This is a genomic window from Streptomyces sp. NPDC017095 (assembly GCF_044332325.1).
GTDB lineage: Bacteria > Actinomycetota > Actinomycetes > Streptomycetales > Streptomycetaceae > Streptomyces.
The window spans coordinates 56,113-112,375 of record NZ_JBIROU010000013.1; the positions used below are offsets into that span (position 1 = coordinate 56,113).

The window sequence follows — 56,263 nt, forward strand, 5'->3', positions numbered from 1 at the left end:
CCCGCCCGCGCTTCCCGGCCCGCCGCCGTCCCGGCGGCCCGCCGGGCGAGTCCCGCTTCCGCGGCTTCCCTGGCCAGGCCCGCCTCCGCGCCGAGGCCCTTGGTGCCGAACAGCTCGGGCGTCATCCGCCCGCCGAACTCGGACGGGTCCCTGCGGAAGTCCTCCCACATGGTCTTCGCGGTCCGCTCGGGATGGGCGGCGGTGGAGACCAGGCCCGACAGCGTCAGGCTGACGTTCTGCAGGTAGGCGGCCGGGTGGGTGATGTTGTAGGGGTCCGAGGGGTTGAGACCGCGGACGAAGGTGACCAGGCCGGCGGTGCCCTTCAGGGCGCCGCCGACGACGTGGGTGAGTTCGGTGGCCGTCGCCTGGGCGTTGTCGCGGAGGTCGTCGCGGACGCGGTCCAGGGGCGGGGGCTCGGCCGGGGCGTGGGCCAGGGCTTCCCTCACCTTGCCCCGCGCCGCGGCGGCGGCGGTGTTGCGCTGCCTGCGGGCCTCGGCGAGTGTGTGGTGCGCGGCCTGGACCGCCGCCTTGCCCGGATCGTGGAAGGTTCCCGGCTCCGGACCGGGGTCCTCGCCCGCCTCCGCCTTCGCGTTGTAGGACTCGACTTTCCGGTTGTGGGCCTCCAGCGCGTCCTTGGACGCCTTCACGCCCTTCCGGTACAGCTCGACGGCTTCCTTGGCCTGCCCCTGCGCCCACGTCACCGTGTCGGCGTACGCCTCCAGGGCCTCCGCCGCCGTCTCGCACGCCGCGGCCGCCGCGGCCCACTTGGCCGGGTGCACCCCGAACTTCTCCCGGAAGGCGTCACCGCCCTCGCCCCGCCACCCCGAGGAGTCGACCTTCTTCAGACCCCGGCCGACCCTGTCGAACGCCCCGTGGAAGTCCCGCAGGTGCCGGGCGCTCGCCCGGATCCTCGCCGGGCTGCCGTGGACGAGTTCGTCCGCCTGCTCCGTCCGGCCGAGCCGCTGCTCGCCCGGGGTCGCCCCCAGGTCGGAGGCGACCCCGTCGCCCCAGTCCTCGACCACGTCGGCCCACCGGTGCGCCCCGAGGCGGTCCAGGCCGTCACCGATCTTGCCGGTGGTGTAGTCGACCCCCTCGCCGAGGAGCTTCTTGCCGCGGCCGAGAGCGTGCTCGCCCCCGCTGAGCACCGCGTTGGTGATGTCCCCCAGACCCATCAGCCCGCACCGCCCGGCTGCCGCTCGTCCGGCCGTTCGTCCGGCCCCTCGGCCGCCTCGCGCAGCCCGGCCACGCCCACCCCCGGCATCGGCCCGATCGTGTCCGACGTCATCACATCGTGCCCGGCGGTCTCCCAGCCCTCCTTGCCCGTGGCCCACGCCTGCTCGAAGGACTCGCCGCTGTAGTCCACGTCACCGCCGAACGCCCCGGAGCCGGCGATCCGTCCCCAGCTCTCCTTCTGCACCTCCTCCTCGGAGGCGTACGGATTGCCGATCACCGCGTTCGTCACGATCTTGAAGGTGCCCCCGATGTACTGGTCGGTCTCGTAGTAGGTGCCGGCCGCCAGACCCGTCTTCGAGGCGAACCCGTTGCCCTCGTCGACCAGCGCGCGCACGCCCCACTCCCAGCGCTCGCAGAACGACGTGAATTCTTCCGTCAGACCCTCGTGGCCCAGCTCCAGCCCCGACAGCGCGATCTCGGAGAAGCCGCGCCCGGCACCGGCCGCGCCGACCATGCCCAGCTCGTTCAGCTCGCCGAGCGCGTCGGTCAGCCCCTTCGCGATGAGTTCCAGACCCTCGGTCCGCAGATCCTCGCCGCTCCCGCTCACCGCTCGTCCCCCGTCCTGCCGTCGGTCACCGCTCGTCCCCCGTCCTGCCGTCGGTCACCGCTCGTCCCCCGTCCTGCCGTCGGTCACCGCTCGTCCCCCGTCCTGCCCCGGCTCACCGCTCGCGCCCGTCCCGCCGTCCGCGGCCACCGCCACCGCGTCCGGCACGATCCCGCGCACCGGCGGGAAGACCACGCCACGCCCGTCGTCCGCGCAGTCCAGCGCCACTCCGCTCGGCACCCCCGTCGCGGGCACCGCCGCGTCCAGCAGGCGGGCGCCCAGCCACCTTTGGTACGGCCACTCCCGGCCGCCCTCGCCGCGCGCGAGCGCGAAACGGGCCAGGGCCCCCTCGTCCGAGAAGGCGTAGAACCAGCGCACGCCGCCGAAGTCGGCGGTCAGCGGGGCGCCGTCCCCGTCCACCGGCACCAGCACCGGCGTACGCCGGAACTCGCCCAGTACGGCGGCGAACCCGCGGCGCCCGCGGATGTCACCGGCGGACGCCCCCGGCCCGCCAGGGTCAGCCGGGTCCGCGTAGTCGTACAGGCGTGACCTGCGGGCGCGCTCCCGCGCGCCGGCGTCTCCCCCGTGTTCGGCCATGCGCCGGATCATCACATCCGGCTGTCGGCGGGGCAACGCGGTACCCGGCCGACCGATCGAGTCCGGCCGCGCGCACGACGGCGCCCGGAGCACGAGGCTCCGGGCGCCGGGAATTGCCGTACGGACGGGTGTTACGGCAGGGCGTGCACGTGCGCGCCGACCGCGTTCGACCACGCGTTGCCCGAGGCCGCGTCCCAGTTGGTGGACCAGGTCATCGCGCCGCGCAGGTCGGGGTAGGTCTTGGACGGCTTGAAGGTGCCGCAGTTCACGGCCTTCGTCAGGCAGTCCAGGGCGTTGTTCACGACCGTGGGGGAGACGTAGCCGCCGCCCGCCGCCCTGGTGGACGCCGGCAGGCCGAGGCCGACCTGGGACGGGGCCAGCCCGCCCTCCAGCTGGATGCAGGCCAGCGCGGTGAGGAAGTCGACCGTGCCCTGGCTGTAGACCTTGCCGTCGCAGCCCAGCATGGAACCGCTGTTGTAGTACTGCATGTTGACGACCGTGAGGATGTCCTTGACGTTCAGGGCCGTCTGGAAGTAGGCGCCCGACGTGGACTGCATGTCGATCGTCTGCGGGGCCATCGTGATGATCAGCGACGGGCCGGCCTTGGCGGACAGGGCGCGCAGCGCCTGCGTCATGTAGGTCGCGTTCAGGCCGTTCTCCAGGTCGATGTCGACGCCGTCGAAGCCGTACGTCTGCATCAGCGAGTAGACGGAGTTCGCGAAGTTCGCGGCCGACGTGGCGTCGCCGACCGACACCGAGCCCTTCTCGCCGCCGACGGAGATGATGACCTTCTTGCCCGCCGCCTGCTTGGCCTTGATGTCGGCCTTGAACTGGTCGGCGGTGTAGCCGCCCAGGCCGGCGGAGTCCAGGGTGAAGGAGACGGCGCCCGGGGTGGACGTGGCGTCCGCGAAGGCCACCGCGATGATGTCGTAGGACGCGGGCACGTCGGACAGCTTCTGGACCGTGGCGCCGTTGTTGAAGTTCTGCCAGTAGCCGGTCACCGCGTGCTTGGGCAGGGAGCCGTTGCCCCCGCCGCCACCGCCCGTGCCGGAGGTCGTCGTGCCGGTCACCGTCGCCGACTTCGCCGACTCGCCCGCCGCGTTGGTCGCCGTCACCTGGAAGGAGTACGCCGTGGACGCCGTGAGGCCGCTCACCGTGGCCGAGGTGCCGGTGACCGCGGTGACCTTGGTGCCGTCGCGGTAGACGTTGTAGCCCGTCGCGCCGGACACCGCCGACCAGGACAGGGAGACGGACGAGGACGTCGTGCCGGCGACGGAGAGGCCGGCGGGGGCGGCCGGGACCGTCGGGGCCGGATTGCCGCCGCCCGAACCGCCGCCGTCGGGGCCGTAGAGGGAGACGTCGTCGGCGTAGTAGGCCGCCTGGCCGTACCAGCCGTGGGTGTAGACCGAGACCGAGGTGGTGGCGGAGCCGGTGGTGAACGTCGTCGTGAGCTGCTTCCACGACGGTGCGTCGGGCGACCAGGTGGAGACGTCGGTGGTGCCGGTGCCCGTCACGCCGAGGTAGGTGTAGCCGCCCTGCACCCATGCGCTCAGCGTGTAGGTGGAGTTGGGCTTGACCGCCACCTTCTGGGTGCACGTGGCGTTGTCCTGGCCGGCCGGGGTGGCCTTCAGCGCGCTGGTGCCGCCGTGCACCGGGGAGGAGACCGTCGCGCCGCTGCCGGCCGAACAGGTCCAGTCGGTCAGGCCGGACTCGAAGCCCGCGTTGCGCACGTTGTTGACGTCCGCGGCGGACGCGGGGCCGGCCGTGGCGAGGCCGGCGACCGAGAGGGCCAGGGCGGTGGCGGCGGACCATGTCGCCAGTCGTCGTCCGCGGGGTCTGGGTATGCCTGCTGCGCGGTCCACTGGAGCCTCCGGAGGGGAGTGGGCGGGGAGGGGAGCTGGGGACGGTGGCCACCGCTCGCCTCCAAGTTGGTCCAGACCAATCGGTGTGTCAAGAGGTCCAGACCAAAGCCGTTCCCGACGGACCGCTCAACCTGTCCAGGTTTGACGGGACTTGCCACGGGAGAGTTCCACACCGGCTTCACCAACGCTGTTCTCCGGCCATACGGCCGTGGATACAGTGCTCGGGTAGTCACGCAATGAAGTCGCCCTGGCGCACGGGAGTGACACCGGCGGGCCGGGCGGGTGTGAGGAGCGGGGAGCTGCGCGTGCCAACTGCCATTGCCGTGACCAGCGCCGACATGGCGCTGCCGGCGCAGGACGAACGGACCATGCCCGCCGTCGTGCTGACCGGCCTCGACGGCGGGACCCTCGACGAGGCGCTCACCGGGCTCCACACCCTCACCGAGCAGTACGGCCATGTCGTCGTCGTCTGTTCACCGGCCACCCCGGAACCGGTCGTCCGGCGGCTGTACACCCTGCGCGCGCTGCTGGAGAGCGACCGCGTCGCCGTGTTCCGGCCCGCCCTGCCGCCGCTCGGCGTCGCCGTCCTCGCCCGGCAGTTACGCCAGCTCGCCTCCTGCGACCTCGGCCCGGGCGTGCTCGCCTGCGCCGGCCGGCTGCTCACCCACTACCTGCACGCCGGCGCCGTCCTCGGCTCCGTCGCCCGGCTCGACCGGGTCCCGGTCGGACTGAAGGCGCACGCCAGGTCCTGGGTGCCCGGCAGCCAGTTCGCGGTCCTCGCCCACCCCGAACCCCAGCTCGTCAGGGTCGCGCCCGACACCACGCTCAAGGGCCCCGAGTTCAGCACCTGGATGCTGGTCGCCAAGGGGCAGACGCCGGGCGAGTGGGTCACCGGGCTCGGCACCCGGTGGGGCGTGCACGGGCTGCGCGAGGTCCCGCTGCCCGCCGAGTCCCCGGTGTGGTGGGGCACCCACCGCCTGGTCGAGTTCTGCGGCTACCTCGCCGACCTCTCGGTCCTCTACCAACTGGTCACCTCCGTACGGCAGACCACCTGCCACTGGTGCGGCATCGACGTCATCGGCGACCGCTGCGTCTTCTGCTCGGCCGCCCCGCCCGCCCCCGAACCGCCCGCGCCGCACGCGCCGGAGCAGCGCGCACCCGCCTGACCGGCCCGCACGGACCCGGCCCCGAAGCCCGCCCGCCCGATCCCCACGAGGTAGCACGGTCCATGAACTCCCGTCAGCGCCGCGGCGTGCTGCTCCTGATCCTGTCGGCCCTGTGCGCCCTGGGCGCGTTCGCCGGCGTGCTCTCCGTCGTCCACGACGCGAACTCCAAGGTCGGGCCCGAGGTCACCGCCTACCGGGTCAGGTCCGAGGTGAAGCCGTACACGACGCTCGGCGCGGACCAGTTCGAGAAGATAGAGATGCCCGAGCGGTGGCTGTCCGGCAACGCGGTCACCGATCTGCGGCAGATCCGCGGCAAGATCGCCGTGACCACCCTGCGCGCGGGCTCCCTGCTCCAGACCGACATGATCGTCGACCGGCCCGCCCTCCGGCCCGGCGAGCAGGAGGTCGCCATCATGATCGACGCGGCCACCGGCGTCGCCGGCAAGATCACGCCCGGCTCGCGCGTCAACGTCTACGCCACCTTCGAGGGCCGCAAGGAGGGCGACCCCGACCAGTCGAAGATCATCGTGACCAACGCCCGGGTCCTCGACGTCGGCCGGATCACCGCCCTCGAACCCGACGACGACAGCCGCCGACAGCCCGCCGAAGCCGTCCCCATCACCTTCGCGCTGTCCACGCTCGACGCCCAGCGCGTCACCTACGCCGAGTCCTTCGCCCAGCGCGTCCGGCTCGCGCTCGTGGCCCCCGGCAGCGCCACCGGCGTCCCCGACGAGGACCGCACCTACGAACTCGCGACGGACAAGTGAGAGGCGGCCCGCATGCCCACCAGGATCCTCCCGGCCGGCACGGACCCGGACGCCGTCCGCTCCCTCACCACCCTGCTCAGCCAGCTCCCCGACGCCGAGCCGCAGCCCCCGGTCACCGACTCCACCCAGCTGGTCGACACCCTCGCCCGGCTCGCCGCCGAATCGGTCGACGAACTCCCGGAGGTGGTCGTCGTCCACGAACGCATCGGCCCCGTCCCGGCCCTGGAGCTGATCCGCGAGGTCGCCCTGCGCTTCCCGGCCGTCGGCGTCGTCCTCGTCACCACCGACGCGAGCCCCGGCCTGTTCGCCGCCGCCATGGACTCCGGGGCGCGGGGTCTGGTCGGGCTCCCGCTGTCGTACGAGGAACTCGCCGGCCGCGTCCAGGCCGTCGCCCAGTGGTCCACGGGCGTACGACGGCACCTCGGGCACGGCGCGGAGGCGCCCGCCGGGGCCGGCGGCACCGTCGTCACGGTCAGCGGTGCCAAGGGAGGCGTGGGCGCCACCCTGACCGCCGTCCAGCTCGCCCTGGCCGCCCAGGCCTCCGGACGCGCCACCGCCCTGGTCGACCTCGACCTCCAGACCGGCGACATCGCCTCCTACCTGGACGTCCAGTTCCGCCGGTCCGTCGCCGACCTCGCCGCCATCACCGACATCTCGCCCCGGGTCCTCGCCGACGCCGTCTTCCGCCACGACACCGGCCTCGCCCTGCTCCTCGCGCCCGCCGAGGGGGAACGCGGCGAGGAGGTCACCGACCGGGCCGCCCGCCAGCTCGTCAGCGCCCTGCGCACCCGGTACGAGACCGTCGTCGTCGACTGCGGCGCCCAGCTGAGCGGCGCGGGCGCCGCCGCCGTGGAGATGGCCGACACGGCCCTGCTCGTCACCACCCCGGACGTGATCGCCGTACGCGCCGCCAAACGGACCGTACGGATGTGGGACCGGCTCCAGATCCGCAAGGCCGAGGAGACGACGGTGGTCGTCAACCGGCACACCCGCACCGCCGAGATCCAGCCCGCGCTGGTGGGACGCATCACCGGCACGGCGCTCGCCCGGACCGCCGTACCCGCCAACTTCAGGGAACTGCACGCCGTCGTCGACGCCGGACGGGTCCACGAACTCGACGCCAGGAGCACGGTCCGCCAGGCGCTGTGGGCCCTCGCGGCCGAACTGGGCCTGGCGAAACCGGCGGACGAGGGCGCCTCCCACCGGGGCGCCGGGCGCGGCCCGGCCGGCTTCCGGCGGCGGAAGGAGTGAGCGCCGCGATGAGCGGACCGGACGGGGACCGGGGCCAGGTCAGCGTCGAACTGCTCGGCATGACACCGCTGATCGTCCTGACGCTGGTGCTGATGTGGCAGGCCGTGCTCGTCGGATACACCTTCACGCTCGCCGGGAACGCCGCCGACGAGGCGGTGCGGGCCGGCACGGCGGCCCGGCCGGGACAGCGGGCCGCGGCCTGCCGGGAGGCCGCGCTGGCGCACCTGCCGGACGCCTGGCGGTCCGGCGCCGAGGTGCCGCCGTGCGGCGGATCCGGCTATGTGACGGCGGACGTCCGGCTGCGGGTCCCCGTCCTCTTCCCCGGCTTCGTCGATTTCCCGGTCACCGTGCCCGGCCACGCCGGCGCCGTCGAGGAGGCGAAACGCTGAGATGCCGTACCGCCGGACCCGCGACCGCGGCCAGGTCGCCATCGAATACCTGGGCTTCGTCCCCGTGCTGCTGATCGTCGGCCTGGCCGGCATCCAGCTCGGGGCCGTCGCCTACGCCGCCGAGCAGGCCGGCACGGCGGCCCGGGCCGGGGCGCGGGCGGCGTCCCTGCGGCAGTCCCCCGCCCAGGCCTGCGCCGGCGCCGTCGGCGGCGGACTCACCGTGACCTGCGCGTCCGCGGAGAACGGCGACTCGGTGACCGTCACCGCCACCGTCCCCATCCCCGCCATCGTCTGGGACCTCGGCGACGCCACCAAGTCCGCCACCATGCCCCTCGACCACTGACCGAGGAGAAGCGAACCCATGAGCCTGCGGGCACGCATCAGCACTCCGGAGGAGAACGGCGCCCGGGGCGAGGAGGGGCACCTGGTCGCCTCCTACCGGGCCAAGCTGCTCCAGGAGATCGACCTCGCGGAGATGAGCGCGCTGGCCGCCGCCGAGCGCCGGGCACGCCTGGAGCGGGTTCTCGGGCACATCATCAGCCGCGAGGGCCCGGTGCTGTCCACCGCCGAGCGCTCCCGGCTGATCCGCCGCGTGGTGGACGAGGCCCTCGGTCTCGGCATCCTGGAACCGCTGCTGGAGGACGCCTCCATCACCGAGATCATGGTCAACGGCCCCGACGCGATCTTCGTGGAACGCGGCGGCCGGGTCGAACAGCTCCCCCTGCGGTTCGTCTCCGCGGACCAGCTCATGCAGACCATCGAACGGATCGTGTCGACGGTCAACCGCCGCGTGGACGAGTCCAACCCGATGGTGGACGCCCGCCTGCCCTCCGGCGAGCGGGTCAACGTCATCATCCCGCCGCTGTCCCTGACCGGCCCGGTCCTCACCATCCGCCGCTTCCCGCGCTCCTTCACCCTCCAGGAGCTGGTCGGCTTCGGCTCGCTGGACGAGCACATGGTGTACCTGCTGGCCGGCCTGGTGCAGGCCAAGTTCAACATCATCGTCTCGGGCGCCACCGGCACCGGCAAGACGACCCTGCTGAACGCCCTGTCCGGGCTCATCCCGCCGCACGAGCGCATCATCACCATCGAGGACTCCGCCGAACTCCAGCTCCAGCAGACCCATGTGGTCCGCCTGGAGTCCCGCCCGCCGAACGTGGAGGGCAAGGGCCAGGTCACCATCCGCGACCTGGTCCGCAACTCGCTGCGCATGCGCCCCGACCGGATCGTCGTCGGCGAGGTGCGCGGCGGCGAGTCCCTGGACATGCTCCAGGCGATGTCCACCGGCCACGACGGCTCCCTCGCCACCGTGCACGCCAACAGCGCCGAGGACGCCCTCACCCGGCTCCAGACCCTCGCCTCGATGTCCGACGTCGAGGTGCCCTTCGTCGCCCTGCACGACCAGATCAACAGCGCCGTCGACGTCCTCGTCCAGCTCACCCGGTTCGCCGACGGCGCCCGCCGCATCACCGAGATCGCCCTGCTCGACAGCCACGGCGGCGAGCCCTACCGGCTGGCCACCGCCGCCCGCTTCGAGGCCCGGCCGATGACCCCGGACGGCCGCGTCCACGGCGCCTTCCGCTACTTCCCGCTGCCCCGCCGCAGTGCCGACCGCCTCTACATGGCGAGCCAGCCCGTCCCACAGGCGTTCGGCGTCGCCCGCACCGCCGACCAGCTCGCCACCCGAGAAGCCAGGTAGGACCCAGGCCCATGGAACTCCGCACCCTCGTCCAGCTCACCACCGGCGCCACCCTGCTGGCCTGCGTCCTGGCGGTGGCCGGCGTGCACGCCTACGCCTCGGGCCGGGCCCGGCGCGCCGCCCTCGTGGACCGGCTCGCGCTCGCCGGACCGCCGCCGGCCGCCGGCCGCAGACGCCGCTTCCCCGGCCTGGACCGGCGGCTGCGCCGCACCCGCCTCGGCCGCCGGCTGGAGCTGCGCCTCGCGGCGACCGGCCTGGACGTCACACCGGGCGAGTTCTTCGCCGCCCTGCTCGCCACGGTCGCCGCGCTCTGGCTGATCGGCCAGGCCACCCTGGCCCCGTTCTTCGGCCCGCTCGCCGGACTCCTCGGCGTCTGGGCGGCGGTGCAGTTCCTCAACTGGCAGCGGCACAAACGCATCGAGCGCTTCATCGGCCAGCTCCCCGAACTCGCCCGCATCCTGGCCAACGCCACCCAGGCCGGCCTCGCCCTGCGCACCGCGATCGGCATGGCGGCGGAGGAGCTGGAGGCCCCGGCCGGCGAGGAACTGTCCAAGGTCGCCGACCAGCTGGCCGTCGGCCACTCCCTGGACGACGCGCTCGGCGAGCTGGCCGACCGCCTGCCCTCCCGCGAACTCGTCGTCCTGGTCACCACCCTGGTCTTGTCCAACCGGGCGGGCGGCCAGGTGGTCTCCGCGCTGCGCAACCTCACCGAGACGCTGGAGGAACGCAAGGAGACCCGGCGCGAGATCCGCACCCAGCTCTCCCAGGTGACCATGACCTCGTACGCCGTGCCCGTTCTCGGGGTCGGCGCGTTGTTCCTGATGAACGGGGTGAAGGACGGCGCGCTCGACCGTATGACCGGTTCACCGGCCGGCCAGGCCAGCGTGGTCGTCGCGTTCGCCCTGTACGCCGTCGGGTTCGTCCTCATCCGCCGGCTCAGCCGGATCGACGTCTGAGGGAGGTGACCCGGTGGCATTCCTGCTCGCCCTGCTGACGGGCGCCGGCGTCTGGGGCGTCTTCGCCGGCCTCCGCCTGTACCGCGCGGACGCGAAACTCCCCGGCGACCTCGCCGTCGCCCTGGAGGTCGGCGCCACCCGCACCGGCGCGGTCGGCTCGGTCGTGGACCGCCTGGGCATGCGCTACGCGCCGCTGGTCCTGCGCCTGATGGGCCCCCGGCTCGTGGCCCGCTGCCGCCGCCGGATCGACCTCGCCGGCAACCCCGGCGGCCTGACCCTCGACCGCTACGCGGCCCGCCGCGCCGTCTACGGCGCCCTCGGCGGCGTCGGCTTCCTGGTCTTCCTGCTGCGCGGCCAGTGGTTCGTCGCCCTGCTCCTGCTCCTGTTCGGCGCGTTCTGGACGGAGGTCGGCCTCTGGTCGGCGATCCGGGTCCGCAAGGACGTCATCGAGCGCACCCTGCCCGACTTCCTGGACGTGCTGGCCGTGGTGGTCAGCGCGGGCCTCGGCTTCCGGCAGGCCCTGGACCGCGTCGCGTCCCGCTACGAGGGCCCGTGGGCCGACGAACTGCGCATCACCCTGCGCCAGATGGACCTCGGCATGAGCCGCCGCCAGGCCTTCGCCGAACTGCGCCGGCGCAACGACTCCGAGCAGGTCGCCATGTTCGTGACGGCCTTGCAGCAGGGCGAGGAACTGGGCGCGCCCATCGTGGACACGCTGGTCTCCCTGGCCAAGGACATGCGCCGCACCGACGCCCAGAACGCCCGCCGCAAGGCCGCGCGGGCGGTGCCCAAGGCCACGCTGATGATCACCACGTTCATGGTCCCGGCGACGATGCTCCTGCTGGGCGCGGGCCTGCTCCTCGGCTCGGGCGTGGACTTCGGCTCCCTGACGGGGAAGTGAGGACGAGGTGACGACGACGGGGCTGACGGGCCGAGGGGAGGGAAAAGCTCGCCGGAGACGCCGCCCGACACCGAGCGGCCACCCGGCACAGCGGCTCCGCGAAACGCCCGGCCGGCCGACCACGGGCCCCGCGGCCGCCAGTGGCCTCGCGGCGACGGGACGGGCGGTTGCACGCCGGGTCGCCTTACGGCTGACGGCGGTGTGCGGGGCGGTGGTACGGCTGGTGGGCGGGCACCGGTGGGCGGCGCGTCTGCCGGCCTGGCACCTGTCGGCTGTGCGCCGAGCGGCCGTTCGGCTGGTGGCGGCGCACCGGTGGGCGGCGCGTTCGCCGGCCTGGTTCCGGCCGACCGTGCGCCTGTCGGCCGTGCGCCTGTCGGCCGTGCGTCGGGTGGCCGTTCGGCTGGTGGGCGCGCTCAGGTGGGCGGCGCGTCTGCCGGCCGCGCGTCTGCCGGCCTGGCTCCGGCGGAGCGCGAGTCTGCCGGCCGCACGTCGGCTGGTGGCCGCGCCCGGGCAGGCCGTTGGTCCGTCGGCCGTGCGTCGGGTGGCCGTTCGGCTGGTGGGCGCGCTCCGGGGGGCCGTGCGCCTGGCCGCGCTGCGGCCGTCGGCCGTGGTGCGGGCGGTGGGACGGGTCGTCCTGCCGGCCGGGCCTTCCGAGAAGCTCCAGGTCCGCGCCTTGCAGGCGATGTGCCGCCAGGTCCTCGGCTTCCGGCTGGCGATGATCGTGGTCTCGGCCCCCGCCGCCCTCCTCAACGCGGCTCCCGGTCTGGGCGTCCGCCTGGTCGGCGCGGCCGTGGTCGTCACCGTCATGGTGTCCTACGTCCTCTTCCGCGACTGGGAACGCTTCGGCCCCCTCCTCCTGCGCCATCCCAGCCTGCTGGCCGCCGACACCCTCTTCGGCTCGTTCCTCCTCGTCTCGGCCGGCCCCGACACCACCCTCGCCTACGTCAGCGTCTGCACCCCGCTCCTGGCCGGCCTGGTCTACAGCTGGCGCGGCGCGGCCTGCTTCGCCTCCCTCCAGGCCCTGATCCTGCTCCTGGTGCATACCACCCTGAAGGCCGGCCGGCAGGCGTCCGTCGCCGAGGCCCTGCTCCTGCCCGGCCTGTGCGTCGTCGCCGGCGCCCTGGGCTCCACCCTGCGCAACCTGATGCTCCGCTTCGGCGCCGCGACCCAGGCGCTGACGGCGACCGAGGCACGCCTCGCGGCGGCGGAGGCGGTGAGCGCGGAACGCGCCCGGCTGGCCCGGGAGATGCACGACTCGCTGGCCAAGACCCTGTACGGCGTGGCCCTGGCGGCGGACGGCCTGGCGCTGACCGCCTCGGCCGACGCCCCGGATCCCGCCCGGATCCGGCAGCAGGCGGAACTGGTGTCCCGCTCGGCGCGCACCGCGGCGGCGGAGTCCCGGGAACTGCTGACGGACCTGCGCCGGGACCGCCCGGAGGAGCCGCAGCGGCCGCCGCTCTGGCAGGAACTCGCCGAACAGACCCGGGACTTCACCCGCCGCACGGGCCTGCCGGTCACCTGCCACTGGCCGGCGGACGATCCCGCCGTGCTCCCGGCCCTGCCGGCACCCGTCGCCCGGCATGTGCTCGCCATCGCCACGGAGGCGCTGGAGAACGCCCACCGGCACGCCTGTGCGACCCGCGTCGACGTACGGGCGGCGGTCGACGGCCGGCTGCTGCGCCTCACGATCCGCGACGACGGCACCGGCCTGCCGCCCGGTACCACCCTGGAGAACCTGCGCGACTCGGGCCACTTCGGCCTGCTCGGCATGGTGGAGCGGGCCGCGCAGGCGGGCGCCCGGATACGCGTCGGCAAGGGGACGCGGGAGCGGGGCACGGAAGTGCGCCTGGACCTCCCGCTGCCCCGCCCCGCTCCCCGGCCCTGACGTCCGACCCACTCACGACAGGAGGCACCATGCGGCCCTCACCCGGCTCTTCCCGGCCGGACTTCCCGCCGCCGGCCCCGGCGGACCCGCCGCTGCGGCTGCTGGTCGCCGACGACAACCCCGTGGTCCGCGCCGGTCTGACGGCGCTGCTCACGGCCTGTCCCGGCACCACGGTGGTGGCGGAGGCCGGGGACGGCCGCGAGGCGTACGAGGCGGCGCTGCGGCACCGGCCGGACGTGATCCTGCTCGACGTCCGCATGCCGGGAGTCGACGGAATCTCGGCGTTGCCGCACCTGGTGCGGCTGGCTCCCGTCATGATGCTCACCTACAGCCACGAGACGGAGACCGTGCGGGAGGCGCTGCGACTGGGGGCGGGGGGATATCTGGTGCACGGCGAGTTCACGACGGAGCAGCTGGTGCGGGCGGTACGGGACGTGCGGGAGGGCCGGCCGCATGTCACACCGGGCGCGGCGAAGGCGTTGCTGACCACGTTACGGTCCGATGCACCTGCACACGAAACCCCGAACACCCTCGACTCGGCGGGAAATTCAACCCCCTCACCTCTTTCGCAGTTGCAATCTCCTATGGGACAGTCGTTCCGGTCGCGGTTCCGGCTGAGTACCAGGGAGGCGGAGATCATGGACCTCATCGCGTCCGGCATGACCAACCAGCAGATCGCCGCCGCCTGCTTCATCAGCGAGAAGACGGTCAAGAACCACATCAACCGCATCTTCGCCAAGCTGCACACCACCACCCGGTCCCAGGCGACGGCGAAGTGGCTGGGGGTGGCCTGACATGCCGTCCCGGAACACCGAATGGGCCCGGGGTTGGGCCCTGGGGCCCTCAGGGGGCGGGAGGGTCGGGCCGTACGGTGCCCGGACCGGAGGCGAAGCTGGAGGGGAAGACCGTGAGCAAATGGTTCAACACCACCGTCGCGTACCTGCGATCCCGTGCCGCTCGCGGCGACAAGGGGCAGACCGCGGTGGAGTACCTCGGCATCATCGCGGTGGTCGTGGCGATCGTCCTGGCGATCACCGGCACGAGCATCGGCCAGTCGATCTACGACGCGATCACGAACAAGATCGCCGAGGTCACCGGCGGCTGATTCCTCCCCACCGAGACACAGGGCAGGCCTTCCCCATCTACCTCACGGTGGTGGCGGGCCTGCTCTTTCTCGCATTGGCCTACCTGGCCGTGGGCCAGGCGGCGGTGAACCGGAGCGGCGCCCAGACGGCGGCGGACGCGGCGGCGCTGGCGGCGGCCCAGCAGACCCGTGACCAGCTCGCGGCCCTGTGGCTGGAGGACTTACGCGACCCGGCCAAGTGGCAGGCCATCTTCGAGGGCGCGGGAGCCGACGACTTCTGCTGGCGTGCCGACCAGCTCGCCGCCCAGAACGACGCGACGGTGCGGTGCTCGTTCCAGCCGCCGCTGCGCTACGCGGTCGACGCCCGGACGAACAAGTCCGTGGGTGACTCCGTCGTGCCGGGCACGGAGAACGTACACGCCACGGCGCACGCGACCGCCGTCATCGAACCCCTCTGCCTCCCGCCGTCCGACGCGCGGACCCGGGCGGACGAGAAGGACGACAAGGACGACAAGGACGGGAAGGGCGAAGGGGACACACTGCCCCAGCTCACCTGCGCGGACAAGGTCTGGCATCCGAAGCCGGGCGACACCACCGGGCTGCCGGGTCCCGAGGACCTCTTCGACGTCCACCTGGCCGACTCACCAGCGAACGACCGATGACGAAGGAAGCGGAGCGATGAGCATGCGGTTCACTGCGAAGGCCCGCAGGGGGATGGTCGCCTTCGGCGTTGCGGCCGGACTGGCCGTCGGTGCGGCCGGTTGCGGAGGCGGCGGCGACGACGGGAAGCCGGACACCTCCGCGTCCGCCACCGGGACGGACGACTCCGGCCCCAGCGCGCAGGAAGGGCAGTCGGACCGACCGCTGGCGGAGTTGCGGGGATCGGACGGCCTGCTGCTCCAGATCACCTCCGCGCGACGCGACACGGGCGGCTTCGTCACGGTCGACGGCACCCTGAAGAACGACGGGGCACGGACCGCCGTCATCCCCTCCGCGCTGAGCGGGAACGAGACCGAGATCATCAAGAACGGCAGATCCCTGGGCGGGGCCACGCTGGTCGACACACAGGGCAAGAAGCGGTACTACGTACTGCGGGACACCGAGGGACGGCCGCTGACGACCACCGGCTTCTCGACCCTCAGATCCGGCGCCACCCTGGCCGTCTTCATGCAGTTCCCGGCACCTCCGGCGAGCGTGACCGAGGTGGACTTCCAACTGCCGACGTTCTCCTCCGCCGGCATCGAGATCTCCGGGTGAGCGCCCAGTGACCACCGTGCCCCGTCTCGCCCTCTTCGGAGCCGTGCTTCTGATCGTCACGTCTCTGCCCGCCACCGCCGTCGCCGGCGGCGCCGGGCCCAGCGAACCGCCCGGCACCGAGCCCTCCGCCACCGCGCCCGTGGCGGTCGACCCCGCCGACCCCGACCTCAAGCTGCCGGAAGGCGCCACGCTCGCCCAGGCCAAGGTGCTGGACATCAAGTCGGTCGTGGAGGACCAGAGCGGGGACGAGCGGCGCGAGGACACGAACGCCGATGTGACCTTCGCCCTCCAGGCCGAGGTGCTGTTCGGCAAGGACAGCGCCCGCATCGGCGCCGACGCGAAGACCCGTATCGCGACCATCGCCGAGGAGATCGCGAAGCAGCAGGCGACCCGCGTCCGCGTCTTCGGCTTCACCGACGACCTCGGCTCCTCCGCCCACGGCGACACCCTCTCCAGGCAGCGCGCCAACGCCGTACAGGCAGTCCTGGACCAGGACCTGAACAGCCCGTCCGTCACCTTCGACGTCCGCGGCTACGGCGAGCAGTACCCGATCGCCGACAACGCCACCGAGGAGGGCCGGCGCAAGAACCGCCGGGTGGAGGTCTCCTTCCCGCGCACCCGGCCCTGACCCCGCGGGCGACCGGGCCGCCCACCGGGAGTCAACCCGCCGTCTCCGCCGTCTCCGAGACCTCCATCCGCGCTCCCGCCCGCACCCCCCACCCCGCCATCGCCCCGGCCGCCGCCTCCAGCACGTGGCGTGCCCGCAGGCGGGGCCGCCCCAGCCGGCCCGGCGGCATCGTGCGGACGGCGACGACCCGCAGCCGGCGGTCCAGGTAGGCCACGTCGATCGGCATCCGCATCCCGAACGTGTGCACCCCGCTCGCCGGCGACAGCAGCAGCGCCCCGTCGACCGAGTCCCGGCCCAGCAGCCCCTTGGTCCGGGCCCGGTAGGACGCCGCGATCTCCAGCGGGACCGGCGCGGTGAGCGCCTCCCCGGTGGCCGTCCGCACCGTCAGCCGCCCGCGTCCGTCCCGCCAGCGCCCCATGCCCGCCCTCCCCTTCCACGGCCGGCACCCCGCCCGCCGCGCCCGTAAATGCGTTGTCCTTTCCCGTTCTCCCCACTAGGAAGGAGCGCTATGACCCAACTCGGCGCCGTATTCCGCCCCCAGCTCCCGCCCGAACGGCTCCGGTCCGTCGCCCGCCTCGCGGACGACACCGGCCTGGACGAACTGTGGCTGTGGGAGGACTGCTTCCTGGAAGGCGGGATCTCCACGGCCGCCGCCGCGCTCGCCTGGACCGAGCGGGTACGGGTCGGCATCGGGCTGCTGCCCGTGCCGCTCCGGAACGTCGCCGTCACCGCGATGGAGGCCGCCTCGCTGGACCGCATGTTCCCCGGCCGGGCCATCCTGACCGTGGGCCACGGCGTGCAGGACTGGATGGGCCAGGTCGGCGCCCGCGCCGCCTCGCCGCTCGGTCTGCTCGGCGAGCACCTCGACGCCCTGCGCGCCCTGCTGCGCGGGGAACGGCTCAGCGTGCAGGGGCGGTACGTCCGGCTGGACGACGTCGCCCTGGACTGGCCGCCGCAGCGCCCGGTCGAGGTCCTCGCGGGCGCCACCGGACCCCGGACGCTCCGCCTCGCCGGCGAGAAGGCCGACGGCACGCTCCTGACCTGCGCCACACCGGCGGACGGCGTACGGCGGGCCCGGCAGCTCGCCGAGGAGGGGCGGCGGGCGGCCGGACGCGGCGGCCCGCACCGGATCGTCGTCTACCTCCTGACCGCCACGGGCCCCGGCGCCGGGGCCCGGCTGCGCGCCGAGCTCGCCGCGGAGAAACTGGAGTCGGTGCCGGGCGTGGGGGTCGCCGGGGACGCGGGCGCGGTGGCGGCGGCGGTACGGCGGCTGGCCGAGGCCGGCGCGGACACCGTCGTCCTCCAGCCGACCGCGGACGAACCCGACCCGGAGGGCTTCGTACGCTTCGCCGCACAGGAGGTCCGCCCCTTGGTCCCGTGAGACCGACAGCGGCGCCGCCCGCCCGCCCGGGACGGAGACACGGCCGGCCCGCCACCGGCTGCCGTACCGGTGGCCGGACCGGACTGCCGTACCGGGCGGCCGCACCGCAGCCCGCGGGGGCCGGTCCCCGCCCGCCTGGGAGCATGGACAGATGACGACGCACCGTTCCTTCGAGGACCTCGTGGCCGAGGGCGCCGCCGTGCCCACCGAGGGCTGGGACTTCTCGTGGTTCGAGGGCCGGGCCAGTGAGGCGCGGCCCTCGTGGGGGTACGCCCGGTCGGCGGGGGAGCGGCTGGCCGGGGCCGGGGCCGCGCTCGACATCCAGACCGGCGGCGGGGAGGTGCTGGACTTCGTGCTGCGGCGGGCGGAGCCGGCCCGGCCGCTGCTGGTGGCGGCGACCGAGGGCTGGCCGCCGAACGTGGCGAAGGCCACCGCCCTGCTGCGGCCCCGCGGCGCCGTCGTGGTCGCCGCACCGGACGACGCGCCGCTGCCGTTCGCGGACGAGGCGTTCGACCTCGTGCTCAGCCGGCACCCGGTGCGCCCGCACTGGACCGAGATCGCCCGGGTGCTGCGGCCCGGCGGCACCTACTTCGCCCAGCACGTGGGGCCCGCCAGCGTCTTCGAGCTGGTCGAGTACTTCCTCGGACCGCAGCCGCCGCAGGTGCGCCGGGCCCGTGACCCGCGGCGGGAGCGGGCCGAGGCCGAGGCGGCGGGCTTGGAGGTGGCCGGGCTGCGGGCGGAACGGCTGCGGATGGAGTTCCACGACATCGCCGCCGTCGTGCACTTCCTGCGCAAGGTCGTCTGGATGGTCCCGGGGTTCACGGTGGAGGCGTACGAGGGGCGACTGCGCGCGCTGCACGAGCGGATCGAGCGGGAGGGACCGTTCGTCGCGCACAGCGCGCGGCACCTGTTCGACGTGCGCAAACCGGCCAGGTGACGGAAATGAGCCGGGAGCCCCGCGCTCTTTCCCCCGGGGCGTCGGCCGTGCGGAGCAAGCCGGTGCTCCCCGCGCCGTAGCGGAGGGGTCAAGTCCGCCGTACACCGGTGGCGTAGCCCGTCGGGGGGACCCGGGGACGACTCGCCGAAGTGACGCAAGACGGCCTAATCCTTGTGATTCCCTGCCCACTCGCCGGGAATCTCCTGTGATTCCACGGTGAATCCGGTGGGAGAGGTCATGGAATCCTGCCCGCTCCGGCCAGCGAGGCGTCGCCGGACGATTCCGGAGAGTAGTTGTGGCACGCCGATGCACCCACCATCCCTTACGAAGGGTTATGGTGGAAACCCCCCCTCGGGCCGGTCCGTCTCCCCCCCACGGACCGGCCCGTTTTCTGTCCGGGCGCCGGGCCGCCCCGCCGGCAGCGCCCGGAGCGCCCCGGCCCCGGGCAAGCCCCCGGCCGGGACCAGGCCCGAACAGCGGTAGGCTCAACGGCTCCGGCATCCCGTACCCCGCGCCCAACCCCCGGAGGGTCACGTGAACCTGCGCGACAAGCTGCGCGGTCTGCTCGTCAGGCTCTACGCACGCCGGGTGGAAGGCCACCTGGACCACGCTCAGGTGCCCAAGCACATCGGCGTCATCATGGACGGCAACCGCCGCTGGGCGAAGGCGTCCGGCTCCAGCGCCGTCCACGGGCACCGGGCCGGTGCCGACAAGATCGAGGAGTTCCTCGGCTGGTGCACCGAGACCGATGTCGAGGTCGTCACGCTGTGGCTGCTGTCCACCGACAACTTCGACCGGCCGCAGGAGGAACTCGTCCCGCTGCTCGGCATCATCGAGGGCGTCGTGCGCACCCTCGCCGCCGACGGCCGCTGGCGAGTGCACCACGTCGGCACGATGGACCTGCTGCCCACCGGTATGCAGCACACGCTGAAGGAGGCCGAGGAGGCCACCGCCCACGTCGACGGCATAGTGGTCAACGTGGCCATCGGCTACGGCGGCCGGCAGGAGATCGCCGACGCCGTGCGCTCCATGCTGCACGACGCGCACGGCAAGGGCGTGTCGCTGGAGGACCTCGCCGAGTCCGTCGACATCGACATGATCGGCCGTCACCTCTACACCGGCGACCAGCCCGACCCGGACCTGGTGATCCGCACCAGCGGGGAACAGCGGCTGTCCGGATTCATGCTCTGGCAGACCGCTCACTCCGAGTACCACTTCTGCGACGTCTTCTGGCCGGCCTTCCGCAAGGTCGACTTCCTGCGCGCCCTGCGCGACTACGCCGCACGTCACCGCCGCTTCGGCGGCTGACCGCCCGTCCCCGCCCCGTCACCGCCCGGTGACGGGGCGTCGTCGTGCCGCCCGGCCGGCGGGGATGTCACGAGGAGTTCACCGGCGCGCCGATGGCCGCATTCGCATGGCCGCGCGTGTTCGAGGGCATAACCCCAACAGGTCGACACCCGAACCACGGGCGTCGGTTCTCAGCGGGCGGCTCGGGGCCGTCCGCCCGGGAGGCCCTTTGCACCAGCCCGACCATGCGGTCACGGCACGGAAGCAGCCGCGGAGGGCCGGTTCACGGCTCGCCGTCCGCGGGGGCCCGACACCGGTCCAGCATCTCTTCGTCGCTCCCCGACCTCATCCGAGGGGGTACGTCCTTCCGTGGTGACCAGCACAAAGCGCTCCAAGCCCGACCGGCGCACGTATGTTCTCGACACCAGCGTCCTGCTGGCCGACCCGAACGCCCTGACCCGCTTCGACGAGCACGAGGTCGTGCTGCCCGTCGTGGTGGTCACGGAGCTGGAGGCCAAGCGGCACCATCCCGAACTCGGCTACTTCGCCCGCCAGGCGCTGCGCCTGCTGGACGACTACCGGGTGAGGTACGGCCGCCTCGACGCGCCCGTCCCGACCGGCGAACTCGGCGGGACGCTCCGGGTGGAACTGAACCACTCGGACCCCAGCGTGCTGCCCTCGGGCTACCGCCTGGGGGACAACGACTCCCGCATCCTCGCGGTGGCCCGCAATCTGCAGGCCGAGGGGTTCGACGTCACCGTCGTGTCGAAGGACCTGCCGCTGAGGATCAAGGCGTCCTCGGTCGGCCTCCTCGCCGAGGAGTACCGGGCCGAACTCGCCATCACGGAGAACTCCGGCTGGACGGGCATGTCGGAACTCACCCTGCCGGGCGAGCAGGTCGACATCCTCTACGAGGAAGGACACGTCTCTGTCCCGGAGGCGGCCGGCCTTCCCGTGCACACCGGCCTGACCATCCAGTCCGAGCGCGGCAAGGCGCTCGGCCGGGTCACCGCCGAGGGCGGCGTCCGCCTGGTGCGCGGCGACCGGGAGGTGTTCGGCATCAAGGGCCGCAGTGCCGAGCAGCGCATCGCGCTCGACCTGCTGCTGGACCCGGACATCGGGATCGTCTCCATGGGCGGCCGGGCCGGCACCGGCAAGTCGGCGCTGGCGCTGTGCGCGGGCCTGGAGGCGGTCCTGGAGCGCCGCCAGCACCAGAAGGTGATGGTCTTCCGTCCGCTGTACGCGGTCGGCGGCCAGGAACTGGGCTATCTGCCGGGCACCGAGGCGGAGAAGATGAGCCCCTGGGCGCAGGCCGTCTTCGACACCCTCTCGGCGGTCACCAGCCGCGAGGTCATCGAGGAGGTGACCGCGCGCGGGATGCTGGAGGTGCTCCCGCTGACCCATATCCGCGGGCGCTCGCTGCACGACGCGTTCGTCATCGTCGACGAGGCGCAGTCGCTGGAGCGCAACGTCCTGCTGACCGTGCTGTCCCGGATCGGCGCCAACTCACGGGTGGTCCTCACCCATGACGTGGCACAGCGGGACAATCTGCGCGTGGGCCGCTACGACGGAGTGGTCGCCGTGGTGGAGAAACTGAAGGGTCATCCGCTTTTCGCCCATGTCACGCTGAACCGGTCGGAGAGATCCCAGATCGCGGCACTGGTGACCGAAATGCTCGAAGACGGTCACATCTGAGCTGAAACAACGCAGTTGGCGCCGTCCGGCAAAGGTCAAGAGCCTAGCCGGGCGGCGCCGTCATGTGTGGGGCTTTCCTGAAATACCCAGGGCCAAACGGGATGTGAGCTTTCACACGCAACACAGAATTGCCACGCGGCGTCCGGTTACGGCAGAGTCTCACTCCTGTCAGGCCCCGCATACGACACACTTGTACCCCCAGCCGTACGGCTCCACTGAAGTCACCCAACTCCATAGAGTCCGTCGTATGCCGCCCGAGCACCACGCGGCGCTCCCCCTCGGGGAGTTGCCCACCGGGCCCGTGCCTCCCGTGACCCCGCAGTTGGGAGGCCAGTGTTCAGGGGCACGATTGCGTCCGCCAGGGTCACCGAAGCGGGCGATGCTGGAAGGAAACCGTGTGAGCCGGATTTCGGTCCGGGGATTCGCAGTGGCCTCGGCCACCGCGGTCACCGCTGTCGGAAGCGTCGTCGGAGTTGCCTCGGGCAGCACCGCGCAGACGAACGACGCCGAGGCGACAGCAGCCGACACCACATTCCTGGCCGAGATCCCCGCGGGTCAGCAGGCGCAGGTGCAGACCGCGTCCCTGACGCAGCAGGCCGACGCCCAGGCCATCGCCGCGGACGCGAGCGCCAAGAAGGACGCCGAGGAAGCGGCCCGCAAGGCCGCCGCCGACACCGCGATCGCCAAGAAGGAGGCCGCCGAGCAGGCCGCCGCCAAGGCGAAGCAGGAGGCCAAGGAGCGCGCCGAGGCGAAGGCCGCCCAGGCGGCCAGCCGCGACGACGTCCGCGACACCTCCAGCTTCCCGGTCCAGGGCAGCTACAGCGTGGCGCAGATCCAGGCCATGGCACGCCAGATGGTGGCCGGCGGTCAGTTCCAGTGCTTCAGCAACATCGTCGACCACGAGTCGAGCTGGAACTACCAGGCGGTCAACGCCTCCTCCGGTGCCTACGGTCTCTTCCAGGCCCTGCCCGCCGGCAAGTACGCCTCCGCCGGCGCCGACTGGCGGACCAACCCGGCGACCCAGATCAAGTGGGGCCTCAACTACATGAACGAGCGGTACGGCAGCCCCTGCCAGGCCTGGTCGTTCTGGTCGGCCAACCACTGGTACTAGGCCTCCGCCCGGCCCGTCCGGCCGTCACCGAGCCACACGAAAGCCCCTCCCCGTACTCCGGGGAGGGGCTTTCGCCCTGTACGGTCGTATCCGGAAGACTCCAGGGGGGAGTGGTGGCGAGCACCCGGGGACGCGGGGGAAGAGGACGGACCATGTCGCGAGTGCCAGGGTGGCTGGGCCGGGTCGGAGCCCGGCTCACCGAGATGAGCGAGCGCCTGGACGAGCGCCGCGCCGAAGTGGAGAAGGAGCACGACGAGCCCGCCGGTGCCGAACCGGCCGGCGCTCCCCGCGCCGGCGCGGCCGGGCCCGGCCGCGAGGCCGTGCCGTCCGTCCGCCGGACCGCACCCCCGGCCGTCCGCCGTCCCGACCCGGCCGAGGCCGTGCCCTGGGGTGTCCGGGTCGCCGCCGAGGCGGGCTGGCGGCTGCTGGTGCTGGCCGGCACCCTCTGGGTGCTGATGCGGGTGATCAGCGCCGTCCAGCTGGTGGTCTTCGCCTTCGTGATAGCGCTCCTGGTCACCGCCCTGCTCCAGCCAACGGTCGCCCGGCTCACCCGCCGCGGGGTGCCGCGCGGCCCGGCCACCGCGCTCACCGCCATCAGCGGGTTCGTGGTCATCGGCCTGATGGGCTGGTTCGTGACCTGGCAGGTCATGGAGAACATCGACACGCTCTCCACCCAGATCCAGTCCGGCATCGACGACCTGCGCAACTGGCTGCTGAAGAGCCCCTTCCACGTCACCGACAAGCAGATCAACCAGATCGCCCAGAACCTCCGCGAGGCGATCGGCGCCAACGCCGACCAGATCACCTCGGCGGGCCTGGAGGGCGTGCAGGTCATCGTGGAGGCGCTGACCGGCATCCTGCTGGTGTTCTTCTCGACGCTGTTCCTGCTCTACGACGGCAAGCGCATCTGGCAGTGGTTCCTGCGGCTGGTCCCCGCCGCCGCCCGGCCGGGCGTGGCCGGCGCCGGCCCGCGCGCCTGGCGCACCCTGACCGCCTACGTCCGCGGCACGGTGCTCGTCGCCCTGATCGACGCGATCTTCATCGGCATCGGCATCTACTTCCTGGACGTGCCGATGGCCGTCCCGCTGGCCGTGTTCATCTTCCTGTTCTCGTTCATCCCGCTGGTCGGCGCGGTCGCCTCCGGCGCGCTCGCGGTGATCGTCGCGCTGGTCACCCAGGGTGTGTTCGCGGCCCTGATGACCCTGCTGGTGGTCCTCGCGGTGCAGCAGATCGAGGGACACGTCCTGCAGCCGTTCATCCTCGGCCGCGCGGTACGGGTGCATCCGCTGGCGGTCGTCCTGACCGTGGCCGCCGGCGGCATGGTGGCCGGCATCGGCGGCGCGGTGGTGGCCGTACCGCTGGTGGCGGTGACGAACACGGTGGTCGGGTATCTGCGGCAGTATTCGCAGGGGGCCGAGGAGGCCGAGGAAGCCCAGAAGGACGCCCCGGCCGATGCCGCCGGTCCCGTGGCGCCGGGCGGTGAGCCGGGCGAGCCGGCCGTGCCCGCCCAGTCGGCCGAGCCCGCCGAGACCGCTCCGTCCGCGGAGCCGGCCGCGGCCGGTGCGGCGCCGCAGACTCCGGAGCCGCACGCGGAAGACCCCGCCCACCAGGGGTGAGCGGGGTCCTCGGGGTCCGGCCGCACTCGGCCGGGTCCGGCTCTACTCGGCCAGGACGGCCTCGGCGTCCACGGTGACGCCGATCGCCTGCACCACGGAGGCGATCTTGAACGCCTCCTGGATGGTGTCGCGCTCCACGCCGGCCTTGCGCAGCACCTGCTCGTGCGAGTCCAGGCACATGCCACAGCCGTTGATCGCGGAGACCGCGAACGACCACAGCTCGAAGTCGACCTTGTCCACGCCCGGGTTGCCGATGACGTTCATCCGCAGGCCCGCGCGCAGGGTGCCGTACTCGTGGTCGGACAGCAGGTGCCGGGTGCGGTAGAAGACGTTGTTCATCGCCATGATGGCGGCGGCCGACTTGGCGGCCTGGTACGCCTCCGGCGACAGGTTCGCCTTCGCCTCCGGCTCCAGCTCACGCAGCACGATCGGGGAGCGGGAGGCGATGGCGGTCGCCAGCACCGTGCCCCACAACTGCTGCGCCGGCAGGTCGGAGTTGCCGATGACCGAGCCCAGGTTGAGCTTCAGGTCCTTGGCGTAGTCCGGGATGCGGGACTTCAGGGAGTCGAGGGACACGGGTCACTCACCAGCCAGCAGGGCGACCGGGTCGAGGGTCTGCTCGCCCTTGGTCCAGTTGCACGGGCACAGCTCGTCGGTCTGCAGGGCGTCCAGCACCCGCAGGACCTCCTTGGGGTTGCGGCCCACGGAGCCGGCGGTGACCATCGTGAACTGGATCTCGTGGTTCGGGTCGACGACGAAGACGGCGCGCTGCGCGAAGCCGTCCTCGCCCTCGATGCCGAGCTCGCGCATCAGCTCGTGCTTGGAGTCCGCCATCATCGGGAACGGCAGGTCCGTCAGGTCCGGGTGGTCCTTGCGCCAGGCGTGGTGGACGAACTCGGAGTCGCCCGAGAAGCCGAGGATCTGGGCGTCGCGGTCGGCGAACTCGTCGTTCAGCTTCCCGAACGCGGCGATCTCGGTCGGGCACACGAACGTGAAGTCCTTGGGCCAGGCGAAGACCACGAGCCACTTGCCCTCGTAGGACTTGTGGTTGATCTGCTCGAACTCCTTGCCCTTCTCCAGCGAGACGCAGGCGGTCAGATCGAACTCGGGGAACTTGTCACCGACAGTGAGCACAGGCTCTCCTTGCAGCGAAGAAACTCCCCTTTTGAGGGTGTTTCCCATGGGGGGTTGGACGTAGTCGATGTTGGCACAGGGTGCATTGATTAGGGAAATAGCTACACTCGGTCGTGTTGATCGGAGGGAGCTATCAGTGATGACCATGGGGAACGGCAAACGGCGGCAGCCGAGCCTGGCGCAGCTGCGGGCGTTCGCCGCCGTGGCCGAGCACCTGCACTTCCGGGACGCGGCGGCGGCGATAGGCATGAGCCAGCCCGCCCTGTCCGGCGCGGTCTCCGCGCTGGAGGAGACACTCGGCGTGACCCTCCTCGAGCGTACGACGCGCAAGGTACTGCTCTCGGCCGCGGGGGAGCGGCTGGCGGTGCGGGCCAAGGCGGTGCTGGACGAGGTCGGCGCGCTGCTGGAGGAGGCCGAGGCCGTCCGGGCGCCCTTCACGGGCGTGCTGCGCCTCGGGGTGATCCCCACCGTCGCGCCGTATCTGCTGCCGGCCGTGCTGCGGCTGGTCCACGACCGCTATCCGCAGCTCGACCTCCAGGTGCACGAGGAGCAGACCGCCAGCCTGGTCGACGGCCTGAACTCCGGCCGGCTCGACCTGCTGCTGCTCGCGGTGCCGCTCGGCGTGCCGGGTGTGGTCGAACTGCCGCTGTTCGACGAGGACTTCGTGCTCGTCACGCCGCTCGACCACGGGCTCGGCGGCCGGGAGGGCATACCCCGGGAGGCACTGAAGGAGCTGAACCTGCTGCTCCTGGACGAGGGGCACTGCCTGCGCGACCAGGCCCTCGACATCTGCCGGGAGGCGGGCCGCGCGGACGCGCCGGTGACCACCACGGCGGCCGGGCTGTCCACGCTGGTCCAGCTGGTGGCGGGCGGCCTCGGCTGCACGCTGCTGCCGCGCACCGCGCTGAAGCTGGAGACCACCCGCAGCAGCCAGTTGCTGACCGGCTACTTCGCCGAACCCGCCCCGAGCCGCCGCGTCGCCTTCGCGATGCGCGCGGGCGCGGCGCGTTCGGGGGAGTACGCGGAGCTGGCGGCGGCCCTGCGGGAGGCGCTGCGGGCCCTGCCGGTGCGGGTGCTCGACGGCCCCGACGAGCGCTCCGCCCCGGCCGGCCCCGTGCACGACTGAGCCCGCCGCCCCGCCCGCGGCGCCCCCCGGCTCGCCGGCCTACACCGTCCGCGGTCCCGTCCGCGGCGCCTCCCGGCTCGCCGGGCTACTCCGTCCGCCGCCCCGTCCGCGGCGCCTCCCGGCTCGCCGGGCTACTCCGTCCGCCGCCCCGCCCGCGGCGCCCCCCGGCCCGCCGGCCTACTCCGTCCGCAGGCCCGTCGGTCGGGCCATGCGGAGCAGTGGCGGCAGGGTGAGCAGGGTGACCGTGAGGACCACCGCCGCGCCGGCGCCCGTCATCGCCAGGACGCCCGTCCAGTCCACGAGGACCGGGGTCGCCGTCATCTTCAGCAGCACCGTGCCGAGGGTCAGGCCCACCGCCGCGGCCAGCAGCAGACCGAGCGTGATCGGCACCGCCGTCTGCCACAGCACCGACAGGCCCAGCGTGCGGCGCCGGGTGCCGAAGGCGACCAGCGACGACAGCAGCTTGCGCCGCTCGCGCAACTGCTCCAGCTGGGAGACCAGCAGGCTGGCCCCGATCAGCGCCAGCACACAGACCGCGCCGAGGAACAGACCGGTGCGCAGGGAGCCGTACCGCGCGGACTGGACGGTGGCCGCCCAGTGCCAGGCGTTGGCGAGCCGGTCCACCCGCGCGGCCGTGTTGCGCACGTACTCGTCCGCGTCCGGCACCGACAGGTCGAGCCGGACGAACACCTGGTGGTACAGCGTCGACGCGGCGCCGGCGGGCAGCGCGGCCGGGGTGAGCAGCAGGCCGTCGGCCTCCGGCCGCAGCGCGTCCTCGCGGACGCCGACCTGGCGCAGCCCGGCCGGAACCGTCCAGGGGATCTCGCGTCCGCGCACGTCCGCCGAGTAGCTGGGATCGAGGAAGACCTGCCGGCCGGGCCGGGTCAGGGCGCGCAGGGCGGCGCGGTCGTCCGCGGGCGGGATGACGAAGGCGTCACCGTCCCGGCAGGACGGCAGGTGCGCCAGCTCGCGCAGCGCGGCGCAGTCGCCGACGGTGATGCCGACCGTGGTGCCGGGGTCGTACCGCTTGTCGCCGACCCCGCCGCTGGAGAGCGCCACCGCGTGCCTGACGCCCTTGGTGCGGGGGAACTCGCGGGCCGCCACCGCCAGCCGGGACCGGTCCCGCAGGTCGATCTCCATGGACGCCCGGTTCGGGTCCCGGCCGGTGTCCCTGGTGTACTGGCCCTGCACGCCCGCGAAGAGCATCTGCAGCGCGATCGCACCGGCCACCGCCACCGCGATGCCGTTGACCATGCGGGCCGCCGTCCCGCTGCCCGACTGGAGCCGCCGTACGGCCAGTTGCCAGGAGACCGGGCCCGCGCCGAGCCGGGCCACGGCCGCCTCCACCAGCCAGGGCAGCAGCAGGGTGACGCCGGCCAGGAGCAGCAGGACGCCGCCGACGACCAGGTACTCGTTGAAGCCGCCGTGGGAGCGGCCCTGGCCGATCATCGGGTACAGCATCGCCAGACCCGCGAGCGGCAGCAGCAGCCGCCACCACAGGCGCCGCCGGCGCTGCCGGGCGGCGCGCACCACGCCGAGCGGCTCCACGACCACGGAGCGCATCGCGAACAGCGTCACCGCCACCGCGGCGGCCGGGACCGCCACCGCGACCACCGCGACCAGCACCGGCGAGGGGTTCAGATAGCTGGGGAAGAAACTCTCGCCCAGCACCTCCACCGAGCCCGCCGCCTGCCGTCCGACCAGGAAGAACACCGCGCCGACGACCAGGCCGAGCAGCGCCCCGGCCAGTGCCTCGCCGGCCGCGATCCGGCGGGTCATCCGGCTGTCGGAGCCGACCAGCCGCAGCGCGGCCAGCCGGCGGTCGCGCCGCTCGCCGCCGAAGCGCACGGCCGCGGCGATGAACACGGCGACCGGCGCCAGCAGGACGACGAACATGACCAGCGTCATCATGATCAGCACCGGGTCGGCCCGCTCGGCCGTCGGATGCCGGTCGCCGAACGCGCTCAGCCGCACCACGCGCGAGCCGTCCGCCGGCACCGCCAGATCGCCGGCGCCCGCGTAGTAGGCCAGTTCGTGCGAGCCGATGAGACCGGACTCGCCGATCGTGCCGGTGATCCGGTCCGGCAGCCGCTCCCGCAGCAGCCGGCCCCCGGCCGAGGAGAGCAGCTCCTTCAGCGCGGGCGAGACGATCATCTCGCCGGGGGCGGGGAAGCGGTCCAGGCCCGGCGGCAGCGGCGCCCGCGGGCCCTCCGGCTCCAGCAGCCGGCCCCGGACGTCCCGGCCGTGCCACTCGGTGTCGCTCTGGCCGACCAGCACGGTGTTCTCGCCCTTGGGCGGCATGCGCAGGCCGTAGGTGAGGTCGAGCCGGGCCTGTTCGCGCTGGTGCCGTGCGGTCAGCACGTTCGGCAGCGCGGTGGTGAGCAGCAGCAGCGCCACGCCGAGGCCCACGCCGACCGCCGTCAGCACCATCCGGATCCAGCCCTCGCGCCCGCCGGTGCAGGCGAACCGGATGCCCAGCCCCAGGTCCCGGGACCACTGCCGGAGGTTCATACGGCCCGCTCCATGTCCCGTGACCTGCCGTCGCGTACGACGATCTCCCGGTCGGAGTAGGCGGCCACCCGGGCCTCGTGCGTGACCAGCACCACGGCCGCGTTGGTGGAGCGGGCGGCGTCCGTCAGCAGCTCCATCACGCGTTCGCCGTTGAGGGAGTCGAGCGCGCCGGTCGGCTCGTCGGCGAACACCACCCGGGGCCCGGTGACCAGGGACCGGGCCACCGCGACCCGCTGGCCCTGGCCGCCGGAGACCTCGCCGGGCCGCTTGTCCCGCAGGTCGTCCACCTCCAGGCGTTCCAGCCAGGCGAGCGCGGCCCGCTCGGCCTCCTTGCGGGGGCGGCCGTTCAGCCGCAGCGGCAGCGCCACGTTCTCCACGCAGGTCAGCTCCGGCACGAGCTGGCCGAACTGGAAGACGAACCCGAAGTCGCTGCGGCGCAGGGCGCTGCGTTCGGTGTCGCTCATGCCGGCCAGTTCACGGCCGTCGTAGGTGATGGAGCCCGAGTCGGGCGGCACGATGCCGGCGAGGCAGTGCAGCAGGGTCGACTTCCCGGAGCCGGACGGGCCCATCACGGCGACGACCTCGCCGGGGTGGATGGAGAACGCGGCGCCGTCGAGGGCGACGGTGGGGCCGTAGGCCTTGCGCAGGTCCTCGGCGGCGAGCAGGGAGCCGGGCGGCGGGGTCATCGGGTCACCGCCACACGGAGCTTGTCGAGGCGCGCGGCGGTCAGTTCCAGCCAGCGCAGGTCGGCCTCCAGGTGGAACAGGGCGTGGTCGCAGATCAGCTGGTCCGCGAGGTCGCCCTTGCGCTTGCGGTCGGTGAGGATGCGCATGCTGCGCAGGTGCTCGGCCCGCTGGGTGTCGAGGATGTCGGCGGCGTCGCGGTGGGTGAGCAGGGCGAGGACGACCTTGGTGTACAGGGTCGACTGGAGGTACTCCGCCGGCTTCTCCGGGGTGGCGAGCCAGCGTTCGACGTCGGTGACGCCGGCGTCGGTGATGGCGTACCGCTTGCGCTCGGGGCCGCCGCCCGACTCGACCCCGTCGACTTCCACGAGGCCGTTCTTCAGCAGCCGGGACATCGTGGAGTAGACCTGGCCGTAGTGCAGCGGCCGGTCGTGACCGAACTTCTCGTCGAAGGCCCGCTTGAGGTCGTAGCCGTGACGCGGACCGGACTCCAGGAGTCCCAGGAGGGTGTGACCGATGGACATGGCAGCACTCTACACATGGTGTATACGCGAGGTGTATACCCGGGCGGGGCCGAGGGGCGGCGCGAGTGCGCCGGCGCAGGTCAGGGGCGGTTGTCCGGATTCGGCGCCGCCCGGCCGCCCGCCCGCGGTGGCCGGTTCAGGCCGGCGGGGGTCCCGGGGGCGGGCCGCCGGGCGGGCGTCCCCGGCGCGGCAGCGGACCCGCGTCCCCGGGCAGCCGTCCCGCCTCCGCGAGCGCGCGCCGCAGCAGGAACTCGATCTGCGCGTTCGCCGACCGCAGTTCGTCCCCGGCCCACCGGGCCAGCGCCTCGTACACCGACGGATCCAGCCGCAGCAGCACCTGCTTGCGCTGCCGCGGCCGGTTCTCCGGTGTCTTGGGGGAGTCCGTCACTGGTAGAGGGTCCCGGTGTTGAGGACGGGCTGCGGGGCTCGGTCCCCGCACAGCACCACCAGCAGGTTCGACACCATCGCCGCCTTCCGCTCCTCGTCCAGCTCCACGATGTCCGCCTCCGCGATCCGGTCCAGCGCCGCCTGGACCATGCCCACGGCGCCGTCCACGATCTGCCGCCGGGCCGCGACGACCGCTCCCGCCTGCTGCCGCTGGAGCATCGCCGAGGCGATCTCCGGAGCGTACGCGAGATGCGTGAAGCGGGACTCGACGACCTGCACCCCGGCCGCCTCCACCCGTGCCTGGAGCTCCACGGCCAGCTTCTCGGTGATCTCCTCGGCGTTGCCGCGCAGCGACAGCCCGTCCTCGTCGTGGGCGTCGTACGGGTACTCGATGGCGATGTGCCGCACGGCCGTCTCGGTCTGCGTGGCGACAAACTCGGTGAAGTCGTCCACCTCGAAGGTGGCCTGCGCGGTGTCCCGCACCCTCCACACCACGACCGCGGCCAGCTCGATCGGGTTGCCGTAGGCGTCGTTCACCTTCAGTACGGCGGTCTCGTGGTTGCGCACCCGGGTGGAGACCCGGGTCCGGGAGGTGAAGGGGTTCACCCAGCGCAGGCCGTCCTGCCGGATCGTGCCCCGGTAGCGCCCGAAGAGCTGGACGACCCGCGCCTCGCCCGGCGCGACCGTGTTGAGGCCGCGCAGTCCGATGAGGGCGGCGAGCAGGACCACGACGCCGGCGGCGACGCACCCGCCCCGCACGCCGGACGAGGAGACCGCCCCGGCGGCCGCGAAGAGCGCCGCCGCGCCGCCGAGCCCGAGCAGGCCCAGCAGCAGGGCGAGCCCGCCGCCGATGCTGTGGGCCGGGAACTCCCGGACCCGCAGGGCAGGCATCTCGGGTATATCGGACATGGGTGATCCCCGTTCTCGAAGTCTTATCGCTGTGCTCGCTAAGAGTTATCACTTTTCCCGCGCAGAGCAACCCCGCAACCCCCGTATACGTCGGTTCCGTTGGGAACGGGTGCTGATTGTCACGTCCGTAAAAGAACGGATCGGACGCCCTTTGTCATATAGAGGGGTGTTAGCTTTCGGAGCTGACCCCGAGACGGAAGCGAGCGTAGGGACCCATGGGACGAGCGGAAGAGAGACGAGCGCGCCAGCGTGGGGGTCACCGCGCGGCGCCCCAGCGCCGCCGCTCCGAACCCGCGGCCGCCGGTAAGCCCGCCAAGAGCCTCATACGCCGGATGTTCACCTGGAAGAAGATCCTCGGCACCGTCTTCGGGGTCTGCCTGCTGGCCATCCTCGGCTTCATCGGCCTCTACCTGTACGTGGACATACCCGAGGGCAACGCCGCCGCCCGGCAGCAGAGCAACGTCTACAAGTTCAGCGACGGCACGGTCCTGGCCCGCAGCGGCAAGGTCAACCGCGAGATCGTCGACCTGTCCAAGGTGCCCCGCAAGGTCCAGCTCACCTTCGTCGCCGCCGAGAACAAGAGCTTCTACGGCGACGCCGGCGTCGACTTCCGCGGCACCGCCCGCGCGCTGCTCAACACCTTGGCCGGCAAGGGCAAGCAGGGCGGCTCCACGATCACCCAGCAGTACGTCAAGAACTACTACCTCAACCAGGACCAGACCGTCACGCGCAAGCTGAAGGAACTGGTCATCTCGCTGAAGGTGGACCGCGAGAAGTCCAAGGACGACATCCTCGCCGGCTACATCAACACCAGCTACTACGGCCGCAACGCCTACGGCATCCAGGCCGCCGCCCAGGCCTACTTCCACGTCGACGCCGAGGACCTGACGGTCGAACAGGGCGCCTACCTCGCCGCGCTGCTCCAGGCACCGAGCCAGTACGACTGGGCGGTCGCCTCCGACACCGGCAAGCGACTGGTCACCCAGCGCTGGAACTACGTCCTGGACAACATGGTCGAGGAGGGCTGGCTGGCCAAGTCCCAGCGCGCCGCCCTGCACTTCCCCGCGATCAAGGAGCCCAAGGGCGCCCCGGGCCTCGAAGGGCAGAAGGGCTATCTGGTCGAACTCGCCAACCAGCAGCTCGAACAGCAGCTCATGGCGCAGCAGGGCCTGACCCAGTCGCAGGCGGAGAACGCGGTCGTCGAAAAGGGCTGGACCATCACCCTCAACATCGACCGCAAGAAGCAGGCCGCGCTGGAGCAGGCGGTCAAGACGCAGCTGACCGGCAAGCTGGACAAGAAGAAGCGCAAGGTCGACGGCGACATCCAGCCCGGCGCCGTCTCCGTCGACCCCGCAAACGGCAGGATCGTCGCGCTCTACGGCGGCCAGAACTACTACGACCACTACTTCAGCAACGCCACCCGCAAGGACTACCAGCCCGCCTCCACCTTCAAGCCCGTCATCCTCGCCGCCGCGCTGGAGCAGAACGCCACCACGCAGGACGGCAAGCCCATCACCGCCTCCACCGTCTACGACGGCACCAGCCGCCGCCCGGTGCGCGACGACGGCACCGAGGTCGGCTTCGCCCCGCCGAACGAGGACGACCGCAGCTACGGCAGGATCAGCGTCCAGCAGGCCATGAACAAGTCCGTGAACTCCGTGTTCGCGCAGATGGGCGTGGACGTGGGCATGGACAAGGTGATGAGCACGGCCGCCGCGCTGGGCATGGACACCAAGGGCATGCAGGCGGTGCCCGCCCAGACCCTCGGCTCGATGGGCGCGAGCCCGCTGGAGATGGCCGGGATCTACGCCACCTTCGCCAACCACGGCTACAAGGTGACCCCGTCCATCATCAAGACCGCCGAGAACAAGGGCCGCTCGGTGGAGCTGCCGGACCCGGTCGGCGGCTCGGTGATCAGCCGTACGGCCGCCGACACGGTCACCTCGGTGCTCACCGGCGTGGTGGACGACGGCACGGCCAAGCGGTCCGTGGCCGACAACCCGCTGCGCGACGGCCAGCAGGTGGCGGGCAAGACCGGTACCTCCGACGAGAACAAGTCGGCCTGGTTCACCGGCTACACGCCCGATCTGGTCACCTCCGTCGGCCTGTTCGGCGAGGACCCCGAGACCAAGGCCCATGTGAGCATGAAGGGCGCTACCGGCCTGCTGGAGCCGCCCGGCCGGATCAACGGCGGCGGCTACCCGGCGCAGATCTGGGCCGCGTACACCTTCGGCGTCACCGACAAGGCCGCCTTCGACCTGAACACCACCCAGGGCGCGGCCGTCGCGCCGACCGAGACGCCCTCGTGGACGTCCACCCCGACCCGGACGCCGTCCCAGACGCCGACCTCCGAGCCGCCGACGACCTCCGAGCCGCCCTCGCGGACGCCGACCACGCCGACGACCCAGCCGCCGTCCCAGACACCGACGACCCAGCCGCCGTCCCAGACACCGACCACCCGGCCGCCCTCGCAGACGCCGTCCCAGACGCCCACCACCGAGGACCCGCTCGACCCGGGGGGCGACCTCGGGGAGGACCGGCAGCTCGGCTGACACGCGGCCCGGCCCACGCCGAGGGGGCGCCCGGAGAACTCCGGGCGCCCCCTCGGCGTAACGGGCTCTCAGCCCCGGTTCAGCTCGAACCAGACCACCTTGCCGGTGCTCAGCCGGGTCGCACCCCAGCGCCGGGCCAGCCGGTTGACCAGATACAGCCCGCGCCCGCCCTCGTCCGTGGCCCGGGCCTGCCGCAGCCGCGGTAGCTGCGGCACGTCGTCGCCGACCTCGCAGCGCAGCACGTCGGTGCGCAGCAGCCGCAGCGTCACCGGCCGCGTCGCGTACCGCACCGCGTTGGTCACGACCTCGCTGACCAGCAGCTCCACCGAGTCCGTCAGCTCCTCCAGATCCCAGCGGGCGAGCGCCCGCCGGGCCAGCCGGCGGGCCTGGCCGGGCGCCGTCTCCTCGGGTTCCAGCGTCCAGTACGCGACGTCGCTCGGGGCGATCCCGTCGAACCGGGCCGCGAGCAGCGCGATGTCGTCGTCCCGGTCGCCCGGACCGAGCATGTCCAGCACCTCGTCGCACAGCGCTTCCAGCGGCGGCGGATGGTCCGGCCCGGTCAGCTGCGCGGTCGCGGCCAGCTTCTCCCGCAACTGCTCTATGCCGGTCCACACGTCCCGCAGCCGGGACTCCACCAGCCCGTCGGTGTACAGCAGCAGGGTCGCCCCGGCGGGCGCGTCCAGTTCCACCGCCTCGAAGTCCACTCCGCCGACCCCGATCGGCGCGCCGGGCGGCACCGGCAGCACCTCGGCCCGCCCGCCCAGGTGCAGCAGCACGGGCGGCGGATGGCCGGCGTTGGCGATCGTGATGCGGTGCGTGACCGGGTCGTAGACCGCGTAGAGGCAGGTCGCCATGCGGTCGGTGCCCAGGCGCTGCGCCTGCTCGTCCAGATGGTGCAGCACCTCCTGCGGCGGCAGATCGAGCCCGGCCAGCGTCTGCGCGGTGGTGCGCAGCTGGCCCATGATCGCCGCCGAGGTCATCGAGTGGCCCATCACATCGCCGACGACCAGCGCGACCCGGCTGCCGGGCAGCGGGATCGCGTCGTACCAGTCGCCGCCGACCCGCGCGGTCTCCGCCGCCGGCAGATACCGGGAGGCCAGCCGGACCCCGGTCGGCCGGGGCAGGGTCTCGGGCAGCATGGTGCGCTGGAGTTCGTCGGCGATGTACGCCTCGCGGCCGTACAGCACCGCCTTGTCGATGCCGAGCGCGCTGTGCGTGGCGAGCTGCGCCGCCACCAGCAGGTCGTCCGCCTCGAACGCGGGCCGGTCCGGGCGGCGCAGGAACAGGGCCGCGCCGATCACCCGGCGCCGGCCGCGCAGCGGCGCGAGGATCGCGTGCTGCCCGTCCGGCACGATCGCCTCACCGCCCTCGCCGAGCAGTTCCGGCAGCGCGTCGCGGGCGGCGGGCGCGTCGGCGAACACCGGCCGCACCCCGCGCAGCACCTCGTTCAGCGCGCCGCCCGGCCGCACCTCGCACAGCTCGGTGCTGAGCGTCGACAGGTCCGCCGGTCCCGCCGGCTCCGGCTCCGGCTCGAACGCCGACGACAGCAGCACCCCGTCGGTGTCCCGTTCCTCCGGTATCCGGTCGGTGCGGCGCAGCCGCAGCACCACCGGACCGGTGGGCCGCTCGTCGCCGACCGGCAGCGGGTCGCGCAGATAGACCAGGATCGCGTCCGAGAACGTCGGCACGGTCGCCCGGCACAGCCCCATCACGATCTCGTCCAGGTCCAGCCCGCGGGCGATCCGCCGGGTGGCCGCGCCCACGAACCTCAGCCGGTCCCCGTCCCGCCGCATCGGCATCGGCCGCCCCGGCGGCAGTCCCCGTCCGCTGCGGCGCTCCGGGCCGTCCGGCACCCTTTCCTGGTCGGCACCGGGCTGCGCCGGGATGCCCTCCGACGCGGGCCGCGGACGATGCTCCGCCACGCTCGGTTTCTCCCCCACGCTCGGCTTCTCGCGCGCGGGAGGACCCCCGTACGCGGCAGGCGCCCCCACGGGCTCGGTGACGGCGGGCTGGGAGTGCTCGGGGCCGTCCGCCGGGTGCTCCTTGCCCATGCCGTCCTCTCCCTTGCCGCGGGTCGTGGCCGGGCCCGGCCCCGGGGGCGCCGTGCCGGCCCGGGCCTGCGCGGATAAGGCGGCACCGCCGGGCTGCGCCGGGGTACGCGGGAGTGCCCCGCGGGAGTCCGCGGGGTCGACGCCCGGCTGGGGGCGTCCGAAGGTGGTGGGCTGCTCCGTCACGCGTGTCGCATCCGTCCGTCCGGGGCTGCGCGCCGGGTGCGCCGGGCGCGCAGTCGGTCCCGTCGAAGTCCCGATACCCGCAATAGGTGCCCAGGGAACGGAATTCCCCCGGGGCCGGTCCTCCCGGTGGTGCCCTGGTACCCCTCGCTCACGTCCTGCCGCCCCTCGGTGACGATCGGTCAAGCTCTGCGCGTGCTCCGGTGGTTGCCCTCGCGCGCCCTTGCGGACGACGATCCTACGTTTCCCGCCCGGGGGCGCATCAAGGGTCTCACGAGGACAGCCGCGCGGCTGTGCGGTCCCAGTCCTCGGGAAGAGAAGGTACCGCCCAGGACGGATCCGGGCGCCAGTGCTGCCAGCCGTCCGGGAACGGCGTCCCCCACGCGCGGATCACCTCCACCGCCTCCCGGCCCGCCGCCCGCACCCGCTCGGCGGTCGCCGGGTCCATCAGCCCGTCCCGCTGCGCCTGGGCGAACTCGTCCTCGTCCCGCCAGTGCCAACTGCGGTCCGGGTGCACGGAGATGTCCAGGAAGTGGTCCTCGGAGTCCACTCCGCCCGCCCACCGGGCCAGCGGCTGCTCCAGGTTGACGTACCAGTTCTTGAACCGCCAGCCCGGCTCCCAGAACAGCCACACCGACCAGGGCCGGCCGGGCTGGGCCAGCTTCAGCACGCCCGTGCCGAACCACCGTTCCCGGCGGACCGTGCGCGGCTTGGTGTAGCGGGTCTCCAGCGGCTCCAGGTGCACGGGCGTGCCGTCGGCCAGCACCGGCTTCACGCACTCGGTGCCGGGGGCCAGCCACACCGCCAGCAGTTCGGCGTCGTCCCGCACGACGGTGACGGGCCGGGCGATGTGGATGCGCTCGCCCGCGTTCGCCCGGTAACGCCACAGGATGTGCGTTCCCGGGGTCCAGTGCGCCGTGGGTCCGCCCGCCGTCCGTGTCATCGCTCCGTCGTCCGTCATGCGCAGATATTAGGTGGCACGGGCACACGACGCTGCGGCGCGCGTCACGGCGGCCGGGGCCGGCCGGAAAGGTCCGCCCCCGGTTTACGGGCGTGTCATCCGCAGGACGTCCAGCGCCTCGTCGAGCTGCTCCCGGGTGAGCACGCCGCGCTCCACATAGCCGTTCTCCAGGACGACTTCACGGATAGTCCTGCGTTCGGCGAGGGACTTCTTGGCGACCTTCGCCGCCTCCTCGTAACCGAGGTACTTGTTCAGCGGGGTGACCACCGACGGCGACGACTCGGCGTACTCGCGGGCGCGTTCGCGGTCGGCGGTGATGCCGTCGACGGTCCGGTCGGCCAGCAGCCGGGAGACGTTGGCGAGCAGCCGGACGGACTCCAGGACGTTCTTGGCGATGACCGGGAGCATCACGTTCAGCTCGAAGTTGCCCGCGGCGCCGGCCGTGGTGATGGTCGCGTCGTTGCCGATGACCTGGGCCGCGACCATCAGCACGGCCTCGGGCACGACCGGGTTCACCTTGCCCGGCATGATCGAGGAGCCGGGCTGGAGGTCGGGCAGCCGGATCTCGGCGAGACCGGTGCGCGGCCCGGACGACATCCAGCGCAGGTCGTTGGCGATCTTCGTCAGGCCGACCGCGATGGTCCGCAGCTGTCCGCTGGTCTCCACCACGCCGTCCCGGGCGCCCTGCGCCTCGAAGTGGTCGCGGGCCTCGGTGAGCGGCAGCCCGGTGGTCCGGGCGACCTCCGCGATGACGGCGGCGGAGAAGCCGGGCGGGGTGTTGATGCCGGTGCCGACCGCCGTGCCGCCCAGCGGCAGCTCGGCGAGGCGCGGCAGGGAGGCCCGCAGCCGCTCGACGCCGTAGCGCACCTGCGCCGCGTAGCCGCCGAACTCCTGGCCGAGCGTCACCGGTGTGGCGTCCATCAGGTGCGTCCGCCCCGACTTCACCACGTCCGCGAACTGCGCGGACTTGCGCTCCAGGGACGCGGCGAGGTGCTCCAGCGCCGGGATCAGGTCGTGGGTGACGGCCGCGGTGGCCGCGATGTGGATCGAGGACGGGAAGACGTCGTTGGACGACTGCGAGGCGTTGACGTGGTCGTTCGGGTGGACGTCCCGGCCGAGCCGCTCGGTGGCCAGCGTCGCGATGACCTCGTTGGCGTTCATGTTGGACGAGGTCCCCGAGCCGGTCTGGAACACGTCCACCGGGAAGTGCTCGTCCCACCGGCCCTCGGCGACCTCCCCGGCCGCCTCCCGGATCGCCTCCGCGACCTCCGCGTCCAGCACGCCGAGGCCGGCGTTCACCTTCGCCGCCGCCGCCTTGATCCGGGCCAGCGCCTCGATGTGGGCCCGCTCGATGCGCTGCCCGGAGACCGGGAAGTTCTCGACGGCGCGCTGGGTCTGCGCCCGCCACTTGGCGTGGGCCGGGACCCGGACCTCGCCCATCGAGTCGTGCTCGATGCGGTATTGCGGCTCTTCGGTCGTCATCGTCGTACCTCCGGAAGACGTGAGCACTGGTCGCGGCACACGTATTCCCCGGGTGACTACCCACCAGTACAGACCGGGGGGTGACACCTGCGCGGGAACCGGGCGGGCGGCCGTCGCCGTCGCGGCGGCCGCCACCGGGTACCCGGTGGCGGCGCGATGCAGCAGGAGAGGCCCTAGGCCAGCCCGGGACCCCGCACCGGGATCGAGGTGAACGTCGGCTGCGGGGCCGGGTCGGTGAAGAAGTCGTTGCCCTTGTCGTCCACCACGATGAACGCCGGGAAGTCCTCGACCTCGATCCGCCAGACGGCCTCCATGCCCAGCTCCTCGTACTCCAGGACCTCCACCTTCTTGATGCAGTCCTGCGCCAGGCGGGCGGCCGGGCCGCCGATAGAGCCGAGGTAGAAGCCGCCGTGCTCCGCGCACGCGTCGGTGACCTGCCTGCTGCGGTTGCCCTTGGCCAGCATCACCTTCGAGCCGCCCGCCGCCTGGAACTGCTCCACGTACGAGTCCATGCGGCCGGCCGTCGTCGGGCCGAAGGAACCGGAGGCGTACCCCTCGGGGGTCTTGGCCGGGCCGGCGTAGTACACCGGGTGGTCCTTCAGGTACTGCGGCATCTCCTCGCCCGCGTCCAGCCGCTCCTTGATCTTCGCGTGCGCGATGTCACGGGCGACGACCAGCGGACCGGTCAGCGACAGCCGGGTCTTGACCGGGTACTTCGTCAGCTCGGCGAGGATCGTCTCCATCGGCTGGTTCAGGTCGATCCGGACCACGTCGCCGGCCTCGTCGAGGTGCTCCTGCGTGGTGTCGGGCAGGAACCGCGCCGGGTCGGTCTCCAGCTGCTCCAGGAAGACGCCCTCCGCCGTGATCTTCGCGACCGCCTGGCGGTCGGCGGAGCAGGAGACGGCGATGGCGACCGGGCAGGAGGCGCCGTGCCGGGGCAGCCGGACCACCCGGACGTCGTGGCAGAAGTACTTGCCGCCGAACTGCGCGCCGATGCCGATCTTCTGCGTCAGCTCGAAGACCTTCTCCTCCAGCTCCTTGTCCCGGAAGCCGTGGCCGAGCGGCGAGCCCTCGGCCGGCATGTCGTCCAGGTAGTGCGCGGAGGCGTACTTCGCGGTCTTCAGGGCGTACTCGGCGCTCGTGCCGCCGACGACGATCGCCAGGTGGTACGGCGGGCAGGCGGCCGTGCCGAGCGAACGGATCTTCTCCTCCAGGAACTTCATCATGGAGGACTCGTTGAGGACGGCCTTGGTCTCCTGGTACAGGAAGGACTTGTTGGCGGAGCCGCCGCCCTTGGCCATGAACAGGAACTTGTAGGCGCCGCCGTCGGTCGCGTACAGCTCGATCTGGGCGGGCAGGTTGGAGCCGGTGTTCTTCTCCTCCCACATGGTGAGCGGAGCCATCTGCGAGTACCGCAGGTTCAGCTTGGTGTAGGCGTCGAAGATGCCGTGCGAGAGGTGCCGCTCGTCCTCGCCGGCCGTCAGCACGTGCTGCCCGCGCTTGCCCATGACGATCGCCGTGCCGGTGTCCTGGCACATGGGCAGCACGCCGGCCGCCGCGATGTTGGCGTTCTTCAGCAGGTCGAGCGCGACGAACTTGTCGTTCGCCGACGCCTCCGGGTCGTCGAGGATCCGGCGCAGCTGGGCGAGGTGGGCCGGGCGCAGGTAGTGCTGGATGTCGTGGATGGCGGCCTCGGCCAGCTTGCGCAGTGCCTCCGGCTCCACCTTGAGGAACGTCCGCCCGTCCGGCCCCTCGACGGTGGACACGCCCTCGGAGGTCACCAGCCGGTACGGGGTGGTGTCCTCGCCCTGGGGGAGCAGATCGGTGTACGCGAACTCAGGCATCTCAGCCCATTCCTCACTCTGACGGACGGCGGCCCGCCGACGCTGGCGGGCCTCACCAGCCTAGAACCTGCCGTGGGCGGCGAACCTGTGAGGTAAGGCTCAGTGCGACTGAGGGTGAGCGCGCCGGGGGCTGTCGCGATCTATCGTGTGTCGCTACGCTGCTGCCGTGGACCTTCACCAGCAGACCGCGCCCCCGCCCGCGACCGAGCTGCGCGCCTCGGACGCCGACCGTGACCGGGTCGTCGACATCCTCCGCGAGGCCCTGGCCGAGGGCCGGCTGACCGCCGACGAGCACGCCGAGCGCGTGGACGGGGCGCTGCTCGCCAAGACCGTGGGGGAGCTGGAGGTCTTCGTCCGGGACCTGCCCGCCGGCCAGCAGCGCGCCGCCGCCTACGCGGCCGCCCCGTCCCGGCCCGCTCCGGGCGCGGTCCCGGCGGAGGCCGACGCCAGCGTGGTGGCGGTGTTCAGCAGCGCCGTCCGCCGGGGCCGCTGGCGCGCCGGGCGCCGGCTGCACGCCTACGCGGTCTTCGGCAGCGTCGAGATCGACCTCAGCGAGGCGCTCTTCGAGTACCAGCAGGTGGTGGTCAAGGCGGTCTCCGTCTTCGGCGACGTCCAGATCCGGGTGCCGGAGAACGTCTCGCTGCGCGGCACCGGCGGCGGCGTGCTCGGCAACTTCGAGGTGAGCCCGCTGGACTCGGCGGACCCGAACGCGCCGGTGGTCTACGTCGACGGCTGGGCCGTCCTCGGCAACGTGGAGGCGCGGGCCCGGCGCGGCAAGCTGGTGGCGGACATCCTCGAACGCGTCCAGGACAAGGTCGACCGGAAGATGCGCCGGCACTTCGGCCGCTGACGGCCGCGAACGCGCCGGTGACCGGAACGGCCCGGCCGACGCCGCGGCGCCGGCCCGGGGGCGTGAACGAGCCGCCGCACGCCCGCGCACGGGAACGCTGTGCATAGGCACGCGTACAGCGGGTAGGGCTTGCTGCATCGTCTCTCGCTCGCGAAGCCGTCGTCAGGAGTAGACCGTGCTGCAACCGCCGCATCAGTCCCTGCAGGTAGCCGGCGTTCCGGTCCAGCGGGTGCCCGCGCGAGCCAGGGACCAAGACGCTCCCTGGCACACCGAGGCGGTGTGCCGGCGCGACGAGGCCGGACTGTTCTTCGCCCCGTCCAAGGAGCCGACCGCCGCGCGGCTGTCCCGCGAGGAGGCGGCCAAGCGGGTCTGCTCCCGCTGTCCGGTGATGGTCGAGTGCCGCGAGCACGCCCTGCTCCAGCCCGAGCCCTACGGCGTCTGGGGCGGCCTCACGGCGGCCGAGCGCCGGGTGGTGCTGGCGCGGCGCCGCCGCCGGGACGTGGAGCTGAAGAAGACGGCGCGGGCGGCGGCGAACCGCATGGCGGGCTGACGACGGCAGCGTGGGGCGCCCCCTTGGCACAGGGGGCGCTTTCCCGCGTTCCGGTGTCCGGCGTGTCCTGCACCCGCAGGGGTGCCGGGAGCCGCGCGGCCGGCCGCGCACGGCTCCACTGGCGATCCCGGCCGGCCGCTTCCCGCTCGGCGCCTACTTGGCGCGGTCGAAGTCGATCGCGCTGTACGCCCGCAGCTTGCTCAGCCGGTGCTCGGAGTAGATCCGGCGCACCGTGCCCGACTTCGACCGCATCACGATCGACTCGGTCAGCGCGGTCTCCGACCGGTACCGGACCCCGCGCAGCAGCTCGCCGTCGGTGATGCCGGTGGCGACGAAGAACACGTTCTCCCCGGAGACCAGGTCGTCCGTCGTCAGCACCCGGTCCAGGTCGTGCCCGGCGTCGATCGCCCGCTGCCGCTCCTCGTCGTCCTTCGGCCACAGCTTGCCCTGGATGGTCCCGCCCAGGCACTTGACGGCACAGGCCGAGATGATGCCCTCGGGCGTGCCGCCGATACCGAGCAGCAGGTCGACGCCGGTGCCCTCGCGCAGCGCGTACACCGAGCCGGCCACATCGCCGTCGGAGATCAGCTTGATGCGCGCGCCGGCCTCCCGGACCTCCCGGATCAGCCCCTCGTGCCGCGGCCGGTCGAGGATGACGACGGTGACGTCCTCCGGCGAGGACCGCTTGGCCTTGGCGATCCGGCGGATGTTCACCCCGACGGGCGCGTTGATGTCGACGAAGTCCGCCGCCTCGGGGCCGGTGACCAGCTTGTCCATGTAGAACACCGCGGACGGGTCGAACATCCCGCCGCGCTCGGCGGCGGCGAGGACCGCGATCGCGTTCGGCATGCCCTTGGCGGTCAGCGTGGTGCCGTCGATCGGGTCGACGGCGATGTCCACCTCGGGGCCGGTGCCGTCGCCCACGTGCTCGCCGTTGAAGAGCATGGGCGCCTCGTCCTTCTCGCCCTCGCCGATGACGACCACGCCGTTCATCGACACGGTGGAGACGAGGGTCCGCATGGCGCGCACCGCGGCACCGTCGGCGCCGTTCTTGTCACCGCGCCCCACCCAGCGGCCCGCGGCCATCGCGGCGGCCTCGGTCACCCGGACCAGTTCGAGGGCGAGGTTGCGGTCGGGAGCCTCGGAGGGAACGTCCAGCTCGGACGGCAGGAGGTGATGTTCGGTCATCGGAGCGCACCTTTCTGATACGACGACGGCCGGATGAGGGTCTTGAACCTCGACTCTATCGTTAGGCAGATAAAATGAGCAGGGGACCCCACGGATGAGCGCCCCGGGCACCTGCGACGATAGAGGGCGTGGCAGGCTCGAACGGCAAGCAGAAGACGGCCCGGGACATGATCCTCTCCCTGGTCCTGATCGGCATCGCGGCACTGGTGGTGTACTTCATCGCGATTCCGCACGACGATCACGCTCCCGACCTCAAGCGGGTCGACTACCGGGTCGAACTGCTCACGGCCCGCCGGGCGGCGAGCTATCCGGTGGCCGCGCCCGAGGGCCTGCCGAGTACCTGGAAGGCGACCTCCGTACGCTTCCAGGGCGGGAAGTCCGACCACTGGCACCTCGGTTTCCAGAGCCCGGACGGCCAGTACGTGCAGGTGGAGCAGTCCGCGGGGAAGCGCGGCGCGTTCATCGGCCAGGCGAGCCAGGGCGGGTCGGTGACCGAGCGGACCGAGCGGATCGGCGGCCGCACCTGGACCCGCTGCACCGGCGGCCGGTACGACGCCCTGGTCCTCGCGGACTCGCCCGGCTCCACCACGGTGGTGGCCGGCACCGGCTCGTTCGCCGAACTGGCGAAGATGGCGGCGGCGCTCCGCACGGAGTGACCCGCCCGCGCGCACGAAAGGGGCCCCCGGCGGTTGCCGGGGGCCCCTTTCGTGCGGCACGCTGCCGCGCGGGCCGTCAGACGGTGGTGACGACGTCCTCGTAGGACAGGCGCGGCGAACGCGGGAACCAGGCGTCCGGGCCCGGCTTGCCGATGTTGACGACCATCAGCGGGGTGTGGTCGTCGTCCAGGAACTCCTTGCGGACACCCTCGAAGTCCAGGCCGGTCATCGGGCCGGCGGCGAGGCCCGCGGCGCGGACGCCGACGATGAAGTACGCGGCCTGGAGGGCGGCGTTCAGCGTGGCCGAGCCCTCGCGGGCCGGACGCTCGCCGAAGAAGACGTCCTTGGCCTGCGGGAAGTGCGGGAACAGGGCCGGCAGCTCCTCGTGGAACTCGTTGTCCGCGGAGAGGATCGCGACCAGCGGGGCGGCGGCGGTCTTGGCCTGGTTGCCCTCGGCCATGTGCTTGACCAGGCGCTCACGGGCCTCGGGGGAGCGGACCAGGGTGATGCGCAGCGGGCTCTGGTTGAAGGCGGTGGGGCCGTACTTGACCAGGTCGTAGATCGCCTGGACCTGCTCGTCGGTCACCGGCTCGTCGGTGAAGGTGTTCGCGGTGCGGGCCTCGCGGAACAGCAGGTCCTGGGCGGCGGGGTCAAGAACGAGAGACATGGGTGACTTCCTAGGGTGCGCGTCCGGCCCGGCGGGATGCGGACCGGCTGACGCAGCAGACCCTACGCCAGGTGAGGTTTAACCTTCAACTAAAGCCGGGGTGCCGTGATCCGGGTCACAGCACAGGCGGCCCCCCCCGCCTACTCCCCGTCCCTGTCCCCGTCGGCCTCCTCGTCCCCGGCCAGCGCGGCGTCCAGCCGGGCCCGCGCGCCCTCCAGCCAGCGCCGGCACACCGTGGCCAGCTCCTCGCCGCGCTCCCACAGCGCCAGCGACTCCTCCAGCGTCGTACCGCCCGCCTCCAGCCGCCGTACGACCTCGATCAGCTCGTCGCGCGCCTGCTCGTACGAGAGCGTCTCGTCCACCCTGCTCGTCATGCCTCCACCTTCACTGTGAATTCACCCTCGGCGACGCGGGCCCGCAGCGCCTCGCCCGCCGTCACCCCGGCCGGATCGCGCACCACGTGCCCGTCCGCCCGTTGCAGCACCGCGTAACCGCGCCGGAGCGTCGCCGCGGGGGAGAGCGCCACCACCCGGGCGTGCGTGTGCGTCAGCTCCGAGTCCGCGCGGTCCAGCAGGTGCCCGAGCGTCCGCCGGCCGCGCTCCAGCACCGCGGCCACCTGGTCGGCGCGCTCGTCGATCATCCGGTGCGGATCCTCCATCGACGGCCGGGCCAGGGCGTGCGCCAGCCCGCGCTCCTCCCGCTCCACGAACGCGGCCGCGCAGCGCCGCGCCCGGTCCCGCAGCCCCCGCACCCGCTCCAGCTCCTCGCCGACGTCCGGCACGACCTTCTTGGCCGCGTCCGTCGGGGTGGAGGCGCGCAGGTCGGCGACGTAGTCCAGCAGCGGATGGTCCGGCTCGTGCCCGATCGCGGACACCACCGGCGTCCGGCACCGGGCCACGGCCCGCACCAGCTGCTCGTCCGAGAAGGGCAGCAGATCCTCGACGCTGCCGCCGCCCCGCGCCACGATGATCACGTCCACGTCGTCGGCCGCGTCCAGCTCCTTGACCGCCTGCACCACCTGCGGGACGGCGTGCACGCCCTGCACCGGGACGTTGCGCACCTCGAAGCGGACGGCCGGCCAGCGGCGCCGGGCGTTCTCCAGCACGTCCCGCTCCGCGGCGGAGGCCCGGCCGCACACCAGCCCGATCAGCTGCGGCAGGAATGGCAGCGGCTTCTTCCGCTCCGCAGCGAACAAGCCCTCGGCCGCGAGCGCCTTCTTCAGCTGCTCCAGCCGGGCCAGCAGCTCACCGACGCCGACCGGCCTTATCTCGGCGGCGCGCAGCGAGAGCTGGCCGCGCGGCGCGTACCACTCCGGTTTCGCCAGCACGACGACCCGGGCGCCCTCGCCCACCACGTCCGCGACCGCGTCGAAGACCTGGCGGAAGCAGGTCACGCCGACGGAGACGTCGCGCGACGGGTCGCGCAGGGTGAGGAACACGACACCCGCGCCTGGACGCCGCGACAACTGCGTGATCTGCCCCTCGACCCACACCGCGCCGAGCCGGTCGATCCAGCCCCCGATCAGCCGTGACACCTCGCCGACGGGCAGGGGGGACTCCGGGGACGTGTTGACAGCCATGCGGCGAGCCTAACGGCCGGTACCGACAGCCCGGCCGCGCGCGACGCGGGCGCCGGGTGCGGACGGCCGGGCGGTGCCCGTGCTCCTGCCGGGTAGGCCGTGCCGCCGGGTGCGGAGGGCCGGGCGGTGCCCGTGCTCCTGCCGGGTAGGCCGTGCCGCCGGGTGCGGACGGTCGGGCGGTGCCTGCGCTCCTACCGGGTACGGGCCGATGCCGACAGACCGGCCGCGCGCGATGCGGGCGCCGGGCGTCGCCGGGTGCGGACGGCCGGGTTGTGCCCGTGCTCCTACGGGGTACGCCGCGCCGCCGGGTGCGGACGGTCGGGCGGTGCCTGCGCTCCTACCGGGTATGCCGCGCCGCCGGGTGCGGACGGTCGGGCGGTGCCTGCGCTCCTACCGGGTACGCCGCTGAACCGTCAGCACCAGCAGCCCGAGGGCCAGCCACACCGCGCCCACCACCTGCGCGCCCCCGGAGGCCGCCACGACGACCGCCACCGTGATCGCCGCGCCGGCCACCGGCACCAGCCCGTGCCGCCACCAGCTCCACCCACCGGACCGGACGAAATACCCCACCACGCTCGCGTGCAGCAGCGTGAACGCGGTCAGCGCGCCGATGTCGACCACCGAGACCAGCCGGTCCAGGCCGTCGTCGCGCCGCGCCGCCCAGCCGGCGGCCACCAGCGTGACCAGCGCCGCGCACAGCAGCGCCACCCGCGGCACGCCGCCGTCCGTCCGGGACAGCGCGCGCGGCAGCCGCCGGTCACGGCCCATCGCGAACAGCAGCCGCCCGGCCGCCGCCTGCCCGGCCAGCGCCGCGAACGCCGCCCCGACCGCCTTGCTCGCGGCCACCAGGTCGTGCAGCCAGGCGCCGGCGGCGGAGTCCACCGCGTCGTAGAAGGCCGTGCCCTGCCGCCCCGGATCGTGCGCGAGCCGCGCCGAGGACACCGGCTCCAGCAGCGCCGCCAGATACGTCTGCGCCACGAACAGCACGCCCGCCAGCGCCAGGCAGAACAGCAGCGCCCGCGCCACCCGCGCCGAACCGCCGGTGACCTCCTCCGCGAACGTCGCGATCGCGTCGAAGCCCAGGTACGACAGGACCGCCACGGACACCGCGCCGAGCACCGCGGACAGCGCGAACCCGCCCTGCGTGCCGTCCCCCGACAGCGGCGACAGCAGCCCCCGCTGGGCCCCGTCCCGCACCAGCACCACCACGGCCGCGACCACGAACACCAGCAGTACGGCGATCTCCAGGACCAGCACGGCGAAACCCACGCGCGCGGCGGCCCGTACGCCCCACAGGTTCAGCAGCGTCGTGAGCACCACGGCCAGCGCCGTCCACACCCACCGCGGCACCTCGGGGACCAGCGCGTTCATCGCGATCCCGGAGAAGAGGTAGGCCACCGCCGGGATGAGCACGTAGTCCAGCGCCGCCATCCAGCCCGCGACGAAACCGGCCCCGTCGCCGAGCCCCGCCCGCGCGTAGGCGAACACCGAGCCCGCCCGCGGTACGGCCCGCACCATCTGCGCGTACGAGAACGCCGTGAACCCCATGGCCACCGTCGCCACCGCGTACACCAGCGCCACCGCGCCGTGCGACCGGGCGTCCAGCGCCCCGAACACCCCGACCGGCGCCATCGGGGCGATGAACAGCAAGCCGTAGACCACGAGGTCCCGCAGGCCCAGGCCGCGGCGCAGGCGCTGGTCCGGGGCGGCCTCGGAGGCGGTCGTTCCGGTCTCGGACATACGCACCAGTCTTCCCCGGCGCGGCGCCGGGAAGCGCCCCGCCGGTGATCTCCGCGCCCCGGAACGCGGCCTTACGATGGGTCCCATGACCGCTTCGTCTGGCCGCCGTGTCCTGCTCGCCGCCCCCCGTGGCTACTGCGCCGGCGTGGACCGCGCCGTGATCGCCGTGGAGAAAGCCCTGGAGCAGTACGGGGCCCCGATCTACGTCCGGCACGAGATCGTCCACAACAAGTACGTCGTGCAGACCCTGGAGAAGAAGGGCGCCGTCTTCGTCGAGCGCACGGAGGAGGTGCCGCCCGGCAACATCGTCATGTTCTCGGCGCACGGCGTCGCACCCGTGGTGCACGAAGAGGCCCGGCGCGGCCGGCTCGCCACCATCGACGCCACCTGCCCGCTGGTCACCAAGGTCCACAAGGAGGCCGTCCGGTACGCCAAGGAGGACTACGACATCCTCCTGATCGGCCACGAGGGCCACGAGGAGGTCATCGGCACCTCCGGCGAGGCGCCCGAGCACATCCAGCTCGTCGACGGCCCCGCCGACGCCGCGAAGGTCGAGGTCCGCGACCCGTCCAAGGTGGTCTGGCTCTCCCAGACCACCCTCTCCGTGGACGAGACCATGGAGACCGTCGACGCCCTGAAGACCAAGTTCCCGGGCCTCGTCTCGCCGCCCAGCGACGACATCTGCTACGCCACCCAGAACCGCCAGCTCGCGGTCAAGCAGATGGGCGCCGAGGCCGAACTGGTCATCGTCGTCGGCTCGCGCAATTCCTCCAACTCCAAGCGCCTGGTCGAGGTCGCCAAGCTGGCCGGCGCCCGCGAGGCCTACCTGGTGGACTTCGCCGACGAGATCGAGGAGTCCTGGCTCCAGGGCGTGGGCACCGTCGGCGTCACCTCCGGCGCCTCCGTGCCCGAGGTGCTGGTCGAGCAGGTCCTGGAGTGGCTCGCCGAGCGCGGCTACGCGGACGTGGAGCTGGTCAAGGCCGCCGAGGAGTCCATCACCTTCTCGCTGCCCAAGGAACTCCGCCGCGACCTGCGCGAGGAGGCGGCGACGCTGGTGGCCGAGCGCGGCGGAAGCGGTACGCCCGCGGCATGACCGTCAGTGGTCCGTCGTACCGTGGGGCCATGCAGATCTTCGGCGTGGACATCGGCGGATCCGGGATCAAGGGCGCCCCTGTGGATCTCGACCGGGGCGACCTGGCCCAGGAGCGGTGCAAGGTGCTCACCCCGCACCCGGCGACGCCCGAGGGCGTCGCCGACGGGGTCAAGCAGGTGGTGGACCACTTCGGCTGGACCGGCCCGGTCGGCCTGACCTTCCCCGGAGTGGTCACCGGCGGCGCCACGGTGCGCACGGCGGCGAACGTGGACAAGAGCTGGATCGACACGGACGCGCGCGCCTTGTTCGCCGGCCGGCTCGGCGGCCTGCCGGTGACGGTGGTCAACGACGCGGACGCGGCGGGCGTCGCCGAGATGGAGTTCGGCGCCGGGCGGGGCCGCCAGGGCACGGTGATCCTGCTCACCTTCGGCACGGGCATCGGCAGCGCCGTCTTCGTGGACGGCACCCTGCTGCCCAACACCGAGCTGGGCCACCTGGAGGTGGACGGCCACGAGGCCGAGAAGCGCGCCTCCAGCAAGGTGAAGGAGGACCACGACCTCAGCTGGCAGCGGTGGGCCCAGCGCGTCCAGCGGTACCTGGCACACGTGGAGATGCTCTTCTCGCCGGAACTCTTCATCATCGGCGGCGGGGTCAGCCGCAAGGCGGACAAGTTCCTGCACCTCATCGAGGGCGTCCAGGCCGAGATCGTCCCCGCGCAACTCCAGAACAACGCGGGAATCGTGGGAGCGGCGATGAGGGCGGCCCAGGAGGGCTGAGAGGGCGGGGGCACGCCGACGGGGGTGCCTCGCGGAGTGGGTCCGGGGGCCGGCCTCGGCGTCGGCCTCTGGATGTGCCGGGGCTGTGGGTCTCCGGGGTGTCCGGGCTGTACGTCGCCGGGCGTGCCCAAGTGGTGAGTGCGTCCCGGACCCGGACCCGGGGCCATCCCGGAGCCGGTGCGGGCCGCCGGGGCCTGTCAGTCGTACCCCCGTTGGCGCAGGGCACCGAACCGCTCCACGCCGCCCCGGGCCGTCCGTCGTACCCCCGTTGGGGCAGGACCCGAAGCGGGTCCACGCGGCCCCGGGTCCACGCCACCCCCGGTCCACGCCGTCCCGGGTCCGTCAGCCGTGCTCCCGGCGGTGCCGTATCCACCGGACGCGGCGGACGAGTACCAGCGCTCCGGCGACGAGTGTCCCGGAGTACAGCCACCCGGCCTGGGTGGCGAGCCCGGTGACCAGGCCCACCAGCCGGCCGGGCAGCCCTCCGCCGCCCTCGGCGACCGGCAGCAGCCCCACGGCGAAGGCGATCGGCAGGACCACGGGCGCGGTGAGCACGTCCCCGTCGCGCACCCACAGCGCGGTCAGCACGCACACGGGCAGGAACAGCACGCCGTAGACGGTCGGGGACGCGCCGAACAGGAGCAGGTCGAGGCAGCCGAGCAGGAGCATGGCCAGGGCGCAGAACAGGCCGCTGCCGAACCCGGTCAGCCGGGGGCCGGCCGGACCCGGCCCCCCGCTCCACGTCTCCCGGCCCTCCGGGGCCGGCCGGGCGGCATCCGCGGTCCGCCGCACGACCCGTCGGGGACCGCCCGGGGCACCGCGCCCGCCACCGGCCTGGCGCCCGCCACCCGGCCGGCGTCGTCCTTGCGGCGGCAGCGGGGCCGGCTGGGGCGGTGAGGCCTGCGGAGACGGCGGCTCCTGCGAAGACGGCGACTCCGCGGGTACCTCACGCCCCGGCCCCGGCCCCGCCTTCCCCGTCCTCCCCGCTTTCCCTTCCTTCCCGCCTGCCTTTCCCGCCTGCCGCGCCGGCGGACGCTGCGGCGGCATGCCGCGTCGCGGTCCGTCGTTCGCGGGTCGCTCGCTGTATTGCTCCACAGGGACCAACCTAGGTCTGTTTATGTGCTGAATCGGCCCTCAGACACGCCGGGGGCGGCAGCTTGGCCGGTCGGCCGCCGCGCTCGCGAGACGGGCGGCCGGGACGCCGTAAACTGGGGGATCGGCCAGTGTCGGTCTCTGGCCCCTGGCAGCCCCTGGCCCACTCAACAACGGGAAGTCGCAACGTGTCGCTCACGATCGGAATCGTCGGCCTGCCCAATGTCGGCAAGTCGACCCTGTTCAACGCCCTGACCAAGAACGACGTGCTGGCGGCCAACTACCCGTTCGCCACGATCGAGCCGAACGTCGGCGTGGTCGGCGTGCCCGACGGCCGCCTCGCCAAGCTGGCCTCGATCTTCAAGTCGGAGCGCATCCTCCCGGCCACGGTCGACTTCGTGGACATCGCCGGCATCGTGCGCGGCGCGTCCGAGGGCGAGGGCCTGGGCAACAAGTTCCTCGCGAACATCCGTGAGTCCGACGCGATCTGCCAGGTCATCCGTGCCTTCAAGGACGAGAACGTCGTGCACGTCGACGGCAAGGTCTCGCCGAAGGACGACATCGAGACGATCAACACCGAGCTGATCCTCGCCGACCTCCAGACCATCGAGAAGGTCCTGCCCCGCCTCCAGAAGGAGTCGCGGATCAAGAAGGACGTCGCGCCGAAGGTCAAGGCCGTCGAGGAGGCCAAGGAGATCCTGGAGAAGGGCGACACGCTCTTCGCGCACGGCATCGTCCAGGGCAGCGAGCGCGCCGAGCTGCTGCACGACCTGCACCTGCTCACCACCAAGCCGTTCCTCTACGTCTTCAACGTGGACGAGGACGAGCTGGTCGACGAGGACTTCAAGAACGAGCAGCGCGCCCTGGTCGCCCCGGCCGAGGCGATCTTCCTCAACGCCAAGCTGGAGGCGGACCTCGCCGAGCTGGACGAGGACGAGGCCCTGGAGCTGCTCCAGTCCGTCGGCCAGGAAGAGCCCGGCCTCGCCACCCTGGCCCGCGTCGGCTTCGACACCCTCGGCCTGCAGACGTATCTGACGGCCGGCCCCAAGGAGTCCCGCGCCTGGACGATCAAGAAGGGCGCCACGGCCCCCGAGGCGGCCGGTGTCATCCACACCGACTTCCAGAAGGGCTTCATCAAGGCCGAGGTCATCTCCTTCGACGACCTGGTGGAAACCGGCTCGGTAACCGAAGCCCGAGCCAAGGGCAAGGCCCGCATGGAAGGCAAGGACTACGTGATGCAGGACGGCGACGTGGTGGAGTTCCGCTTCAACGTGTGAGCACATGACTTAACACCACGTCGCTGACGCGGCAGACAGGCTGGTCAGAAGGGGTCGGGCTCTCGGAGGCCCGGCCCCTTCGTCGACCCCGTGCCGGCTCGGTGCTGGATGATCTGATCCGGCGTCAGGAGTAGTCAGGTGCCGTAGCGGTGGAGCGATGCCCGACGTGTACTACCCACACCACCAGCTCGCCGTTGTCGATCGTGTAGATCACGCGATAGTCGCCCACCCGGAGGCGCCGGCGGTCGGGCTGGGAGACGAGGGCGGTGGTGTCGAACCCCAGCGGGTCGGTCTCCAGCTCGGTCAGCTTGGCCAGAATGCGGAGAGCCATGTCTCGCGGGACCTTGCGGAGCTCGGCCTGTGCCTCGGGTCGGAAGACGGTCCGGTACTCACTCACCGCGCGCCAGTGTCTCCCTCATGACGTCCTCGATCGGGATGCCGGGTGTCGGGTTGGCCATGCGCTCGTCGATGATCCGGTTGATCTCGCGCTCTTCCCACTCCTGGTACTTGCGCAGCACCTCGATGGAGACGACGGCGGCGACCTGCTTGCCGCGTCGGGTGATCACTGTGGGGACGTCGTCCCGGTCGGCTCGTTCCACGACCTCGGCCAGATGCGCCCGGACGTCGCGGATGGACTCTATGGGCAGTGGCTGCGTCATGCGCCCAAGAGTACCGAGTGTCTCTTGTGTACACATGACTTCATGGCCGCTCGCGGTGCCGGCCCTTCCGGCTCGCGATGTCTCGGGACGGGAAAGGGCTCCCCGGCCGTGGTGTGCGGCGCAGGGGAGCCTCGGAGAGCCGGTCGGCTACCGGATCAGTTTCCGTCCTGGTAGTCCTCGTCGTCTCGGTAGTCCTCGTCCCGTGTGCCGGGTTCGGCCGGCCGGTGCGGGCTGTGTGAGGGGTCCCAGAGGTGGGGAGACGTCGTGTCGTCCTCGCCTGTCTGCCACGGGTCCCTGGTCCTTTCGTTCGCGCCGCTCTCCGCCACCCGGGGTGTGAACGCGGCCGTGTCGGTGAACGGTGGGCCCTCGGGGGCCGGAGCGCGGGGCGGCCAGGGTCCCGTGGCGTTCCCTTCGTCCGAAGGCTCGTCTTCCGGCTCCTCGTCGGGGCCCGAGGGCTCGTCTTCCGGCCCCTCTTCGGGGGCCAGGCCAAAGGCCTGCCTGATGTCGTCGGCGGCCTCGTCCAGCCCCTCCGCTTTCAAGAACCGCATCACACGGTGTGCGAACACCGTGTACCCGTCCATGTCCGGCTTGAGGCCCGCAGCCGTCAGCAACAAGCGGAGCCGTTCCGAGACGCCCACTTCCTCCTCGCGGTCGAACATCTCCCCGCCGAGGCCGCCTTCGTCCCACGGCGGTCCCCCGATGGTCGACTCGCTTTGCGCGCCCGTGGGCGGCACGAGCAGGTGACGGAAGAGTTCGGGCACCTCCTCGTCGTTGGCCGCCGCCGCGATCTGGGCGAGCGGGCCGATCATGTCGACCGCCTTCTCGATCTCGTTCTCGTGGCGGGCGAGCCACCACACCACCGCGCTGCCCGCGGTCTTGAGTACGTCGTCCCCGAGATAGTGCCGCTTGTTGCGCTCGTGCTGGCGCTCGTACTCCCAGATCTCTTCTTCCTTGCGAAGATCGGTCAGTTTCCGCAGGCGCTCGTGGTCGGCGGGAGCGAGGGTCAGCGTCACATCGGCCGCGAAGGCCTGCACCCGTCCGTTCCGGTCCGGGAGCAGGACGCCCAGCTCCCCGTCCAGCAGGTACTGCGCGAAGCCGGCCCGGCCGGGGTCCTCGTGGCGGACGACCTCCCCGGCCCGGCTGACGACCGAGGAGACGGCGATGGCCGGGAAGGCGTCATGGGACCGGCCGGCGTGATCGGGAACAGGCCGCCACCACACGGTGGCGGAGAACAGGAAGTCGTAGCCGTCCCTCGCGCTCGGCAGCGTCGCGTCGGTCACCCGTGTCTCCTGGTACGGCTGCTCCACCGGCGCCGCGGGCGGCTCGGGATCCACGGGCTCGTACGGGTCGGCCGACGCGCGGCCACCGCTGAGGACCGTCATCACGAGCAACAGGGAGCCCGAGGCCGTGACCATGGACGTGAAGCCCCACAGCCACGCCGACCAGTGCAGGAGGTTTCCGAGCACGGCCGGTGCGAGGCCGCAGACAACGACGAACAACAAGCTGGGAAGACGGTGTCTCATCGTGCCTCTTCCGTGATCCGTGGTCCGGCGTCCGCACGGTCCGTACGGCCGTACTGCACCTGGTCGATGTACTGCCAGAAGAGGGCGGCGACCGCTGTCTGGGACGGATGGCGCGCGGTCCCCGCCCAGGCGCAGGCGATGGCGTAGAGGCGGTGGAGGGCGGCCCCGCGGCCGCGCGTCGCCCCGGTCATCACCTCCAGCGCCATCCTCCGTGTGCTGTCGCCCGCCGCGGCGTCCAGCCAACTGCTCACCAGCGGGCTCCAGAGTTCCGTCGGCGGCCGGGAGAACACCGCCTCCCAGCCCAGGAACAGGTCCGGCCACGGCGGCGGGTCCGGTGCCCGATCGCTCCTCAACAGATGGGTGAGCAGGTGGAGGTGGGGCTCAGCTGCGGGTTGCTCCCCACGCGCCCGGTCCCGTAATCGGTCGATCAGCAGTCGGTAGAGCCGGCGGTCGCGGCCGGCGAGACCGAGAAGCGCCTCGTGGGCCTCGTACGCCGCCTCCCCCTTCCGTACGGCGAGGTAGTGGAGCCGCACCACCGCCTGGTCCGGGTGCGTCGCGCCGAGGCTCTGGACGCAGGCTGTGGTCAGGACACGGGCGAGGCCGTCCGACAAGGAGCCGGATCTCACGACACACTCGTACATCCGCTTGCGGAACCATCCCCCGAACCTCTCGTGGCCGAGACCGAGTTCGAGCGCCGTCACGGCTCGCGGATCACCGGGCGTCCCGGTCGCGCGGTCCGCCCAGCACGCCACGAGGTCGAAGAGGTGGTCGGGCCGCCCGACGGCGAGGGCTCGCTCGCCGAAGCGGACGACGACGTTCACCCGGTCGTCGGTGGTCAGACCGCGCAGTCCGGCGGCGCGGCCGATCCAGTCCCTGAGGCCGTCGCGCAGCCCGGGGAAGTTCGCCCAGAAGTGGGTCCGTACCGCGTCGGCATAGGCCAGCCGTTCGAAGCGGAGCCGTCCGTCCGAGTCCCGCTCGATCCCGAGCCCGGCCAGCTGCGTACCGAAATCCGTCCGCGCGAGTTCGGTCGTCACCTCGTCCTCGTGTCCGACCGTCTTCATCAGGCCGTGCCACGCCTCGTAGACGGTGTCGGCGCGAGCCTCCTCGAACATCGCCGTCGCGAGCAGCAGGGCCCGCTCGGGCGCGGTGCGGACCGCGGTCACTTGTCGGCGCGCATCGTCGGCACGGTCGGTCACCGCGTGCATCGCCTGGTCGAGCCAGCCCGCGAAGTCGGTGCCGAACCGGCCGCTGTCGTGAGCGGCCCTCACCAGTCCGGCGAGCCGAGCCAGTTCCCGCATGGGGGAGCGGTCGCACAGATGCCGGAGGTCGGCGCTCCCCAGGTCCGTGGTGCGGAAGGGCATCCGGTCCATGCGAAGGTACCGGGTGACGACGGCGATGCCCCTGGGGCGCTCCAGCCGCACCGTGTGCGGGTCGAGGTCCGGCGGGTGGGCGTGTTCCATGCCCGACGGCAGGACGACGACCATGTGGGCCCCCGCTTCCTGGACCTGTGACCGGCGCACGGCCAGGCGGCGCTGGGCCTGGTCGTACGTCTCCTCGTCGGCGATTGCGGAGAGGTCGAGGAGGAAACGGTCCCCCCGGCCGGGACCGAGAGGGTTCTCGTCCTCGCCCGTGGGAAGCTCCTCGAACCGGACCCCCTTCTCGTCGACGCGCCCCTCCTCACCGAACCCGTGCAGGAGCATGATCGCCGCGGCGCGGCGGCCGCTGCCGGGCAGCCCTCCCAGCAGCACCACCGATCCGGGCTTTTCCAGACGGTCGGCGGCAACGCGGTAGCCCACCGGCGGAACGAACCGGTCGGCCAGGCGCACCCGGTCCTCACGGGTGATCCGGAGGGACTCGACTCCTTTGCGGATCATCCAGCCGGCGCCGGCGCCGTAGAAGACGTACTGGTGTCCTTCGCCGTTGTTCACCGGGGCGCGCGGATCGTTGACGGTGACGCGGTCCTGCTCGGTCATCGTTCGTCGTCCGAGTGCCGGCGCTCGCGCTCGAAGCGCTGGTGGACCGT

The 56,263-nt window shown here is 72.7% G+C and carries 55 protein-coding genes (2 of these 55 running past the window's edge); 28 read left to right on the plus strand and 27 right to left on the minus strand.

The window, feature by feature from the left end:
- The 4 genes from ACH4OA_RS24845 to ACH4OA_RS24860 all read right to left on the minus strand — a co-directional run.
- Positions 1-1,172 carry the beginning of a putative T7SS-secreted protein gene (locus ACH4OA_RS24845; protein ID WP_397970979.1) on the minus strand. It extends 3,535 nt beyond the left edge of the window, so the window shows 1,172 of its 4,707 coding nt (coding positions 1-1,172); the start codon lies at positions 1,170-1,172; its stop codon lies beyond the left edge, outside the window.
- A complete protein-coding gene (locus ACH4OA_RS24850) occupies positions 1,172-1,780 on the minus strand; it encodes a hypothetical protein (protein ID WP_397941630.1) in 609 nt (202 codons plus the stop codon). Before ACH4OA_RS24850 ends, ACH4OA_RS24845 begins: the two co-directional genes overlap by 1 nt.
- Before the next feature lie 54 nt (positions 1,781-1,834).
- The gene (locus ACH4OA_RS24855; protein WP_397970982.1) at positions 1,835-2,374 is read right to left on the minus strand and encodes a hypothetical protein; all 540 of its coding nucleotides are present in this window, start codon (positions 2,372-2,374) and stop codon (positions 1,835-1,837) included.
- A 131-nt stretch (positions 2,375-2,505) separates the two neighbouring features.
- Entirely contained in the window at positions 2,506-4,236 is a 1,731-nt protein-coding gene (locus tag ACH4OA_RS24860; RefSeq protein ID WP_397941632.1) for a chitinase, read from the minus strand.
- A 236-nt stretch (positions 4,237-4,472) separates the two neighbouring features.
- Here ACH4OA_RS24860 and ACH4OA_RS24865 point away from each other — a divergent pair, with 236 nt between their 5' ends.
- The 14 genes from ACH4OA_RS24865 to ACH4OA_RS24930 all read left to right on the plus strand — a co-directional run bounded on the left by ACH4OA_RS24865 (position 4,473) and on the right by ACH4OA_RS24930 (position 16,219).
- On the plus strand, positions 4,473-5,402 hold the full coding sequence (locus ACH4OA_RS24865; RefSeq protein WP_365873385.1) for a hypothetical protein: 930 nt from the start codon (positions 4,473-4,475) through the stop codon (positions 5,400-5,402).
- Between the two features lie 62 nt (positions 5,403-5,464).
- Positions 5,465-6,169 carry a Flp pilus assembly protein CpaB gene (cpaB, locus tag ACH4OA_RS24870; RefSeq protein ID WP_397970984.1) on the plus strand — a complete coding sequence of 235 codons (705 nt, stop codon included), beginning with the start codon at positions 5,465-5,467 and terminating at the stop codon, positions 6,167-6,169.
- A gap of 12 nt (positions 6,170-6,181) precedes the next feature.
- A complete protein-coding gene (locus ACH4OA_RS24875) occupies positions 6,182-7,420 on the plus strand; it encodes a CpaE family protein (RefSeq protein ID WP_397949048.1) in 1,239 nt (412 codons plus the stop codon).
- Between the two features lie 8 nt (positions 7,421-7,428).
- Positions 7,429-7,809 carry a pilus assembly protein gene (locus ACH4OA_RS24880; RefSeq protein ID WP_365873379.1) on the plus strand — a complete coding sequence of 127 codons (381 nt, stop codon included), beginning with the start codon at positions 7,429-7,431 and terminating at the stop codon, positions 7,807-7,809.
- 1 nt (position 7,810) lies between these two features.
- Positions 7,811-8,152, plus strand: coding sequence for a TadE/TadG family type IV pilus assembly protein (locus ACH4OA_RS24885; RefSeq protein ID WP_397941637.1), 342 nt, complete (start codon positions 7,811-7,813; stop codon positions 8,150-8,152).
- A gap of 18 nt (positions 8,153-8,170) precedes the next feature.
- Positions 8,171-9,508 carry a CpaF family protein gene (locus tag ACH4OA_RS24890; protein WP_397941639.1) on the plus strand — a complete coding sequence of 446 codons (1,338 nt, stop codon included), beginning with the start codon at positions 8,171-8,173 and terminating at the stop codon, positions 9,506-9,508.
- An 11-nt stretch (positions 9,509-9,519) separates the two neighbouring features.
- Positions 9,520-10,464, plus strand: a complete 945-nt coding sequence (locus ACH4OA_RS24895; protein WP_397970986.1) for a type II secretion system F family protein — start codon at positions 9,520-9,522, stop codon at positions 10,462-10,464.
- 13 nt (positions 10,465-10,477) lie between these two features.
- Entirely contained in the window at positions 10,478-11,365 is an 888-nt protein-coding gene (locus ACH4OA_RS24900) for a DUF5936 domain-containing protein (protein WP_365873371.1), read from the plus strand.
- A gap of 541 nt (positions 11,366-11,906) precedes the next feature.
- Entirely contained in the window at positions 11,907-13,250 is a 1,344-nt protein-coding gene (locus ACH4OA_RS24905; RefSeq protein ID WP_397970989.1) for a sensor histidine kinase, read from the plus strand.
- A 29-nt stretch (positions 13,251-13,279) separates the two neighbouring features.
- A complete protein-coding gene (locus ACH4OA_RS24910) occupies positions 13,280-14,044 on the plus strand; it encodes a response regulator (protein ID WP_397970992.1) in 765 nt (254 codons plus the stop codon).
- Between the two features lie 113 nt (positions 14,045-14,157).
- On the plus strand, positions 14,158-14,355 hold the full coding sequence (locus ACH4OA_RS24915; RefSeq protein ID WP_397941646.1) for a Flp family type IVb pilin: 198 nt from the start codon (positions 14,158-14,160) through the stop codon (positions 14,353-14,355).
- Positions 14,355-14,996 (plus strand): pilus assembly protein TadG-related protein, encoded by a 642-nt coding sequence (locus tag ACH4OA_RS24920; RefSeq protein ID WP_397971152.1) that lies wholly within the window; start codon positions 14,355-14,357, stop codon positions 14,994-14,996. Before ACH4OA_RS24915 ends, ACH4OA_RS24920 begins: the two co-directional genes overlap by 1 nt.
- A 16-nt stretch (positions 14,997-15,012) precedes the next feature.
- Positions 15,013-15,591: a hypothetical protein gene (locus ACH4OA_RS24925; protein WP_365873367.1), complete on the plus strand. Its 579-nt coding sequence runs from the start codon at positions 15,013-15,015 to the stop codon at positions 15,589-15,591.
- 7 nt (positions 15,592-15,598) lie between these two features.
- Positions 15,599-16,219, plus strand: a complete 621-nt coding sequence (locus ACH4OA_RS24930; protein WP_397970995.1) for an OmpA family protein — start codon at positions 15,599-15,601, stop codon at positions 16,217-16,219.
- A 31-nt stretch (positions 16,220-16,250) separates the two neighbouring features.
- Here ACH4OA_RS24930 and ACH4OA_RS24935 read toward each other — a convergent pair whose 3' ends face one another.
- On the minus strand, positions 16,251-16,637 hold the full coding sequence (locus tag ACH4OA_RS24935) for a DUF192 domain-containing protein (RefSeq protein WP_397970997.1): 387 nt from the start codon (positions 16,635-16,637) through the stop codon (positions 16,251-16,253).
- A gap of 90 nt (positions 16,638-16,727) precedes the next feature.
- On the opposite strand from ACH4OA_RS24935, the gene ACH4OA_RS24940 reads away from it, so the two are divergent.
- The 6 genes from ACH4OA_RS24940 to ACH4OA_RS24965 all read left to right on the plus strand — a co-directional run bounded on the left by ACH4OA_RS24940 (position 16,728) and on the right by ACH4OA_RS24965 (position 24,246).
- Positions 16,728-17,600 (plus strand): LLM class flavin-dependent oxidoreductase, encoded by an 873-nt coding sequence (locus tag ACH4OA_RS24940; RefSeq protein WP_365873361.1) that lies wholly within the window; start codon positions 16,728-16,730, stop codon positions 17,598-17,600.
- A gap of 151 nt (positions 17,601-17,751) precedes the next feature.
- Positions 17,752-18,537: a class I SAM-dependent methyltransferase gene (locus ACH4OA_RS24945; RefSeq protein WP_397971000.1), complete on the plus strand. Its 786-nt coding sequence runs from the start codon at positions 17,752-17,754 to the stop codon at positions 18,535-18,537.
- A gap of 534 nt (positions 18,538-19,071) precedes the next feature.
- Positions 19,072-19,845 (plus strand): isoprenyl transferase, encoded by a 774-nt coding sequence (locus ACH4OA_RS24950; RefSeq protein WP_365873357.1) that lies wholly within the window; start codon positions 19,072-19,074, stop codon positions 19,843-19,845.
- A gap of 348 nt (positions 19,846-20,193) precedes the next feature.
- Complete coding sequence (locus tag ACH4OA_RS24955) at positions 20,194-21,519, plus strand: PhoH family protein (protein WP_397941656.1); 1,326 nt, start codon at positions 20,194-20,196, stop codon at positions 21,517-21,519.
- Positions 21,520-21,898: 379 nt separating this feature from the next.
- Positions 21,899-22,630, plus strand: coding sequence for a transglycosylase SLT domain-containing protein (locus tag ACH4OA_RS24960; protein ID WP_397941657.1), 732 nt, complete (start codon positions 21,899-21,901; stop codon positions 22,628-22,630).
- Between the two features lie 152 nt (positions 22,631-22,782).
- Entirely contained in the window at positions 22,783-24,246 is a 1,464-nt protein-coding gene (locus ACH4OA_RS24965) for an AI-2E family transporter (protein WP_397941659.1), read from the plus strand.
- A 42-nt stretch (positions 24,247-24,288) separates the two neighbouring features.
- On the opposite strand, the gene ACH4OA_RS24970 is transcribed toward ACH4OA_RS24965, so the two are convergent.
- Both ACH4OA_RS24970 and ACH4OA_RS24975 read right to left on the minus strand, forming a co-directional pair.
- Entirely contained in the window at positions 24,289-24,822 is a 534-nt protein-coding gene (locus ACH4OA_RS24970) for an alkyl hydroperoxide reductase (protein ID WP_365883838.1), read from the minus strand.
- Between the two features lie 3 nt (positions 24,823-24,825).
- Entirely contained in the window at positions 24,826-25,380 is a 555-nt protein-coding gene (locus tag ACH4OA_RS24975; RefSeq protein WP_365883839.1) for a peroxiredoxin, read from the minus strand.
- Between the two features lie 139 nt (positions 25,381-25,519).
- Here ACH4OA_RS24975 and ACH4OA_RS24980 point away from each other — a divergent pair, with 139 nt between their 5' ends.
- On the plus strand, positions 25,520-26,506 hold the full coding sequence (locus tag ACH4OA_RS24980) for a LysR substrate-binding domain-containing protein (RefSeq protein WP_397941663.1): 987 nt from the start codon (positions 25,520-25,522) through the stop codon (positions 26,504-26,506).
- Positions 26,507-26,683: 177 nt separating this feature from the next.
- Here the strand turns inward: ACH4OA_RS24980 and ACH4OA_RS24985 are convergent, their stop codons facing one another.
- The 5 genes from ACH4OA_RS24985 to ACH4OA_RS25005 all read right to left on the minus strand — a co-directional run bounded on the left by ACH4OA_RS24985 (position 26,684) and on the right by ACH4OA_RS25005 (position 31,520).
- The gene (locus tag ACH4OA_RS24985) at positions 26,684-29,017 is read right to left on the minus strand and encodes an ABC transporter permease (protein WP_397971003.1); all 2,334 of its coding nucleotides are present in this window, start codon (positions 29,015-29,017) and stop codon (positions 26,684-26,686) included.
- Positions 29,014-29,703: an ABC transporter ATP-binding protein gene (locus ACH4OA_RS24990; RefSeq protein ID WP_365882911.1), complete on the minus strand. Its 690-nt coding sequence runs from the start codon at positions 29,701-29,703 to the stop codon at positions 29,014-29,016. The genes ACH4OA_RS24985 and ACH4OA_RS24990 overlap by 4 nt, the downstream gene beginning before the upstream one ends.
- Positions 29,700-30,224 (minus strand): PadR family transcriptional regulator, encoded by a 525-nt coding sequence (locus ACH4OA_RS24995; RefSeq protein WP_397941666.1) that lies wholly within the window; start codon positions 30,222-30,224, stop codon positions 29,700-29,702. The genes ACH4OA_RS24990 and ACH4OA_RS24995 overlap by 4 nt, the downstream gene beginning before the upstream one ends.
- Positions 30,225-30,360: 136 nt before the next feature.
- Entirely contained in the window at positions 30,361-30,612 is a 252-nt protein-coding gene (locus ACH4OA_RS25000) for a hypothetical protein (protein WP_397941668.1), read from the minus strand.
- On the minus strand, positions 30,609-31,520 hold the full coding sequence (locus ACH4OA_RS25005; protein WP_397971005.1) for an SPFH domain-containing protein: 912 nt from the start codon (positions 31,518-31,520) through the stop codon (positions 30,609-30,611). Before ACH4OA_RS25005 ends, ACH4OA_RS25000 begins: the two co-directional genes overlap by 4 nt.
- A gap of 215 nt (positions 31,521-31,735) precedes the next feature.
- On the opposite strand from ACH4OA_RS25005, the gene ACH4OA_RS25010 reads away from it, so the two are divergent.
- Positions 31,736-34,072 (plus strand): transglycosylase domain-containing protein, encoded by a 2,337-nt coding sequence (locus ACH4OA_RS25010; RefSeq protein ID WP_397941671.1) that lies wholly within the window; start codon positions 31,736-31,738, stop codon positions 34,070-34,072.
- Between the two features lie 68 nt (positions 34,073-34,140).
- On the opposite strand, the gene ACH4OA_RS25015 is transcribed toward ACH4OA_RS25010, so the two are convergent.
- The 4 genes from ACH4OA_RS25015 to ACH4OA_RS25030 all read right to left on the minus strand — a co-directional run bounded on the left by ACH4OA_RS25015 (position 34,141) and on the right by ACH4OA_RS25030 (position 40,590).
- Entirely contained in the window at positions 34,141-36,306 is a 2,166-nt protein-coding gene (locus tag ACH4OA_RS25015) for a SpoIIE family protein phosphatase (protein WP_397971008.1), read from the minus strand.
- Positions 36,307-36,574: 268 nt separating this feature from the next.
- Positions 36,575-37,264 (minus strand): DUF402 domain-containing protein, encoded by a 690-nt coding sequence (locus tag ACH4OA_RS25020; protein ID WP_397949058.1) that lies wholly within the window; start codon positions 37,262-37,264, stop codon positions 36,575-36,577.
- Positions 37,265-37,348: 84 nt separating this feature from the next.
- Positions 37,349-38,746, minus strand: a complete 1,398-nt coding sequence (locus tag ACH4OA_RS25025; RefSeq protein WP_397971010.1) for a class II fumarate hydratase — start codon at positions 38,744-38,746, stop codon at positions 37,349-37,351.
- 173 nt (positions 38,747-38,919) lie between these two features.
- Positions 38,920-40,590 (minus strand): fumarate hydratase, encoded by a 1,671-nt coding sequence (locus tag ACH4OA_RS25030; RefSeq protein ID WP_365883851.1) that lies wholly within the window; start codon positions 40,588-40,590, stop codon positions 38,920-38,922.
- A gap of 166 nt (positions 40,591-40,756) precedes the next feature.
- Between ACH4OA_RS25030 and ACH4OA_RS25035 the strand changes: the two genes are divergently transcribed.
- A complete protein-coding gene (locus tag ACH4OA_RS25035) occupies positions 40,757-41,440 on the plus strand; it encodes a DUF1707 domain-containing protein (protein WP_365883852.1) in 684 nt (227 codons plus the stop codon).
- Positions 41,441-41,615: 175 nt separating this feature from the next.
- Positions 41,616-41,990 carry a WhiB family transcriptional regulator gene (locus ACH4OA_RS25040; protein ID WP_397971013.1) on the plus strand — a complete coding sequence of 125 codons (375 nt, stop codon included), beginning with the start codon at positions 41,616-41,618 and terminating at the stop codon, positions 41,988-41,990.
- Positions 41,991-42,143: 153 nt separating this feature from the next.
- Here ACH4OA_RS25040 and glpX read toward each other — a convergent pair whose 3' ends face one another.
- Complete coding sequence (gene glpX, locus ACH4OA_RS25045; protein ID WP_365941854.1) at positions 42,144-43,178, minus strand: class II fructose-bisphosphatase; 1,035 nt, start codon at positions 43,176-43,178, stop codon at positions 42,144-42,146.
- Between the two features lie 128 nt (positions 43,179-43,306).
- Between glpX and ACH4OA_RS25050 the strand changes: the two genes are divergently transcribed.
- The gene (locus ACH4OA_RS25050) at positions 43,307-43,834 is read left to right on the plus strand and encodes a DUF4245 domain-containing protein (protein ID WP_365877770.1); all 528 of its coding nucleotides are present in this window, start codon (positions 43,307-43,309) and stop codon (positions 43,832-43,834) included.
- 76 nt (positions 43,835-43,910) lie between these two features.
- Here the strand turns inward: ACH4OA_RS25050 and ACH4OA_RS25055 are convergent, their stop codons facing one another.
- The 4 genes from ACH4OA_RS25055 to ACH4OA_RS25070 all read right to left on the minus strand — a co-directional run bounded on the left by ACH4OA_RS25055 (position 43,911) and on the right by ACH4OA_RS25070 (position 47,820).
- Positions 43,911-44,501, minus strand: coding sequence for a malonic semialdehyde reductase (locus tag ACH4OA_RS25055; RefSeq protein ID WP_397941678.1), 591 nt, complete (start codon positions 44,499-44,501; stop codon positions 43,911-43,913).
- A gap of 140 nt (positions 44,502-44,641) precedes the next feature.
- On the minus strand, positions 44,642-44,875 hold the full coding sequence (locus ACH4OA_RS25060) for an exodeoxyribonuclease VII small subunit (protein WP_397941681.1): 234 nt from the start codon (positions 44,873-44,875) through the stop codon (positions 44,642-44,644).
- Positions 44,872-46,080: an exodeoxyribonuclease VII large subunit gene (gene xseA / locus ACH4OA_RS25065; protein WP_397949671.1), complete on the minus strand. Its 1,209-nt coding sequence runs from the start codon at positions 46,078-46,080 to the stop codon at positions 44,872-44,874. Before xseA ends, ACH4OA_RS25060 begins: the two co-directional genes overlap by 4 nt.
- Before the next feature lie 390 nt (positions 46,081-46,470).
- Entirely contained in the window at positions 46,471-47,820 is a 1,350-nt protein-coding gene (locus ACH4OA_RS25070) for an APC family permease (protein WP_397971016.1), read from the minus strand.
- Between the two features lie 76 nt (positions 47,821-47,896).
- On the opposite strand from ACH4OA_RS25070, the gene ACH4OA_RS25075 reads away from it, so the two are divergent.
- Positions 47,897-48,913, plus strand: coding sequence for a 4-hydroxy-3-methylbut-2-enyl diphosphate reductase (locus ACH4OA_RS25075; RefSeq protein ID WP_397941686.1), 1,017 nt, complete (start codon positions 47,897-47,899; stop codon positions 48,911-48,913).
- 29 nt (positions 48,914-48,942) lie between these two features.
- Entirely contained in the window at positions 48,943-49,689 is a 747-nt protein-coding gene (ppgK, locus tag ACH4OA_RS25080) for a polyphosphate--glucose phosphotransferase (RefSeq protein ID WP_397971019.1), read from the plus strand.
- 342 nt (positions 49,690-50,031) lie between these two features.
- Here ppgK and ACH4OA_RS25085 read toward each other — a convergent pair whose 3' ends face one another.
- Entirely contained in the window at positions 50,032-50,481 is a 450-nt protein-coding gene (locus ACH4OA_RS25085) for a DUF6542 domain-containing protein (protein ID WP_397971022.1), read from the minus strand.
- A gap of 488 nt (positions 50,482-50,969) precedes the next feature.
- Here ACH4OA_RS25085 and ychF point away from each other — a divergent pair, with 488 nt between their 5' ends.
- The gene (gene ychF / locus ACH4OA_RS25090; RefSeq protein ID WP_397941690.1) at positions 50,970-52,058 is read left to right on the plus strand and encodes a redox-regulated ATPase YchF; all 1,089 of its coding nucleotides are present in this window, start codon (positions 50,970-50,972) and stop codon (positions 52,056-52,058) included.
- Between the two features lie 124 nt (positions 52,059-52,182).
- Here ychF and ACH4OA_RS25095 read toward each other — a convergent pair whose 3' ends face one another.
- The 5 genes from ACH4OA_RS25095 to ACH4OA_RS25115 form a co-directional block, all read right to left on the minus strand.
- The gene (locus tag ACH4OA_RS25095) at positions 52,183-52,455 is read right to left on the minus strand and encodes a type II toxin-antitoxin system RelE/ParE family toxin (RefSeq protein WP_397971025.1); all 273 of its coding nucleotides are present in this window, start codon (positions 52,453-52,455) and stop codon (positions 52,183-52,185) included.
- Positions 52,448-52,717, minus strand: coding sequence for a type II toxin-antitoxin system Phd/YefM family antitoxin (locus ACH4OA_RS25100; RefSeq protein ID WP_397971028.1), 270 nt, complete (start codon positions 52,715-52,717; stop codon positions 52,448-52,450). The genes ACH4OA_RS25095 and ACH4OA_RS25100 overlap by 8 nt, the downstream gene beginning before the upstream one ends.
- 155 nt (positions 52,718-52,872) lie before the next feature.
- Positions 52,873-54,219, minus strand: coding sequence for a hypothetical protein (locus ACH4OA_RS25105; RefSeq protein WP_397971030.1), 1,347 nt, complete (start codon positions 54,217-54,219; stop codon positions 52,873-52,875).
- 17 nt (positions 54,220-54,236) lie between these two features.
- Entirely contained in the window at positions 54,237-56,213 is a 1,977-nt protein-coding gene (locus ACH4OA_RS25110; protein ID WP_397971033.1) for a hypothetical protein, read from the minus strand.
- Positions 56,210-56,263, minus strand: partial view of a toll/interleukin-1 receptor domain-containing protein gene (locus ACH4OA_RS25115; RefSeq protein WP_397971036.1) — the 3' portion only. Its footprint extends 738 nt past the window's final position; only the last 54 of its 792 coding nucleotides appear in the window; its start codon lies off the right edge, out of view; the stop codon is at positions 56,210-56,212. Before ACH4OA_RS25115 ends, ACH4OA_RS25110 begins: the two co-directional genes overlap by 4 nt.

Coding starts and splice junctions, on each gene's coding strand:
- ACH4OA_RS24855 (WP_397970982.1), bottom strand. CDS start 2,374: ATGGCCGAACACGGGGGAGACGCCGGCGCGCGGGAGCGCGCCCGCAGG.
- ACH4OA_RS24865 (WP_365873385.1), top strand. CDS start 4,473: ATGAAGTCGCCCTGGCGCACGGGAGTGACACCGGCGGGCCGGGCGGGT.
- cpaB (WP_397970984.1), top strand. CDS start 5,465: ATGAACTCCCGTCAGCGCCGCGGCGTGCTGCTCCTGATCCTGTCGGCC.
- ACH4OA_RS24875 (WP_397949048.1), top strand. CDS start 6,182: ATGCCCACCAGGATCCTCCCGGCCGGCACGGACCCGGACGCCGTCCGC.
- ACH4OA_RS24880 (WP_365873379.1), top strand. CDS start 7,429: ATGAGCGGACCGGACGGGGACCGGGGCCAGGTCAGCGTCGAACTGCTC.
- ACH4OA_RS24885 (WP_397941637.1), top strand. CDS start 7,811: ATGCCGTACCGCCGGACCCGCGACCGCGGCCAGGTCGCCATCGAATAC.
- ACH4OA_RS24890 (WP_397941639.1), top strand. CDS start 8,171: ATGAGCCTGCGGGCACGCATCAGCACTCCGGAGGAGAACGGCGCCCGG.
- ACH4OA_RS24895 (WP_397970986.1), top strand. CDS start 9,520: ATGGAACTCCGCACCCTCGTCCAGCTCACCACCGGCGCCACCCTGCTG.
- ACH4OA_RS24910 (WP_397970992.1), top strand. CDS start 13,280: ATGCGGCCCTCACCCGGCTCTTCCCGGCCGGACTTCCCGCCGCCGGCC.
- ACH4OA_RS24925 (WP_365873367.1), top strand. CDS start 15,013: ATGAGCATGCGGTTCACTGCGAAGGCCCGCAGGGGGATGGTCGCCTTC.
- ACH4OA_RS24935 (WP_397970997.1), bottom strand. CDS start 16,637: ATGGGGCGCTGGCGGGACGGACGCGGGCGGCTGACGGTGCGGACGGCC.
- ACH4OA_RS24940 (WP_365873361.1), top strand. CDS start 16,728: ATGACCCAACTCGGCGCCGTATTCCGCCCCCAGCTCCCGCCCGAACGG.
- ACH4OA_RS24945 (WP_397971000.1), top strand. CDS start 17,752: ATGACGACGCACCGTTCCTTCGAGGACCTCGTGGCCGAGGGCGCCGCC.
- ACH4OA_RS24960 (WP_397941657.1), top strand. CDS start 21,899: ATGCTGGAAGGAAACCGTGTGAGCCGGATTTCGGTCCGGGGATTCGCA.
- ACH4OA_RS24965 (WP_397941659.1), top strand. CDS start 22,783: ATGTCGCGAGTGCCAGGGTGGCTGGGCCGGGTCGGAGCCCGGCTCACC.
- ACH4OA_RS24980 (WP_397941663.1), top strand. CDS start 25,520: ATGACCATGGGGAACGGCAAACGGCGGCAGCCGAGCCTGGCGCAGCTG.
- ACH4OA_RS24985 (WP_397971003.1), bottom strand. CDS start 29,017: ATGAACCTCCGGCAGTGGTCCCGGGACCTGGGGCTGGGCATCCGGTTC.
- ACH4OA_RS24990 (WP_365882911.1), bottom strand. CDS start 29,703: ATGACCCCGCCGCCCGGCTCCCTGCTCGCCGCCGAGGACCTGCGCAAG.
- ACH4OA_RS24995 (WP_397941666.1), bottom strand. CDS start 30,224: ATGTCCATCGGTCACACCCTCCTGGGACTCCTGGAGTCCGGTCCGCGT.
- ACH4OA_RS25005 (WP_397971005.1), bottom strand. CDS start 31,520: ATGTCCGATATACCCGAGATGCCTGCCCTGCGGGTCCGGGAGTTCCCG.
- ACH4OA_RS25010 (WP_397941671.1), top strand. CDS start 31,736: ATGGGACGAGCGGAAGAGAGACGAGCGCGCCAGCGTGGGGGTCACCGC.
- ACH4OA_RS25020 (WP_397949058.1), bottom strand. CDS start 37,264: ATGACGGACGACGGAGCGATGACACGGACGGCGGGCGGACCCACGGCG.
- ACH4OA_RS25025 (WP_397971010.1), bottom strand. CDS start 38,746: ATGACGACCGAAGAGCCGCAATACCGCATCGAGCACGACTCGATGGGC.
- ACH4OA_RS25030 (WP_365883851.1), bottom strand. CDS start 40,590: ATGCCTGAGTTCGCGTACACCGATCTGCTCCCCCAGGGCGAGGACACC.
- glpX (WP_365941854.1), bottom strand. CDS start 43,178: ATGACCGAACATCACCTCCTGCCGTCCGAGCTGGACGTTCCCTCCGAG.
- ACH4OA_RS25055 (WP_397941678.1), bottom strand. CDS start 44,501: ATGTCTCTCGTTCTTGACCCCGCCGCCCAGGACCTGCTGTTCCGCGAG.
- ACH4OA_RS25060 (WP_397941681.1), bottom strand. CDS start 44,875: ATGACGAGCAGGGTGGACGAGACGCTCTCGTACGAGCAGGCGCGCGAC.
- xseA (WP_397949671.1), bottom strand. CDS start 46,080: ATGGCTGTCAACACGTCCCCGGAGTCCCCCCTGCCCGTCGGCGAGGTG.
- ACH4OA_RS25070 (WP_397971016.1), bottom strand. CDS start 47,820: ATGTCCGAGACCGGAACGACCGCCTCCGAGGCCGCCCCGGACCAGCGC.
- ACH4OA_RS25075 (WP_397941686.1), top strand. CDS start 47,897: ATGGGTCCCATGACCGCTTCGTCTGGCCGCCGTGTCCTGCTCGCCGCC.
- ppgK (WP_397971019.1), top strand. CDS start 48,943: ATGCAGATCTTCGGCGTGGACATCGGCGGATCCGGGATCAAGGGCGCC.
- ACH4OA_RS25100 (WP_397971028.1), bottom strand. CDS start 52,717: ATGACGCAGCCACTGCCCATAGAGTCCATCCGCGACGTCCGGGCGCAT.
- ACH4OA_RS25110 (WP_397971033.1), bottom strand. CDS start 56,213: ATGACCGAGCAGGACCGCGTCACCGTCAACGATCCGCGCGCCCCGGTG.